This is a genomic window from Acidobacteriota bacterium (genome assembly GCA_039030395.1).
Lineage (GTDB): Bacteria > Acidobacteriota > Thermoanaerobaculia > Multivoradales > JBCCEF01 > JBCCEF01.
Window position 1 is genome coordinate 113,791 of record JBCCEF010000003.1, and the last position, 57,671, is coordinate 171,461.

Annotated in this window: 39 protein-coding genes (2 of these 39 only partly in view); 13 read left to right on the forward strand and 26 right to left on the reverse strand. The window is 66.3% G+C overall.

Annotated elements, in window-relative coordinates:
- The 3 genes from AAF481_04835 to AAF481_04845 all read left to right on the forward strand — a co-directional run.
- Positions 1-183, forward strand: partial view of a N(4)-(beta-N-acetylglucosaminyl)-L-asparaginase gene (locus AAF481_04835; GenBank protein ID MEM7480475.1) — the 3' portion only. It extends 876 nt beyond the left edge of the window; the window shows 183 of its 1,059 coding nt (coding positions 877-1,059); its start codon lies beyond the left edge, outside the window; the stop codon is at positions 181-183.
- A gap of 54 nt (positions 184-237) precedes the next feature.
- Complete coding sequence (locus tag AAF481_04840; GenBank protein ID MEM7480476.1) at positions 238-2,640, forward strand: YfhO family protein; 2,403 nt, start codon at positions 238-240, stop codon at positions 2,638-2,640.
- A 351-nt stretch (positions 2,641-2,991) separates the two neighbouring features.
- Positions 2,992-6,060 carry a tetratricopeptide repeat protein gene (locus AAF481_04845; protein ID MEM7480477.1) on the forward strand — a complete coding sequence of 1,023 codons (3,069 nt, stop codon included), beginning with the start codon at positions 2,992-2,994 and terminating at the stop codon, positions 6,058-6,060.
- A 9-nt stretch (positions 6,061-6,069) separates the two neighbouring features.
- On the opposite strand, the gene AAF481_04850 is transcribed toward AAF481_04845, so the two are convergent.
- The 7 genes from AAF481_04850 to AAF481_04880 all read right to left on the reverse strand — a co-directional run bounded on the left by AAF481_04850 (position 6,070) and on the right by AAF481_04880 (position 16,049).
- A complete protein-coding gene (locus AAF481_04850) occupies positions 6,070-6,756 on the reverse strand; it encodes an ECF-type sigma factor (GenBank protein MEM7480478.1) in 687 nt (228 codons plus the stop codon).
- Positions 6,757-7,872: 1,116 nt separating this feature from the next.
- Positions 7,873-8,433, reverse strand: coding sequence for a hypothetical protein (locus AAF481_04855; protein MEM7480479.1), 561 nt, complete (start codon positions 8,431-8,433; stop codon positions 7,873-7,875).
- 147 nt (positions 8,434-8,580) lie between these two features.
- On the reverse strand, positions 8,581-9,771 hold the full coding sequence (locus AAF481_04860; GenBank protein ID MEM7480480.1) for a peptidyl-prolyl cis-trans isomerase: 1,191 nt from the start codon (positions 9,769-9,771) through the stop codon (positions 8,581-8,583).
- A 45-nt stretch (positions 9,772-9,816) separates the two neighbouring features.
- A complete protein-coding gene (locus AAF481_04865; GenBank protein MEM7480481.1) occupies positions 9,817-10,644 on the reverse strand; it encodes a peptidylprolyl isomerase in 828 nt (275 codons plus the stop codon).
- Positions 10,641-14,102, reverse strand: coding sequence for a transcription-repair coupling factor (mfd, locus tag AAF481_04870; GenBank protein MEM7480482.1), 3,462 nt, complete (start codon positions 14,100-14,102; stop codon positions 10,641-10,643). Before mfd ends, AAF481_04865 begins: the two co-directional genes overlap by 4 nt.
- 12 nt (positions 14,103-14,114) lie before the next feature.
- Entirely contained in the window at positions 14,115-15,725 is a 1,611-nt protein-coding gene (locus AAF481_04875) for a glycosyltransferase family 39 protein (GenBank protein ID MEM7480483.1), read from the reverse strand.
- Positions 15,726-15,731: 6 nt separating this feature from the next.
- Entirely contained in the window at positions 15,732-16,049 is a 318-nt protein-coding gene (locus tag AAF481_04880) for a septum formation initiator family protein (GenBank protein ID MEM7480484.1), read from the reverse strand.
- A gap of 151 nt (positions 16,050-16,200) precedes the next feature.
- Between AAF481_04880 and AAF481_04885 the strand changes: the two genes are divergently transcribed.
- Positions 16,201-17,358, forward strand: a complete 1,158-nt coding sequence (locus AAF481_04885) for an aminotransferase class I/II-fold pyridoxal phosphate-dependent enzyme (GenBank protein MEM7480485.1) — start codon at positions 16,201-16,203, stop codon at positions 17,356-17,358.
- A gap of 75 nt (positions 17,359-17,433) precedes the next feature.
- Positions 17,434-17,994, forward strand: coding sequence for a hypothetical protein (locus tag AAF481_04890; GenBank protein MEM7480486.1), 561 nt, complete (start codon positions 17,434-17,436; stop codon positions 17,992-17,994).
- Positions 17,995-18,063: 69 nt separating this feature from the next.
- On the opposite strand, the gene hemH is transcribed toward AAF481_04890, so the two are convergent.
- From hemH to msrB, 10 genes are all read right to left on the reverse strand, one after another.
- A complete protein-coding gene (gene hemH, locus AAF481_04895; GenBank protein ID MEM7480487.1) occupies positions 18,064-19,167 on the reverse strand; it encodes a ferrochelatase in 1,104 nt (367 codons plus the stop codon).
- Between the two features lie 400 nt (positions 19,168-19,567).
- Complete coding sequence (locus AAF481_04900) at positions 19,568-20,452, reverse strand: ABC transporter permease (GenBank protein MEM7480488.1); 885 nt, start codon at positions 20,450-20,452, stop codon at positions 19,568-19,570.
- On the reverse strand, positions 20,449-21,390 hold the full coding sequence (locus tag AAF481_04905) for an ABC transporter ATP-binding protein (protein ID MEM7480489.1): 942 nt from the start codon (positions 21,388-21,390) through the stop codon (positions 20,449-20,451). Before AAF481_04905 ends, AAF481_04900 begins: the two co-directional genes overlap by 4 nt.
- Positions 21,387-22,253 carry a hypothetical protein gene (locus AAF481_04910; protein ID MEM7480490.1) on the reverse strand — a complete coding sequence of 289 codons (867 nt, stop codon included), beginning with the start codon at positions 22,251-22,253 and terminating at the stop codon, positions 21,387-21,389. Before AAF481_04910 ends, AAF481_04905 begins: the two co-directional genes overlap by 4 nt.
- Positions 22,254-22,256: 3 nt before the next feature.
- Positions 22,257-23,249, reverse strand: coding sequence for an ABC transporter ATP-binding protein (locus AAF481_04915; protein MEM7480491.1), 993 nt, complete (start codon positions 23,247-23,249; stop codon positions 22,257-22,259).
- 152 nt (positions 23,250-23,401) lie between these two features.
- Positions 23,402-26,050, reverse strand: coding sequence for a FecR domain-containing protein (locus tag AAF481_04920; GenBank protein MEM7480492.1), 2,649 nt, complete (start codon positions 26,048-26,050; stop codon positions 23,402-23,404).
- Complete coding sequence (locus tag AAF481_04925) at positions 26,047-26,646, reverse strand: sigma-70 family RNA polymerase sigma factor (GenBank protein ID MEM7480493.1); 600 nt, start codon at positions 26,644-26,646, stop codon at positions 26,047-26,049. The genes AAF481_04920 and AAF481_04925 overlap by 4 nt, the downstream gene beginning before the upstream one ends.
- 73 nt (positions 26,647-26,719) lie before the next feature.
- On the reverse strand, positions 26,720-27,703 hold the full coding sequence (locus AAF481_04930; GenBank protein MEM7480494.1) for an alpha/beta fold hydrolase: 984 nt from the start codon (positions 27,701-27,703) through the stop codon (positions 26,720-26,722).
- A gap of 150 nt (positions 27,704-27,853) precedes the next feature.
- Complete coding sequence (locus AAF481_04935; GenBank protein ID MEM7480495.1) at positions 27,854-31,201, reverse strand: S41 family peptidase; 3,348 nt, start codon at positions 31,199-31,201, stop codon at positions 27,854-27,856.
- A 102-nt stretch (positions 31,202-31,303) separates the two neighbouring features.
- A complete protein-coding gene (msrB, locus tag AAF481_04940; GenBank protein ID MEM7480496.1) occupies positions 31,304-31,702 on the reverse strand; it encodes a peptide-methionine (R)-S-oxide reductase MsrB in 399 nt (132 codons plus the stop codon).
- Between the two features lie 339 nt (positions 31,703-32,041).
- On the opposite strand from msrB, the gene AAF481_04945 reads away from it, so the two are divergent.
- Complete coding sequence (locus AAF481_04945; GenBank protein ID MEM7480497.1) at positions 32,042-34,600, forward strand: CRTAC1 family protein; 2,559 nt, start codon at positions 32,042-32,044, stop codon at positions 34,598-34,600.
- A 408-nt stretch (positions 34,601-35,008) separates the two neighbouring features.
- A complete protein-coding gene (locus tag AAF481_04950) occupies positions 35,009-35,872 on the forward strand; it encodes a DUF3800 domain-containing protein (protein ID MEM7480498.1) in 864 nt (287 codons plus the stop codon).
- A 99-nt stretch (positions 35,873-35,971) separates the two neighbouring features.
- Here the strand turns inward: AAF481_04950 and AAF481_04955 are convergent, their stop codons facing one another.
- The gene (locus tag AAF481_04955) at positions 35,972-37,633 is read right to left on the reverse strand and encodes a M20/M25/M40 family metallo-hydrolase (protein MEM7480499.1); all 1,662 of its coding nucleotides are present in this window, start codon (positions 37,631-37,633) and stop codon (positions 35,972-35,974) included.
- An 85-nt stretch (positions 37,634-37,718) separates the two neighbouring features.
- On the opposite strand from AAF481_04955, the gene AAF481_04960 reads away from it, so the two are divergent.
- The 3 genes from AAF481_04960 to AAF481_04970 all read left to right on the forward strand — a co-directional run bounded on the left by AAF481_04960 (position 37,719) and on the right by AAF481_04970 (position 40,548).
- Positions 37,719-38,930: a hypothetical protein gene (locus AAF481_04960; protein MEM7480500.1), complete on the forward strand. Its 1,212-nt coding sequence runs from the start codon at positions 37,719-37,721 to the stop codon at positions 38,928-38,930.
- Between the two features lie 68 nt (positions 38,931-38,998).
- The gene (locus tag AAF481_04965) at positions 38,999-39,874 is read left to right on the forward strand and encodes a neutral zinc metallopeptidase (protein MEM7480501.1); all 876 of its coding nucleotides are present in this window, start codon (positions 38,999-39,001) and stop codon (positions 39,872-39,874) included.
- A 353-nt stretch (positions 39,875-40,227) separates the two neighbouring features.
- The gene (locus tag AAF481_04970; GenBank protein ID MEM7480502.1) at positions 40,228-40,548 is read left to right on the forward strand and encodes a hypothetical protein; all 321 of its coding nucleotides are present in this window, start codon (positions 40,228-40,230) and stop codon (positions 40,546-40,548) included.
- On the opposite strand, the gene AAF481_04975 is transcribed toward AAF481_04970, so the two are convergent.
- Entirely contained in the window at positions 40,545-43,808 is a 3,264-nt protein-coding gene (locus AAF481_04975) for an FG-GAP-like repeat-containing protein (protein ID MEM7480503.1), read from the reverse strand. The two genes, AAF481_04970 and AAF481_04975, sit on opposite strands and share 4 nt — an antisense overlap.
- The gene (locus AAF481_04980; GenBank protein MEM7480504.1) at positions 43,805-44,236 is read right to left on the reverse strand and encodes an HIT family protein; all 432 of its coding nucleotides are present in this window, start codon (positions 44,234-44,236) and stop codon (positions 43,805-43,807) included. The genes AAF481_04975 and AAF481_04980 overlap by 4 nt, the downstream gene beginning before the upstream one ends.
- A gap of 75 nt (positions 44,237-44,311) precedes the next feature.
- Here AAF481_04980 and AAF481_04985 point away from each other — a divergent pair, with 75 nt between their 5' ends.
- Complete coding sequence (locus AAF481_04985) at positions 44,312-45,670, forward strand: MATE family efflux transporter (GenBank protein ID MEM7480505.1); 1,359 nt, start codon at positions 44,312-44,314, stop codon at positions 45,668-45,670.
- Here AAF481_04985 and AAF481_04990 read toward each other — a convergent pair.
- The 4 genes from AAF481_04990 to AAF481_05005 all read right to left on the reverse strand — a co-directional run bounded on the left by AAF481_04990 (position 45,660) and on the right by AAF481_05005 (position 50,504).
- Positions 45,660-47,216 carry a hypothetical protein gene (locus tag AAF481_04990; protein MEM7480506.1) on the reverse strand — a complete coding sequence of 519 codons (1,557 nt, stop codon included), beginning with the start codon at positions 47,214-47,216 and terminating at the stop codon, positions 45,660-45,662. The two genes, AAF481_04985 and AAF481_04990, sit on opposite strands and share 11 nt — an antisense overlap.
- Positions 47,217-47,280: 64 nt before the next feature.
- Positions 47,281-48,537, reverse strand: a complete 1,257-nt coding sequence (locus tag AAF481_04995; GenBank protein ID MEM7480507.1) for a dipeptidase — start codon at positions 48,535-48,537, stop codon at positions 47,281-47,283.
- 79 nt (positions 48,538-48,616) lie between these two features.
- The gene (locus AAF481_05000) at positions 48,617-49,441 is read right to left on the reverse strand and encodes a Ku protein (GenBank protein MEM7480508.1); all 825 of its coding nucleotides are present in this window, start codon (positions 49,439-49,441) and stop codon (positions 48,617-48,619) included.
- 130 nt (positions 49,442-49,571) lie between these two features.
- Positions 49,572-50,504, reverse strand: a complete 933-nt coding sequence (locus AAF481_05005; protein MEM7480509.1) for an energy transducer TonB — start codon at positions 50,502-50,504, stop codon at positions 49,572-49,574.
- A 372-nt stretch (positions 50,505-50,876) separates the two neighbouring features.
- On the opposite strand from AAF481_05005, the gene AAF481_05010 reads away from it, so the two are divergent.
- The gene (locus tag AAF481_05010; GenBank protein MEM7480510.1) at positions 50,877-52,115 is read left to right on the forward strand and encodes a CsgG/HfaB family protein; all 1,239 of its coding nucleotides are present in this window, start codon (positions 50,877-50,879) and stop codon (positions 52,113-52,115) included.
- Between the two features lie 183 nt (positions 52,116-52,298).
- Here AAF481_05010 and AAF481_05015 read toward each other — a convergent pair whose 3' ends face one another.
- On the reverse strand, positions 52,299-53,189 hold the full coding sequence (locus AAF481_05015; GenBank protein ID MEM7480511.1) for an energy transducer TonB: 891 nt from the start codon (positions 53,187-53,189) through the stop codon (positions 52,299-52,301).
- Positions 53,190-54,318: 1,129 nt separating this feature from the next.
- Complete coding sequence (locus AAF481_05020) at positions 54,319-55,470, reverse strand: DUF11 domain-containing protein (GenBank protein MEM7480512.1); 1,152 nt, start codon at positions 55,468-55,470, stop codon at positions 54,319-54,321.
- A gap of 214 nt (positions 55,471-55,684) precedes the next feature.
- On the opposite strand from AAF481_05020, the gene ligD reads away from it, so the two are divergent.
- On the forward strand, positions 55,685-57,671 hold the 5' portion of the coding sequence (ligD, locus tag AAF481_05025; protein MEM7480513.1) for a DNA ligase D. It continues 527 nt past the right edge of the window; 1,987 of the gene's 2,514 nt are visible here — the first part of the coding sequence; the start codon lies at positions 55,685-55,687; its stop codon lies beyond the right edge, outside the window.

Here is a 57,671-nt window from a genome sequence, read left to right on the forward strand (position 1 = left end):
GCCGAGACCTCCGAGCCTCGCCTGCTCGATGCCGAGGGACGTCCGGACTTCGGGCTGAAGTTCTATCTCATCGGACCGAACGGCGACCACGCCGGCGTCACCATGTGGGGACCGGCGAAATTCGCCGTCACCGACGCTGCCGGCACCCGCCACGAGGACTGCGCGGCGCTCTTCGAGAAGTAGAAAGATCCTCAAAGGTCGGGGCGGCGACGCTTCGGCCCTCTTCGAAACACGGCCATGCTCGTCTACCAGCTCTTCACCCCTCTGCTGTATTTCGCCATCGCCGCGGCCGTCGCCGGAGTGGTCCACCGCTGGGTGCTGCCGCTCCGGCGGTCGATGCTGTTGGCGTTGCTCGTTCTGCCTCTCGTCTTCACCGGTAAGGCCCTGCTCACGGGACAGGTCTACGGTCCCTACGATCGGGCCTACGACGCCCTACCTTTCTCGTCGGTCAAGGAGGAACTCGGGGTGGACGGCCCATCCCGGGGCGAGTTGCACGACCTCTACACCCAGATCGCGCCCTGGCATCGGGCGGTGCGCCATGCCTGGTCCGAAGGCGACTGGCCGCTGCTCAACCCCTTCACCCTGGCCGGGGATGTGCTGTTGGGCTCCGCCCAGCCGGCGCCCTTTTACCCGCCCAATCTCATCTCCCTGCTGCTGCCGCTGCCGCTGGCGCTGACCTTCCTGGCAACCCTTCAGCTCTACCTGGCGGCTCTGGCGGCCTTTGTCCTATGCCGGGAAGTGGGCTGCGGGCGACGAGCCGCCCTGCTCGGCGCCGCCGGATGGATGGCGATGAGCGGCACCCTCTTCTGGGTGGGTTGGCCCATCGGCGCGGCGCTGGCGCTGTTGCCGGCGACCCTGGCAGCGGTCCACCAGGTGGTGCGCGATGCGGGCCGGCGGAGCGCGCTCTTTCTCGCCGTGGCGCTCGCCCTGGCGCTCCTGGCGGGACATCCGGAGACGGCTGCCCATCATGTTCTGGTGGGCTCGTTTTTCGGCCTTTGGTGGATGGCGACGCAGCCGGCGAAGGGTTGGCTGCGCATGGTTGCCTTCGCCTTCGCCGGCGGTGCTCTGGCCCTTGCCTTCTCGGCAATCGCCGTCCTGCCGCTATGGGACACGGTCACCCAGACCTTCGAGTGGACTCGCCGGCAGGCGCTGCCGGCGGCGGCCGCGGAGTCCTTCGGTGAGCTGGTGAGCCGAGCCTTGCCCAACTTCATACCCTTTGCTCACGGCGTGCCGGGACTTCGCCTGGCGGACCTGCCGAATTTCTTCCAGCCGCTGTCCGGTGCCTACGTCGGCAGCCTGCTGTTCGCCCCGGCGCTCCTCGGCGTTTTGGCGAAGCCGCCGGGCGACCGGTCGGCGAGCCGATGGCTGTGGCTGGTCGCCGGCCTGGTGGGCTTGGCCGCCGGAAGTCATCTGCCGGGCATCGATCGCTTGCTGGGCCTCGTGCCCCCGTTCGACACGGTGATCCACGAACGGCTGATCGCCGTCACCGGGCTGGCCCTGTGCGTGCTGGCGGCCTTCGGCTGCGACGCCTGGCTCGCTGGACGGGTTTCGGGCCGGCGGCTGGCGGTGCTGACCGCCGCCGTCTTCCTCGGCCTGGTGGTGTCGCTGGCCTTCTTGTGGTCGTCGCTGGTCGAGCGCGGGGCGGGTGAGCACCTCCCCCTCCACGGGGCTCTGCTGCTGGCGCCGCTTCTCCTGTGGCTGCCCTTTTCGCTCTCCCATCGGCGCCGCACTCTGGCCTTTATCGCCCTTCTGGCCTTGCTCCTGGTGCAGCGGGCGGGGGAGATGGGGAACCTCTACCCGGTCAGCCGGTTGGACACCTTCTATCCGCCTCTCGCCGCCCTGGAGTTGCCGGAGGACCTGGAGGCCCCGTCGCGGTTCGTCGGCTTTGGCTTCACCCTGTTCCCCAACCAGGCGGCGCACTACCGGCTGGAGGATCCGCGTGGCTACCAGGCGCTACGCCACGCGGCCTTCCGCCAGACCTTTCCCCTATGGGTGGCGAAGGACGGACCCTGGTGGTACACCTCGGTGAGCGATTTCACCCGGCCCTTCCTGGGGTTTCTCAACGTGCGCTATGCCCTGACACCGGCGGATCGCTCCGTCGGTGGCTGGCAACGGCTGAGAGCGGGCGAAGGATGGGCGATTTGGCGCAACCCATGGGTCCTCGAGCGTGCCTTCCTGCCCCGGCGGGTGCGCTGCGGCGTGCAGCCGGGGTCGCGGCTGGAGGAGATGTCGCGGGCGCGAAGCTTCTCCGAGGTCGCCTGGATCGACGACGCCTGCGGTGAACTGCCGGGGGATGGCGTGCGGGAGATCGCCAACGGCCGCGGCGAGTTGACGGTGCGCTCCGACGGCACCGGCTATGCCCTCGACGCCCGCCTGGAAGAACCCACCTGGATGGTGGTGTCCAACGTCGCCTGGCGCGGCTGGCGAGCGCGACTGGCGAATGGTGAGGAGATCCCCGTGGTGCGAGCGAATCACGCCTTCCTCGGTCTCCGGCTGCCCGCCGGTGAGCATCAGGTGCGGTTGTTCTTTCGCCCGCGATCCTTCGAGTTGGGGCTGGGGATCACCGCGCTGGCCATAGCGGCGTGGCTGGCAATCGGCGGTTGGCGAGCGATCTCACGGCTCAACGCCTCGCGATCCTGAAGTTGCTCTAGCTGCCCGGGTGACGGCGTTTCTTCGGCGATGGACTCAGCATCCCCGTTCGACCGGGATCGAACGAGTTGATGAGTCAACGGCACGAGACGCCGCCGCGTAGTTGTGGGAGTTCTGTCCAGGATGCGCGCCGCTGGATCACTCTTTTGACCAGAGCATCGACCCGGTGCAGGGTCGCAATCGAGGGCCGCTGCCCCGGGCGGACGGCAGACGCCGTTCCCTTCGCACCCGCGTGTGCCGAGACTTTGTTCCGTAGATCCTTTCTGGGATACAAGTGTCCAAATCTCATCGCCGATACCTTCCCGCAAGCACCGATCAAAGGGCGCCGTTGGACCTCCTGTGATGGCCTCCAACGGTACTTCCGATCTGTGGCTCCGAGCCGCGAAGATTCTCGGTCATGCGCTCGACCTACCCACTTCCGAGCGTGGTGCCTATGTCGCCGAGGCCTGCGGTGGCGATCGGGCGCTCCGCCGCGAAGTGGAGCGTCTGTTGGTCATCGACACCTCCGTTGCCGATGCTTACGACCGTCCGATCTTTGATTTTCGCGCCGGGCCGGTGCCGCGCGACCCGGACCGCATTGCCGGTTTCGAGTTGTCCGGCAAGATCGGCGAGGGCGGCATGTCGACCGTTTTTCGCGGCACGGCGGCCGAAGAGGGGCACTCGAGACCGGTGGCGATCAAGGTGCTGCGCCGGGGCCTGGAGAGCGAAGAGATGATCCGGCGTTTCCGCCGGGAAGGGGAGATCCTGGCGGGCTTGCGGCATCCCTACATTGTCGCGTTGCACGGCGGTGGCATGCTCGAGGATGGGCGTCCTTATCTGGTGATGCCCTTGGTCGAGGGGCTGCCGGTGGATGCGTTCTGTGGTCCCCTGAATCTGGGCCAACGCCTGAACCTGTTCGCGAAGATCTGCGACGCCGTGCAATACGCCCATCGCAGTCTGGTCGTCCACCGTGACTTGAAGCCATCGAACATTCTGATCACGGCGGACGGCGAGCCGCGGCTACTCGATTTCGGCATCTCTACGCTGCTCGATCCGTTGACCGACCACCCACTGACCCGAACACGAACCGACCTGCGCCTGCTGACGCCGGCCTACGCCGCGCCGGAGCAGATTTCGGGTGGTGCGATCTCCACCGCCTGCGATGTCTACGCCCTGGGCACTCTCCTCTACGAGCTCACCACCAACCGCCGACCGTTCGGCGACGACCTGGACAACGAGGACGAGGGTCTATCGGAAAGAGCGCTGCTGGCAGCCAAGTGCGCACACGATCCGGTGCGGCCGAGCGACCGCGTCGACGACGCCGAGCCGTCCGGCCGACAGCTTCGGCGGCAGCTGCGCGGCGATCTCGACGCCATTGTCTTGCAGGCCATGGCCCTACGGCCGCAAGATCGCTACGAGTCGGTGGGGCACCTGGCGGAAGACCTGCGCCGGCATCTCGAGAACCGTCCAGTGCGGGCGCGGCCGGGACGCTGGACATACCGCGCCGGCAAGTTTCTGGCCCGCCACCGGCTCGGCCTGGCGCTAGCGGGCGTCGTTGTTCTAGCGCTCAGCGCCGTGACCTTGGAGCGCGAGCGTCAGCGTTCGAGGGCGGAGCAGGCGGTGCAGCGGGCGGAGAGCGTCAAAGGGTTTCTGACCTCGATACTCGAGGAGGCCGAGCCGGTCCAGGGATCCGGTCTGGATGTGCCGCTGCGACAGGTGCTGGCCGGCAGCTCGCGGCGGCTGGCCGATCTGGCGGACGAGCCCGAGGTGCAGACTGAGCTCATGCTGTTGCTCGGCTCCATCTACTTGAGCCTAGAGGAGCCGGAGGTGGCGTCACCGCTGCTGGAGGACGGCTGGAGGATCCGCCGGGCGGTCTTCGGTCCGGATGATCCGTCGACGGCTGAAGGCTTGTGTGCTTTGGGACGCCGGGATCTGCTGAGCGGCGAGCTCGACGCGGCGGAAGAGCGCCTGGGGCAGGCGGTGGCGGTGCTGCGGCGGTCGGCCACGAAAGGCTCGACCAACCTGGCCTACTGCTTGAACGAGTTGGCCAACGTACACGAGCGTCGCCCCGACTTCGAGGCGGCGGAGAGGGTTTACCGCGAAGCCTACGAAACCGCTCTGCACCAGCACGGCCCTGCCGGTGAGCGGACACTGATCATAGGAATCAATCTGGCGAATCTGTTGAGGCAGCGGGGCCAGCTCGTTCAATCGGAAGCTCTACTCGAAGAGCTGATCCGTCGATTCGATGCGGCCCCGGTGGGTGCCGTCGTGCATGGCTTGGCGCTGTCGAACCTGGCGGTGGTGCGCTTCCAGGCGGGCCACACAGAGGGGGCCGAGTCGGCCTTCCGCCAGTCCTTGGAGCTCTACCGCCGAATTCTGGGGCCGGCTCACCCAAAGACGCTCGTCGCATTGAGCAACCTGAGCATGGCCTTGCGCGACCTCGGTCAGCTCGACGAAGCTCACGGCCTGCTCAAAGAGCGCCTGGCCCTGGTCGCGGATACCGCTGGCAAGGCGTCCCCTGTCAGAGCGAAAGCACTCGAGGATCTGGGGGCCCTCGAGCAGCGGCAGGGCCTGCTCAACGCCGCCGAGGAACACCTTCGACAGGGCCTGGAGCTGAATCGCCTACTCCACGGGGACGACCACCTGAAGGTGGCGACTGCCGCCAACTCTCTGGGAAGTGTCCTGCTGACCGCTGACCAGCCCACCCAAGCGTTGGAGCTGTTCGCGGAGGCCGCGAGGCTGCGTTCGGCAGCTCTCGGTGAGGACCACCCCAGTTCGGCCATCAGCCTCGCCAACCGCGGCCGAGCGCAGACGGCCCTCAGCCGGTTTCGAAAGGCCCAGGAGGACCTCGAGCTGGCCCATGGAAGGCTGCGGGACCATCTCGGGGCCGAGCACTGGATCACCGCACTAGCGGCCGCCTGGCGAGCCCGCGCGTCACGGCTGGCCGGCGATCTCGACGCCGCCCGCGTGCACATTGCCTCCGCCATCGAACGACTGGAGGCGAACCCGTCGTGGTCACCGGTGTCGGAGCAAATCCGTGTCGAGTGGGCGGTCCAAGAACTCGAAGAGGGTCGGAGATACGCGGCAGCGCGCGCGCTGGAAACGGCCCTTCAGCGGCTGGAGCCAGCCTATGGCGAGGCCCATCCCTGGCCGGTCCAGGTACGCCTGCTGCTGGCCGAGTCGCTGGCGGAAGATGACCCCGAGGCATCGCGCCAGCTCCTCGGCCGGATTCAGCGCGACTGGCCACCCAACTGGGGGCCGGCCCACTGGCGGCGACAGCAGGTCGAGGCGCTCCATGCGCTGACGGACGGCGGCGAAACGGTTTCCCTGGGTCGTACGGTGTTGCGGCTGCAGGGGTTGGCGGACGGCTCCGACCCGGTCGCTGCAGCCACGGCCCGCCGTCTGCTGCCGCGGCTGGTCGACGCTTCGTAGAAGCGGCGATCAGCGGCCCGCGGCGCTGCCCAAATCGCGGGCCAATTCGCGGGCCAGCCATCGCCGCGCCACTCGCCAGTCGCGCTCGACGGTGGGCAAGGACACTTCCAAGGCTTCGGCAATTTCCGGCAGGGTCAGGCCGCCGAAGTAGCGCAGCTCCACCACCTGGCCACGGCGCGAATCCACCTCCTCCAGTCGGTGTAGGGCGTCGTGCAAGGTGAGCACGGCTGCGATGTCCAGGGTCGCCGGCTCGGGTACGGCGCGCGCCCAATCCAGGGGTAGCCGGACGGCATCGCCACCGCGTTTCGCGGACGAGCGAGAGCGCAGGTGGTCCACCAGCACACTGCGTAGCACCCTGGCGGCCAGAGCGAAGAACTGACCTCGGCCGGCGAATCCGCTCAACGGCACTCCCACCAGCCGAAGGTACGCCTCGTTCACCATCGCCGTGGGATGGAGCGTGACGTCGTCGGGGGCGTCGTACATCTGTTGGCGGGCGAGAGCCTTGAGTTCACCGACGAGTCTCGGCATCAGCTGATCGAGGGCGCGGCGATCACCCTCTGCCCAACGCTGAAGCAGCGCCGTGACCTCACCACCGGCCCTCCCGATGGGTTCTTCCCCGATCTCCCCGCTCGGCTCCTGGGTCTCATCCATGTCGGTGGCGAGGTGGGTCGCCTCGTCTTGATGGGTTTCTCTCACGGTCTCCGATCTATTGATTGAAAGCCATCCTCAACTGCCTGGCAGTGCTGCGAGGCTGTCGAAGGTGGGCGAGCCTCTGGGCGCCCGTGGGATGGATTTTGAGTTGCATTTTTTCAGGACGCAACTTCGTCATTTTCGAAACCCGACCATCAACCCATACTAATGCCTCTAGCAAAGGAAAGGAAAAATGGCAAAAGTCAAACGCTACTCAGTTCTCTCGGCCCTACTGGTGGCAGCGCTTACCCTGCTGACATCACCTCTCAATGGACAGGTCAATGAGGACTACATCTATGAGATTCAATCCGTAGATGAGACGAACAAGTGCATTGACATCCAGGGGGCCAGTCAGAGCAACGAAGCATTGGCACAAATCTACCCCTGCCACAATGGAATGAACCAACGATGGAAGTTCGTCAGCAATGGCTCCGGCCGCTATCGCATGATGGCCCTTCACAGTCGGAAATGTCTTGACGTCAAGGGAGCCGACCAGGGCAGTGGTCGGAACGTCCAACAGTACACTTGCCACGGAGGAGCCAATCAACTCTGGGAGGTCATTCCTTACGGAACGAACGTTGAGTTCAAAGTCCAACACAGCGACAAGTGTCTCGACGCCAGCAACGGAGACTTCTCAGGGCCGCTACCTTGGAATCCATTTAGGCGCAAGGACATCCTCGAGCAAGACGACTGCGACCACCAAGACCGACAGCAGTGGATCCTGGCAGTGAAAGCTATTTGCGGAAATGACATTTGTGAGCGGATCCAGGGCGAGAATCTGGTCGACTGCCCAGCGGATTGTGCACCTACCTGCGGCAACTCTCTGTGCGAATACGGCGAGAGCTATGAGACTTGCCCAGACTGCGCTCCTAGCCCGACCCTTTGTGAGACGGACTGTACGGGTCGAGCCTGCACCGAGCACAGCGACTGCGCAGATCCAGGGTGTCCCCAAGGTTGGTGCGATCTCACCGGCACCTGCGACTGCCCTCAGATCTAGTTCAAGTCCTGGAGCCTGCCGCCGAGGGAGCGAACTGCTCTCCCAGACCGCAACCTCGGCGGTACCGTTTGCAACTCAGGACTTCTGCAATCCCGAGGATCTGCTCGAAGAACGGCGAGCGCCCCTCACGGCCACAGCCAACCGAAGACTCCCGCGGTCAGCAGACCGTAGGCGACGCCGTCGCAGATGCTCTTGAGGGTCGACGACCAGCTATGGCCGTACCAGTTGGCGTTGACCGGAATACAGCCTGCCCAGCCTAGGATGGCCGCGGTACCGACCACCTGGAACACCTTCAGGTAGCTGGCACCTGCCGGCAGGGTTTGCGCACCGATGTAGGCGGCCAAGGTGCCGATCACCAGGCAGTGAACGAAGTGCAAGGCGAGATTCTTGCCCATGCCGGCCTGCCCCGCGGGCTTCAGAATCAGGAACCCGACCGGGCCACGGCGCATCCTCTCGAGAACCTCTTCGCTCTTCCAATCCGAGGGGTTCGCGGCATGAGGGATGGCGTATTGGCCGGGCGCCGCGGGTGCCTGTTTGTTGACCGCGTCAGCAAAGGCATCCTCATCGGGCAGCTTGGCCCAATCCGACCGGTGGTGGGGTAAGACCATCCAGACGATGAAGCTGGCCAGGTGAACGACAACAGCGGACACCAAGATCGGCAACCACAAGGATCCGAGGGTGACCATCGACTCCTCCCTTCCAGCCTGCGCGGGGCGCCAACGACCGCGATGATCGCAAGCTTCAGTTCATTGAATCGCGCGATTCTACCAGCAGGCCACAGGCGGGTGGCGTTGGAGGGAGCCCGCGCAACCCTGGGGTACGACCTGCCCCAGTCAATCCGAAGGCGGGCTTGGATCGGGCCGCACTTCGTCCAGCGCATCGCCGGTGGGGATCGGGCTGGTGGAGGGGAGAAGGCCATCCTCGGGCGGGGCGGCTGCCTCTTCGGCGGAGGCTTCCATCTGCTCTTCGGCGGCTTCTTCTGCCGTCTCGACGGGCTCCGGCAGGGTTTCGTCGCGCACCGTGGCGGTTTGGCGGAAGCCCTCCGCTTCCGGCGGCGGGTCGAGCTTCACCCAGGCTTCGCTCTCCAGGCGGTCCATGTACTCGGCCAGGGCGTCGGCGTAGAGGCGGCCCTGCTCGCGGCGGCGAATCGCCTCCTGCACCTCCGAGAAGGGCTTTTCGGACGCTTCCTCGCGCTCCAGCACTTTCACCAGATGGAGGCCGCCGCGCGCTTCGATGGGGGCGCTGATCTCACCGCTTTGAAGCTTCCAGATGGGCTCTTCCAGTTCCGGCGCGAGGTCTCCGGGAGACACCCAGCCGAGGGCGATCAGGCCGCTTGTTTCCCCCGCCGCAGAGCGCGCTTCGGCGATCTCCGCCAGATCTCCTCCGGCGGCCACGGCGCCGCGGATCTCGTCCGCCACGGCGCTCCGTTCGTCCGCTGACAGGTCGCTGTCCTCCAGCACGACGATCTCCTGCAGGCGCAGGCGCTCCGGATCCTGGAAGTCCTCCGGATTCTCGCGGTAGATGCGCCGCACCACTTCGTCCGGCACCTCGAGGGTGGCCGACACGTCACGGTAGAGGAGGTTGTCGATCATCGCCTGGCGGCGGGTCTGCTCGCGAAAGTCGTCCAGGGTCATGCCGTTCTGCTGCAGGGCGCGCTGGAAGTCCGACTCCGTTTCGATGCCGAAGCTCTCGCGGATGCGGTCGAGCTGCCGGTCGACGTCTTCCTCGCTGATGAAGACGCCGGTCTGCTTGGCGCGGGAGATGAGCAGGAGTTCTTCGAACATCAGCCGGAAAACCCGCTTCGGCAGCTCGTCGAGGATCTGCCGCCGCTGGGCCGTGGGGAGGTTGTCCTGGGCGAGGAGCTGCTGCTCAAACTCCTTCTTGCGCTCTTCGTAGTCGTACAGGCTCAGGATTTCGTCATTGACGTTCATCACGACCTTGTAGACGGTTTCGCCGAGGGCCGGCGGCGCCGCCAGCAAGAAGGCGAGAACCAGCAGGGTGCGGGGCAGGGTCATCGAGGGCATGGCAGAGCCTTGTGGGAATGAGGGGTCAAAACGCAGAAGTACAGACTAGGAACTGGGCTGGTAGTTGAAGGGTAGATTGCGCGCAAAGATCTGTAGATTGTAGCGGCTCCGCGCTTCGGCGGCCAATTGGCGAACTCGGGCTTCGGCGGCGCTCTGGCGTAGGGAACGCAGAATCTCCGGTCGCGCCTCGTCCAGCGTAGGGCGATCCGCCGGTAGCCGCTCCATCACCTGGAAGATGTGGAAACCGTACTCCGCCTCCACCACGCCGCTCACCTCCCCTTCGTCGAGACCGAAGATCGGGTCGACGAAGGCGGGGGGCAGATCCGTGCGGGCCAGTTCGCCGCGCAGTCCGCCGGAGGCGGCGCTGGGGATGGTGGAGAGGTCCTGCGCCACCGCTTCGAAGGCTTCGCCCTGCGCCAGCCGTTCGGCGGCGCGCTCGGCGGTGGCCCGCTCTTCGACCAGGATCTGCCGCAGGCGCACTCGCTCCGGCCGGGCGAGGGAGTCGCGCCGGCGTTCGTAGGCGCGGATGATCTCCGCCGCCGAAGGCTCCGGCGGCGGGTCGCGCTCCATCAGACGATCGATCGCTGAGCGCGGCGCCGCGCCTTCCGGCACCAGCACCTGGTCAACCGCCAGTCGCACCAGCAAGCGCTCGTCGAGGAAGCGGTCGAACAGGCGAGACAGGGTGACGTTGTCGAGGCCTTCGGCGTCGTCCCGCAGCAGCTCGACGAGGTGGAGTTCGAAGTCTCGGTAAACGATGTCCTCGCCGTCGAGGCGGGCCACCAGGTCCGGCGATGTCGGCGCTTCCGGAGCGCAGGCCAGGGCCAGGGCGACGAGCCACCAACCGGGCGTCGGGACGTTCCGTCGTCGCCTCAAGAGAGCTCCTGGAGGATGCGTTCGGCGGCGGCCAGCGGTGCTTCGCCGCCGGTGTGCAGGGTGAGCACGCCGGTGGGGCTGAAGCTCGCTTCGGAGCGGTTGGAGACCATCTCCACCAGGCGGTCGATGTCCACCTTGGCGTCGCGCCGCAGGCGCACCGTGAGCTTGCCGGACTTGAAGGAAACGGACTGCACTCGTAGCGCCTCCGCCTGGCGCTTGAGGCGGCCGACGGCGAGCAGGGTGCGGATCTCTTGCGGGGGCGGTCCGAAGCGGTCGGTGATCTCCGCCAGCAGTTCGTCCTCGTCGGTCTCGCCGGAGGCGATCTTGCGGTAAATCTCCATCCGCAGATTGGAGTCTTCGATGTAGTCGGCGGGGATGGTGAGGGTCACCGGCAGGTCGAGGGCGGCGGAGGGCGCTTCGTCCACCGCCTCGCCGCGCAGTTCGCGCACCGCCTCCTCGAGCATCTTCAAGTAGGTCTCGATGCCGACGGCGGCAATGTGGCCGCTCTGCTCGGCGCCCAGCAGGTTGCCGGCGCCGCGGATCTCCAGGTCCCGGGCGGCGATGCGGAAGCCGGCGCCCAGGTCCGTGAACTCGCGGATCGCCGCCAGCCGCTTGCGTGCCGCCTCGGAGAGCACCCGATCCCCCGGCACCAGCAGGTAGCAGTAGGCGAGCTGGTCGCTTCGCCCCACCCGGCCGCGGAGCTGGTAGAGCTGCGCCAGGCCGAAACGGTCCGCCTGATGCACGATCATGGTGTTGACGTTGGGGATGTCGATGCCGTTCTCAATGATAGTGGTGGCGAGCAACACGTCGTACTCGCCGTCCGTGAAGGCGTGCATGCGGCGCGCCAGTTCGCGCTCGTCGAGCTGGCCGTGGCCCACCGTTACCCGCACGTCGGGCACCGTCTCGCGCAGGAAGGTTTGCATGCGCTCGATGGTCTCCACCCGGTTGTAGACGTAATAGACCTGGCCGCCGCGGTCGATCTCCGCTTCGATCGCCTCGCGGATGAGCTGGCCGTCAAAGGGCAAAATGGCCGTCTCCACCGCCATGCGATCCTTCGGCGGCGTTTCGATCACCGACATGTCGCGCACCCCGGCGAGCGAAAGCTGCAGCGTGCGGGGCACCGGAGTGGCAGACATGGCGAGCACGTGCACATCCTTCTTGAGCTGCTTGACGCGCTCCTTCTGGGCCACCCCGAAGCGCTGTTCTTCGTCGACGATCAGCAGACCGAGCTTCGGAAACTTGATGTCCTTGGACAGCAGCCGGTGGGTGCCGATGAGGATGTCGACCTCGCCCTTCTTGAGGCGCTTCCTGACGTCGCTCACCTCCTGGGCGCTGCGGAAGCGGGAGATCATCGAGATGTTGACCGGGAAGCCGGCGAAGCGCTTGCGGAAGGTCTCCAGGTGTTGGTCCGCCAGGATGGTGGTGGGGGCCAGCACCGCCACCTGGTAGCCGCCGTCCACCACCTTGAAGGCGGCGCGCATGGCGACCTCCGTCTTGCCGTAGCCGACGTCGCCGCACAGCAGCCGGTCCATCGGCTGGGGGCGCTGCAAGTCCGTGGAGATCGCCTCGATCGCGTCGAGCTGGTCGGGCGTTTCCTCGTAGGCGAAGGCGGCGGCGAACTGGCGGATCATGTCGCTGTCCGGCGGCATGATCGGCGCCGTGGCCACCTTGCGCTCGGCGTACAGCTTCAAGAGCTGGTCGGCCATGTCCCGCAAGGACTTTTTGACCCGCGCCTTGGTCTTGTTCCAGGAGGTGCCGCCCAGTTTGTCGAGGCGCGGGGTGACCCCCTCCATGCCCGAGTACTTCTGCACCATGTCGAGGCGCGACAGCGGCAACAGGAGGCTCTTGCCGGCGGCGTAGGCGATCTCCATGACCTCCGCCTCGGCGGCCGCCGCTTTGCCCATCTCGCGCACCGCCGGTGGCAGGCTGGCGCCGTTGCCCAAAGCGGCCGTCGGCGCGGCGCCGAGCTGGCGCAGGGCGACGAACTGCCCGATGCCGTGGTCTACATGCACCACGAAGTCGCCGACCTTCAAGTCCCGTAGGCTCGAAACGAAGGGTCCGTAGCGGTGGCGTCCCGGGCGCCGCTGCGGCTTGGCGCGCGGCAACAGTTGCGCCTCGCCGTAGATCGAAACCCCCGCCGCCGGCAGCCGGAAGCCGCGCTGCAAGTCGCCGGCAACCACCTCGCAGCCGCCGGTGCCGACGGGGATTTCGCGCCCTTCCAAGAGTTCTTCGATGCGCCGCCGGTGCGCTTCCGGGGCCACCACCAGGCAGCGGTCGCCGCGGTCCCGTGCCGTCGCCACCTCCTGCGGGAATCGCGGTAGCTGGCCCTGGAAGAGGTCGGTGGTGGTGGCGGCGAAGTCGATGGCGTCGCCGGCGACTTCGCCGGCCATCACCAGGTCGCGGATGCGGAGCGGTGCCGAGTCCAGCAGCGCCGACACCTCGTTGCCGGAGCGCTCCAGGATCTCCGGCGGCAGGGCGATACGGCGATTCTCCCGGCGCGCTGCCCAGTCCGTTTCCAACAGCTCCAGGTGGTGTTCGACCTCGCTCGCCAGGGAGGGCGGATCGACGGTCACCATCAGCGGCTGGTGGAGAAAATCCGCCAGCGAGGCATTCGCCGGCTCCAACAGCGGCAGGTAGTGCTCCCAGCCACCGAAACCGCCCCGCTCGGTGAGATCGTCAAGCTGGCCGGCGCCCTCCGGACCGAGGTCATAGCCGAGCTGCTCCGGCAGCATGGCGGCCAGCCGCTGCGCTTCGGCGGGGCCCGATGGCAGCAGCGACAGCGGCAGGATCGACACCGCGTCGAGGCTCGCCTCGGAACGTTGGGTGCCGGCGTCGAAGCGGCGGATGGAGTCGATGGTGTCGCCGAAGAAGTCGAGGCGAATGGGCAGTTCTTCACTGGGCGGGAAGAGATCGAAGATGCCGCCGCGCACGGACAATTCGCCGACCTCCGACACCAGGTCCACCCGGTGGTAGCCGAAACGCATCAGGTGCTCGATCAGGTCTTCCTGGGCGATCTCTTCGCCGGTCGCGAGGCCGAGGCAGGCGGCGCGCGCCGCCTGCGGTGTGGGCAGCCGGCGGAACAGTGCCCGCGGCGTGGCGACCACCGTGCGCACGCCGCCGGTGAGGATGCGGTTCACCGCGACGGACTCCTGGGCCCGCACCAGGAGCGAGGTGTCGGTGTCCTGGTAGGGCGACAGGGATGGTGCCGGAAAGTACACGGCGCCCGAGACCGGATTGCCGAACAAACGTGCCCCTTCGAGCCAGGCGAGGGCGTCGCTCTCCCGCGGCACGATCACCAGCAGCGGCCGGTCGCGATCCTCGGACAGCAGATTCGCCACCCATGCCGCCGCCGCCATCGGCAGGCGCACGACGTCCCCGAGGCTGGCGGCCAGCCGCTCATAGGGCACACTGCTACGCAGCGTCCGGGAAAGTGCGTCCCACACGCGAGGATCGGCCATCGGCCGGGGAGTTTATCGGAGTTGCGGCGGCGGACTCGCTCGGCGCTGCCGCTCGACTCGCCACACGCTCAGGTTTTCGCCGGCTTTCACCAGGCGAAGGGCCGGCATCGGGGAACGGTCCCGGGTGGCGGGAGCGAGGAGGCTCGGCGGCCGCTGCCGTAGCTCGAGGGCGCCAATCACCACGAAGGCGACGGAGTGCTCGTCAACGGCCTGGTTGAGCCACTCGAAGTAAGCCTCCGGTTCCTGCAAGGGTCCGATGCCGTCCGGCAGGGGGAGGTAGGGCACATCGAGACTCCGACCGGCGAAGGGCATGGCGCCGGCCAGCGCTTCACCGGGCTGGAGGCGGACTTCGAGCTCTTGGAGAGCCGCCAACTCGGCGTAGGGGTGGCGCTCGACGAAGGCCGGCAGCCGGAAGACGAAGGTCTTGACCGCCAGCAGCAGAACCAGGCCGCCGAGCACCAACCACCGCCATCGCCGGTGCGGAATCTGCCGGGCGGCGAAGGCCATCCAGGTGGCCAGTATCGGCAGAAAGGCCAACAGCAGGCGGCCCCAGGCGAAGAAGGTGAGGCAGACGGCGGCAACGAAGGTCCCGAAGGCGAAGAGCGTCCAGCTGGCCGCCCGTCGGCTCGGGCCGTGACGCAGGGCGAGGAACAGGCCGGCGGCGGCAGCGAGGGCGTGCAGCATCGTGCCGGAGAGCTGCGCCAGGCCGCTACCGGTAAAGCGCACCGCCTCGCGCCCGGCGGCGGCGAGGACGCCTGAGGGATTCGACCGCAGGATCTCGAAGGGGCCGGAGAAGGGCACCCGATCCAGGTAGGTCCAGTCCGGGTAGCCGTAGAGCTTGAACGCCAGGTTCTTCCAGTTCTCATCGAAGAATGGATCGCCGAAGACGATCCCCCGCAGTACCAGGTGCGGGATCCATCCGGCGAGGGCCGCGGCGGCCAGCGGGAGGACTGTGCGCCACCACCAGCGGCCTGTCTCGTCCTCAGGGTTTGCCCCTCCGACATTCGGGTGGCACTTTTTGTGGCGGTGGGCGAAGAAGGCGGCCAGGGCGATCGCCGGCAGCAGAAAGAGGGCGTTGCCGCGAGTGAAGGCGGCGCAACCCAAAAGGGCTCCGCAGGTGGCGGCGGAAACAACGCTCGGGTGTTCGAGGTGGTGGAGAGCGGCGAGCAGCGAGCCGGCGGCGAGGGCGGCGAACAGCATATCGGTGGTGACGTGCTGGCCGATGATCCACAGATTGGGATTCACCACCACCAGCGCCAGGGCGCTCCAGGCGACCATCGGGCGGTCCGGCGCCAGGCGTCGGCCGAATCCCCAGGCGAGACCCGCCAGGGCGACCGCCGCCAGGTTCGAAAGCAGGCGCGCGGCGGCAAAGGCGTCGCCAAGGACAAAAGACCCGCCGGCCGCCAGCAGGGGATAGAGGAGGGGCCGGTAGGCGTCCCGCGGCAGGTGTCCTTCGGTGATCATCTCGGCCTGGCCGACAAAGTCGTCGCGCTCCGCGGTGCCGGCCTCTTCGATCCAGTGCACCCGCGCCCCGAACACCGCCAGGGCCAGAAACAAAAGGGTGAGAGCGAGAGCCAGGCTGCGGCGCGGGCTCACGGAGCGACCGGCGAGAAGGAAATCCATCTCAGGCTAGGGAGTGGCCGATGTCCCTTCGTCCCGCGGCAGCAGGATCACCACCTCGTCCGGGCGCAGCATTCCCAGCTCCTCCCGGGCCAGCCGTTCGAGGGTGGCCGGATCGGTGCGCAGGCGCTCGATGCGCCCTTCGAGCTGCTCGATCGAGTGCTGCGTGTTCTCGAGCTGCTGGCGCAGCTCCGCCTCCCGGTCGCGCACCGTCGACAGGTCGCGATAGCTCTCGAAGCCGGCCACCGCGAGGAGCGACACCACCACCACGAGGGCTCCGACGACAAGGACGCGCACGGGACTGGTTTGGGAGAGGTTGGCCTGCATGGCTGGGCACCGAGGGATCGTCCCCACAATTCTACCGCGCTGCCGGATTGGAATCTCTGGGACCGATCGGCCGGTCCCCGCAATGCCGCGGGCGATAGGCTAGCAGGCGGAGTTCCTTGCGATTCCTTTCTCGGCCGGAGACTTCACAGCCATGGTGAAACCAGACGATCATCTCGAAACCCGCGCCATCCACGCCGGCGAGGACACCGCCCGGGACGGCGGTTCGGTGGTCACCCCGATCTACCAGTCGACGGTGTGGAATATCGACGAGTCCGGCGGTTACGCCGATCTCGGCTACATCCGCTACAGCAATCTGCCGAATCATCGGGTGCTGGCCGACAAGCTGGCGAATCTGGAGAATGCCGAGCGGGCACTGGTGGCGGCGAGCGGCATGGCGGCGATCTCGTCAGCGCTGCTGGGGCATTTGTCGACGGGCGATCACCTGCTGGTGAGCGATGTGCTCTACGGCGGCACCCACGAACTGGTGACCCGTATGCTGCCGCGCTTCGGCATTGAGTACGACTTCATCGATGCCGACCGGCCGGACACCTGGGAGGCGAAGCGCCGGCCGTCCACTCGGGTGATCTACGTGGAAACCATCTCGAATCCGTTGATGCGGGTGCCACCGATGGACGAGGTGGGAGAGTTCGCGCGGCGCCACGGCCTGACGGCGATGACCGACAACACCTTCGCCACGCCGATCAATTTTCGCCCGGCCGAGCACGGCTTCCACCTCTCGCTGCACAGCGCCACCAAATACATGAACGGCCACTCGGATCTGGTGGCCGGCGCACTGTGCGGCACCGCCGAGGCCATCGAGCGGGCCAAGGGCGCCGCCAAGCTGCTCGGTGGCAGCCTCGATCCCCACGCTTGTTTTCTGCTGCAGCGGGGCCTCAAAACCCTCGGCCTGCGGATGCGCCAGCACAACCGCACCGGCTTGGCCCTGGCGCGCCATCTCGCCGGGCACCGTGCCGTCGAGAGAGTCCACTACCCCGGCCTCGAAGGTCAGCCGGACCATGCCCGGGCGGCGCGCCTGCTCAACGGCTTTGGGGGCATGCTCGCCTTTGAGCCGGTGGGCGGCGCCGAAGCCGCCGACCGGATTCTGCGGCGTACCCGCCTGGCGACCCATGCGCCGAGTCTGGGCGGTGTCGAATCGCTGATCGTCAGCCCGGCGCGCTCCTCCCACGCGGCGATGAGCCCGGAGGAGCGCCGGCGGGTGGGTATCGGCGACGGCCTGGTGCGGATCTCCACCGGCATCGAGCACCCGGATGACCTGATCGCGGACTTGGATCAAGCGCTGTCGCAGTAGATTTCGTGAGAGAGTTCGTGGAAACGACTTGAAATGGAGAGGTCCGCGTCGTCGGACCTGGGAAGGGGGCCTGGAATGAAACGCACTCTGATCGATGTCGCCATTGTCGCCGTCGCCATTCTCGCCATCTGGGGCGTATGGAGCCTCAAGGAGAACGAGCGTGAGCGGGAGCTCGAAGCACAGGCCAACCGCTGGAACTCGCGCCTGATGACCTTCCAGACGGAAGCGAAGCGGCTGCAGGAGGAAGCGGCGCAGAAAGAGGCCGAGGCGGTGTTCCGCTCACTGGCGGCGGGCATACTGCCGATGGTGCTGTCGAAGGACTCGACGGGCCTCAACCAGGCGGTGAGCGCCGCCCTGGAGATCGAGGGCATCGATTCCCTGCATGTCGTGGGACCGCGCGGCTCCGTGCTCGCCGGCAGCGATCGCAAGCTGATCACCACCGGCCGCATCGACGAGCGGGACGGCTGGATTCTGGAGACCGACGACCTGACGACCAAGCCCAGCGGCGTGGCGGGCGTCACCCAGATGGCGGCGCCGTTCGTCGGAGCATCGGGTCCCGCCGGTTTCCTGTGGCTGGCCTACGAGACCGGCAGCGAAGGAGCGCAGGAAGCTCCCGAGGTTCAGGACGCCGCGTAACTCCGCCTGGAATTTGCCACGAGCCACCGGGTGGATTTTCGCTCCCGAGGTCGACGACCGAGGCGGCAGCTAGCTGCCATAGCCGGCGTCTTCCTCGACGCCGGCCGCGGCCATCTCTCGGGCGCGTCGCTCGGATTCGGCGACCTCGGCCCGCACTTCTTGCGGGCGGAACTCCGGCGCCGGTTCCACCCAGCCGGCGAGGTTGCGCCGCAGCAGATTGGCGAGAAGGCGGATGTGGTCTGGCCGGTCGTTGAGGCAGGGCAGGTAACGGTAGTCCTCGTCGCTCCCGCCGGCTTCCACCCAGAACTCGCGGTTCTGGCCGTCCAATTCCTCCAGCGTCTCCAGGCAGTCGGCGGAGAAGGCCGGGCTGATCACGTCGAGCTTGCCGACGGTGGCCTTTGCCATCGCCCGGATGGTGACGTCCGTGTAGGGCTGGAGCCACTCCTCTCGCCCGAAGCGCGACTGGAAGGAAACGTCGTAGCGCTCCTGGCCGATGCCTAGTTTCTCGGCCACCAGCCGGGAGGTCTTGTGGCACAGGCAGTGGTAGGGATCGCCGTTCTGGAAGTAGCGGAGTGGAATGCCGTGGTAGGAAAACAGCAGCTTGTCCGGTTCGCCGTCGCGCTCCCAAACCTCACGAATGGAAGCTACCAGGGCGTCGATGAACCCCGGTTCGTCGTGGTACGACATGATCGTCCGCAGCTCCGGCACTCGCCGCCAGGTCATCAGCTCTGCCGCCACGGCATCGAAGGTGGAGGCGGTGCTGGTGGCGGAGTAGTGTGGGTAGAGGGGCAGAAAGACGATCCGCCGGCAACCGTTTTCACGCAGTTCGTTCAAGGCCTTGGGGATGGACGGCTGGCCGTAGCGCATGCCGAGAGCAAAATGGAGCGGCGTGCCCACTTCGGCCCGCAGAGCCTCCGCAACGGCGGCCGTCTGGCGTTCGGCCATCACCAACAGCGGGGAGCCCTCCTCCGTCCAGATCTCTTGGTAGAGGGCGGCGGAGGCCTTCGGCCGGGTGGTCAAGACGAACAGGTTGAGGATGATGGACCACAGCCAGCGCGGCAGCTCGATCACCCGGGGGTCCGACAAGAACTGCCGCAAATAGGGCCGAAGCGCCTTCGCCGTCGGTGCCTGGGGCGTGCCGAGATTGGCGATCAGCACCCCCACCGCCGGCATCTCGGAATGGTCGAATCCGGGTTCGTCCACGTACTGCGAGTAAGTCGACATCGATCGTCTCCAGAACCGCCGCCGCCTGGATGAGATGGTTGCGCGGCGGCGCGGCTCCCGAGTCTAACCGGTAACCTCCCCAGGTAAACTGGCACCGTGAGCGAGAGTGAGAGCAGCGAGCCGCTGGAACCAGACGAAGGCTACAGAGCCTTTGTGCTGGAGCGGATTGCCAAGGGCCTTCGCGATATCGAGCAGGGCCGATTTCTGGAGCCATCAGAGGTCGAGCTGAGGATGGCGCGATGGCTTCGCGACCCGAGCCCGGAGGGCGAGGGGGGCGCCTAGACCCCCTGGAAAGAGACAGTGATTGGGTGGATGAAAACATTCGCGAAGCGAATCTTCATCCATCCCATCACTCCCCTCCATATTGAATCTCCATTCGATCGAATTTCAGGGTCGAAATCCACAGCAGAACCGCCGCCAGCGCCAGCAGTCCCGGGATGGCCACCCACGGCGAGGGCGCCTGGGCGAGGATGGCGAAGGGCAGGTCGACCACCGGTACCGGGCAGAGGCCGTGGAGGTAGTGGTAGACGCTGATCTTCTTCAGGGCCACCGGCAGGATGGCGTTGATCGATTCCCAGGCGAGAACGCCGAACATCGGCACGATGGGATTCTTCACGAACATGGCGAAGAGGAGGAACACCGCACCGTAGCCGATCGTGCCGAGGGCGATCACCAGCAGGTAGCGCAGCAGGTGACCGAAGCCCGGGCCGGCGAGGAAGAGCGTGCGCAGGGCGAAGCTCTGGCCGTCGATTCCACCTTCGGAGCTTCCCGGCGCGAACAGGTGGGGCGCGTAGGCGAGGGCGAAGGCGACCAACGTCGAGGTTGCGAACACCAGCGTGCCGGCGAACACTCCGGCGGCGTACTTGCCCAGCAGGATGGTGCGCCGCGGTACCGGCGCCAAGAACAGGTGGTGCAAGGTGCGCTCGCGAACCTCCCGGCGGATCAGGCCGGTGAAGATCATCACGCAGCCGAAAAACAACACCATCGGCAGGATGAAGCCCTGAAAGACCGCGGCGAAGACGGTGGTGGTGTCGGCGACGGCTCGCTCGGCGGGGAAAAGGAGGGAAACCACCAGGCGCAGCGCAAAGGGAAAGATCGGCAGCGCCGCGAGCAGCAGCAGGGCGAAAAAGCCGGGACCGAAGAAGATCCGCCGCAGCTCCATGCGAAAGACCGTCAGCCCCTGGCGGCGGTTGAGATTTTTGTCGGCTGCGGTGGTCCGCGGTTTGTCGCTCATCGTCCACCTCCGGGACCGATCAGGTAATCATAGACGGCGGCGACATCGGAGTCCGCCGGCGCCACCCCCTCGATGGCGAAGTCTTCTTCCAGTACAGCGCGGTTGAGTTCCAGGTAGAGGCCGTCCGCGTCGCGGGTGCTGAGCAGCAGGCCGCCCTGATCCGGGTGGATCTTCACTTCGACCAGGTGATCCTTCTCCAGCAGGCGCGCCGCCAGGCGGGACGGCCGGTCGCAGCGCACCAGCACCTGCAGGGGCTCGTCTTCGACCTCTTCGCGCACTCCCTCGATGGCGCCCTTGGCGACCACGTAGCCGCCGTCGAGCAACACCACGCGATCCGAGATCACATCCACTTCGTGCAGGATATGGCTGGAGATCACCACGTGCAGTCCCCGCTCCGCCTGGGCCTTGAAGAGTTCGATCATCTCCGCCCGCACCATCGGGTCGAGGCCGTTCAGAGGTTCGTCCAGAAGCAGCACCGCCGGCCGGTGGCAGATCGCCTGAGCGAGCTTGACCCGCTGGCGCATGCCCTTGCTGTAGCCGGCGATCTTGCGGTCCGCGGCGTGCACCAGGCCGACCTGCTCCAGCACTTCGCCGGTGCGCTGCCGGGCGGCGGCGCGATCGAGGCCGTGCAGGCCGAGGACGTTCTGGAGATGGCGCCGGGCGGTGGCGCCGCGCGGAAAACCATCGTACTGCGCCGCGTAGCCGACCAGCCGGAACAGCTCCTGCGGCTGGGAACGCGGGATGCCGAGCACCGAGACGGTGCCGCGGGAAGGGTTCAGCAGGCCGGTCAAAAGGTTGAGCAGGGTGGACTTGCCGGAGCCGTTAGGGCCCACCAGGGAGGTGATTCCCGGTTCGATCGCCAGATGGACGTGGTTGACGCCGAGTACCTCGCCGTAGAACTTCGACACCCCGTCAAAACGCAGCAGCCGGTCGTTCATGACACCACCTCGTAGGCCCGCAGTTTGCGGTGGATCACCCACAGGCACAGCGCGCTGATCGCCGCCAGCGCCAGCCAGGCGGTGATCGCCGGCAGGTCACCGTCCGCCCGGGGGGTGGAGAAGAAAAGCGCCTCCCAGGCTCGCACGATGGACCACCGCAGGCTCAGCAGGCTGGCCCACTGGGTCTTGAAGATCTCGTTGGTGATGGCGGCCATGGCATCGGACACGAAGAAGGTGGCGAAGATCGCCGCTCCGGCGGGAATCTTCCAGCGCAACCAGGCCGAAAAGGCCATCGACACCAGCGCGATCACCACCACCCAGACGATGCCGCCGAAGGCGATGGCGAAACCGGTCTTGAGCTGGCCGGCGGTGAACGGCCCCGGGTCCATGATGCCGTTCAAGAGCCACACCAGCCCGGCGGCCAGCCAGGTCACCGACGACAACAGCACCAGTAGGGTGGTGGCCTTGCCGAGGACGTAGTCGCCGCGGCTGAAGGGCCGGGCCAGATAGAGCGGCAGGGCGCCGTGGGCGAGGTCCGGCGCGATCAGGCCGGGACCGACGAAGGCCGCCAGGATCACCGCCAGGATGCCCTGGACCCGCATGAAGTAGAAGAAGAAGGTGTCATCGAGGGCGGGCATGTCGCCGAGGGCGATCTGGAAGGTCTGTAGCGCGGTGGGATTGTTGCGCAGAAAAGCGAAGATCAGGGCGGCCACCACCGGACCGAAACAGAGGGCGAAAAAGCCGGTCAACAGGCGCGACGAGAAGATCGATCGCCAGGCGTAGCGGGCGAGAATCAGAAACCGCCAGCGGCGCGGGGTGAAGGGTCCCTCGAAGGGACGCATGGTGCGTTCGAAGACGGCCATGGGTTACTCGGCGCTCCCTTCCGGTGAGGTGGCGGCCGGCGGCGGGGCGAGGCGCGAAGGTTCGATCGCCGTCCCCTCCATCGCCGCCAAGAAGATCTCTTCCAGCGAGTCGCGTTTGTAGGTGAGGCGGCGGATCTGCACTTCCCGGTCCGCCGCCAGGCGGTAGAGATCGCGCACCGCCACGTCCTCCGGCAGCACCGCCTTGATGCGTCGCGGCCGCCGGCCGTTGCCGCTGACGGCGCACTCGATACCCAGCTCGCGAATCGCCGTCGTGAAGGCTTCCTCGGCACCCCGTACTTCCAGTTCGATGAAGCTGCGGTTGGACTGGCGCTCCTCGGCCAGGTCGCGGTAGACGGCGATCCGGCCGTCCTTCAAGACCAGCACTTCGTCGCAGCAGCGCTCGACGTCCCGCAGCAGGTGCGACGACAGGATGATGTGCGTATCGCCGCGCTCGCGGATCTCGCGGATGTGCTCCAGCATGCGCTCCCGGGCCGGCGGGTCGAGGCCGGCGGTGGGCTCGTCGAGGAGCAGCAGTCGCGGGCCGTGGACGATCGCCTGGGCCAGCTTGGCGAGCTGCTTCATGCCCAGCGAGTAGCTCTCCATCGGGCGGTAGCGGGCCTCGCCGAGGCCGACGTAGAAGAGGGCCTCGTGGGCCCGTTCCAGCGCCTTGTCGGCGGGCAGCCCGGACAGCTCGCCCATCAAGCGAACGAAGCGCACCGCGGTCCTGCCGGAGATGAAGGCGTCGCGTTCCGGCATGAAGCCGGTCAGCTTGCGGATCGCCAGCGCGTCGCGGCTCACGTCGTGGCCGAAGATGCGGATGCCGCCGGCGCTCGGCGGGTAGAAGCCCAAGAGGGTGTTCAGAAGGGTGGTCTTGCCGGCGCCGTTCGGTCCCAAGAGGCCGATACAGCGGCCGCCCAGTTCGGCGCTCAGGCCCTTGAGGATGAGGTGCCGGCCGAGGGTGACCTCCAGGCCGTCGAGTTCGATGATCGTCGTCATCGCGGATGCTCCGTGCTGCTGTCTGCCACCGGCCGATCTCTCATTTGTTCCCTCCGAGGGTCCCTACGCGGGAGCCCGAAACAAAGTTCCGGCCGGGCCCCTTGAAAGAGCGGCCCGGCCGGTTTCCTGCCCGTTAGAGCGTCGTTGGCGACCTAGCGGTAAGAACTGTCTTCGAAGAGGTCCGCCAACCCCCCAAGGCCGAGGAAGGTCTGTACTCCGAGGCCCATGGTGCCGCCCCAGTGGCTGCCGACCACCCGGATGCGGTCCTCCTCGCCGACGGCGTAGGCCAGCATCGGATGACTGTCGCGCGCCAACTGTTGGAAGGCACGCGCCTGGTCGCCGGTCAGTTGGCCCTCGCCGGTCAGGCGGCCGAGTTCTCCGACCACCGGAGCCACCACCGGACCGAGGTGCTGGTAGAAGATGCCCGACACGTCAGCGCTGCCTTCCGGCGGCAACAGGCCGAGGAAGGTCGCCGAGCCGGACAGGCTGGCGCCGGCGCGGGCCAGGTCGAAGGTGCGCTCTAGGGCACTGCGGTCCGGCCCGGCCACCAGGTAGCCGGCGGCGTAGGTGTAGTGGATGGCGAGCGGACCTTCGCCGACCACGCGATAGTAGGTGCGGCCGTTCGCTTCCTCTTGTTCGAGGGTCGGGCCGGTACCGCCGCGCTCGTCGGCGGTGCGCCGCACCAGCGTTTCGATGCCGCTCTGCAGGGCCACCGGGTCGTCCACCTCGACGATCAGCTTCCAGGCCGGGATCGGCAGGATCGGGCCGTCGAGGGCGAAGGCCACTTCGCCGCCCAGGGCCGGCAGTAGATCGTTGCGCAGGTCGACGCCGACCTCGTCCTCGGCTCGGGTCAAGGCGTCGAGGTCGGCCTCGCCGGTCAGCAAGAGGTCTTCCAGCATCGCCGACGGCTCCTTGACGATCAGCGCTACCGCCAGGGAAGCGTCCGGCGAGATCAGGTCGAGGGAGCCCATCGGCGCCGGCGGAGCGAGCCAGGCCCACATGCCGCTGCGCGCTCCGGCGAAGGAGAGGTCCGCGCGGGTGACGGAGCGCTCAGCGCCGCTATGATGTTCGACGACCGCGATGTCGAGCTGGTCGAGGGCGGTGAGGTCGTTGCGCTCGCCGTCGCTCTCCGCCATCAGAGAGGAGAGATCGCCGGCGAAGAGCCACTCCACGCCGTCCCGGTAGGCATCGAGAATCCGGCCCTCCAGGCGCGAGCCGGCGAAGGTTCGGCGCTGGCCCTCGATGGTCGCGACGCCGCGATCGAGTGCCTCGAGGTCCGGCGAGACGAGGAACAGGCCGTCGCCGTACCAGGCCCACAGGCCGAGGTGGTCGCCCCCGGCGGGGGTGCCGATCACCGCCGGGTCGAAGGGCCGCAGCACCTCGTAGCCGGCCTCCTCGGCGAGCTGCCGGGCGACCTCGTCGAGATGCGCCTCGAAGCCGGCACCCACCACCTCGGCGGCCATCAGAAGGGCGACAGCGCCGCCTTCGGTGTTCCGATCATTGGCCAGGGTGACGATCAGTTCGTCGCCGAGGAAGGAGCCGAAGTCGCGGATGGAGTCGATCATGCGATCCATCTCGCCTTCACCCTCCGCCATGTGGCGGCTCCACCAGTCGGCGAGCACCGGGCTGTCCGTCAAGCGATCCTTGAGCACCGCATAGCTCTCGCTCAGGGACTCGCTGAAGTTGGGCAGGGCAAAATAGGCGGTGGTGCCGGCCGGCACCGTCTCCAGGAGACGACCGGCGCCGCGCGCCGGTAGATCCGGCACCCGCGCATCGATCTCGCTCTTCAAAGCCCGCAGCTCACCCATCATCGCCAGGTAGCGATCGACGTTGCGGCTCCAGGCGATCTGCTCTTCCACCGGCAGCGTCGCCAGGCCGTTGCGGGTGGTCACCTGGTCGCCCGGGCCGAGAACCGTCTCGCCCTTCTGCTGGGCGACCCGCACTTCCCCTTCGACCACCGCCACGCGGGAACCCATCAAGCCGTTGTCGACGGAGAAGACGGTGCCGGTGACGGATACCAGGCAGTCGTCCGTGGCGACGAACAAATGGCGCGGCCGCTGATCCGCCGCTTCGACGATCAGCGAGCCGCGGCCCAAGTGGACGGTGGTGCCGCGCCAACCGTTACGCACCGTCACCTGGGTGCGCTCGCCGAGTTCGAGGGTCGAGCCGTCGTCGAGGCGCAGTAGGGCGGTGGAATCCCGCCCGGTCCGCACCGCCTCGCCGGGCTTGAAATGCGCTCCCGCCGCGAGGGTGCCGCCGGCGCCGTCGTCGAGGCGCTGGAGGTTGCCGTCCAAGGCGGCAACGGTCACCGGCGCGGCGCCGAGCCAGCCGGAGGCGGCCATGAAGGCGAACAGGCCGACGGCCACGACGGCGACGGCCGCCACCGCCAGCCAGCGGCTGGTGCGGGAAGGCGACTTCGCCAAGGTGGCGGCCGCTGGGATGGCCTCTTCCGTCGAGCGAGAGCGCGCCGCCGTCAGGGCACGTCGGCAGGGGACGCACTCACGGCTGTGGTCTTCGAGCAACATCGAGCGCTCCGGCGACAGGTCGCCGGCCAGGTACTCGGGGATCAAGCTCTGGTAGCCGGAGCAGCCGACGATCGAGCCATCGGTTTCGGCGGCGCTGACGGCGGTCGGCTTCCGCGCCTCTTCGGCGAGGCGGGCCCACACCCGGTCCGCCGCCTGGCGAAGGGTCTGCGGGTCGATCGACTGTTGGCGGGCCGCTCGGACCGCACCGTCGAGAGGAGCCTCTAGCTCGTGCAGGGAATCAGCGTTCTGGCCCGTATTTTCTTGTTTCGTGGTCATTGGCCCCTCTCCTGTCCTTCAGTCAAAGATCGTGCGTCGAGGCTCGCGAGCTCATCCCGCAGGCGACCGCGTGAGCGGTGCAGGCTGACGGCCACTGCCGTCGGCGTCATGTCGAGGTGCTCGGCGATCTCGTGATTCGGTAGGTTTTCGAAATAGCGCAGGGCGAAGATCTCCGCCGCCGACGGCCGCAGGCGGCCCATAGCGGAGCGCAGAGCCTGGCGCAGGTGTTCGCGTTCGGGGCCGGCATCCGGCCGCGGCGCCTTCGGGTCCTCTACCGCTTCGGCGAGGTCCGCCACGTCGGCGGTGAGCCGCTGACGCTTCTTGTGGCGCAGCAAATCGACGGCCGCGTGGACCGCCGCCCGGTGCAGGTACGGTCCGGCATCGCCGGTCAATCCGTGTTGCTCACGGCGCAGCAGGCGCATGAACACCGTCTGGAGCACGTCCTCGGCGTCCATCGCGTTGCCGGTGACCCGGTAGGCGGCGCGGAACACCAAGTCGTGGTTCTTGGCATATAGATCTTCTAGAGGTTTCCCACCGATCGGTGGAAAGGCTCCGAGGGATTCATCTGGGGTGTTGGCTTGGGTTGCGGACTGCAATCGTCCCTCCTTCCGTTGGTCTTCGCCCATCCCTACGCTCCGCGGGCGAAGTCCTTACAGAAGAGGGGAACGATCAAGCCCTGACCGAGATCAGAAAGTCTGCCAGCAGCTCGTTCACCACTTCCGGCTGATCGAGCATCGGCCAGTGGCTGGTGTCCGCCAAGTGGACGGACGGCAGGTCCGGCAGGAGTTGGTGCAGGCTGATCGGAAGCTGGTTGACGTCCGTCGCCAGGATCTTGCGGGGCCCCTCGTATTTCGCCAGCAGTTTCGCCGCCGGCAGAGCGCTGGCCGAGGCGAGGGAGGGGGTGATGGCGTCCCCTTCAACGTCTTCGAGAGTCTGGAGCACCTGCTGCCTCACCGCTTCGTCCGCTCCGGCGAGGATCTGGCGGAAGTGCCAGTGGAGTTCGCCCGCCGGGTCTCGCTCGAAAACTCTGAGGTACTGGTCGATCTCGTCCCGCGGCACCTCGGACTGGTCGCCGTTCGGGTCGACCAGGAACAGCCCGGCCACCCGCTCCGGCTGCTCCGCCGCCAGGGCGATGGTCACCAAGGCGCCGAGACTGTGGCCGACGAGGACGAAGGAGTCGAGGCCGAGCTGGTCGGCGACGGCGAGGACGTCCGTCGCGTAGTCGGCGAGGGCATAGGCGCCTTCTTCCGACGGTTCCGAGTGGCCGTGGCCGCGCAGGTCGACGGCCACCGCCCGTTGGGCGCCGCGCAGGGCTTCGAGCTGCGCGCTCCACTGCGCCGCCGTGCCGCCGAGGCCGTGGACGAAGATCACCGGTGGGGAGCCGGCACCGCCATCGTAAGCGGCCAGGTTGCCGACAGCGCCGGCGATGGGCACCTTGGCGGAGGGGAAGCGTTGCAGCCGGCGGGGATCGGGCTCGTCGTCGAGCAAGTCCTGCCAGTCGGCCATCGGGTGGATCTTGCGGCTCGAAAGCACCACCGCCGTCAGCCCGAGGGCCGACAGGCCGAGGAGCGTCCACAGAGGCCGCTTGGACCAGCGCGACTTCCCGGTCCTCGGCCTGCGTTTCGGCGATTTCTTGGGCTGATCCTTGGCCATGTCGTGGTTCCTGGGGGACCGGTGGTCCGCATCCGGTGGTCCGCATCCGGTGATCCGCATCCGGTGATCCGCATCCGGTGGTCCGCATCCGGTGGCCGTTCACCGGCCACCGGTCCGCATGATTCTTCCGCGCTCGCGCCGAGGAATCAATCAGGGCGTCTTGTCCGGTCCCTCCGGCAGGGCCTGCGGCAAGCGGTAGGTCGACGGATCGTCGAGTTGCTTCATGACCTCCTCGACGCCTCGCTCGAGCTGTGGATCGCGGCCGGCGAGAAGGGAGGCCGGATCGTTCTCCACCACAATGTCCGGCTCCACTCCGAAGCCTTCGATGATCCAGTCGCCGTCCGGCGAGGCGAAACCGAACTCCGGAACGGAAACTCCGCCGCCGTCGATCAGCGGGCCGTGGCCGGTGATGCCCACCACGCCGCCCCAGGAACGCTTGCCGATCAGCGGTCCGAGGCCCGCCTGGCGGAACATCGCCGGGAAGATATCGCCGTCGGAGGCGGAGGTCTCGTTCAACAGCGCCGCCATCGGTCCGGCGAAGACTACCGCCGGATAGGTGGACGGCGCGGCCGAATCGCGCCGGTAGCCCAGCGCCAGAACCTCCCGCCGCAGGCGTTCGATCAACATTTGCGACACGTTGCCACCGCCGTTGCCGCGCACGTCGATCACCAGCCCCTCCTTGCGGATCTGCGAGTAGAAGTACTTGATGAATTCGCGGATGCCGTTGGACCCCATGTCCGGGATGTGGAGGTAGCCGACCCGGCCGCCGGACAGCTCGTCCACCTTGCGGCGATTGTGCTCCGTCCAGGCCAGGTACAGCAGGCTGTCCTCGCCGGCGATCGGGTCGATCACCACCCGCCGGGCCCGGGAGCCGTCGGCGGTCTTCGCGACGGTCAGCTCCACCGGCCGGTCGGCGCGGTGGCGCAGCAGCCGCCAGGGGTTGTCCGGCGCCTCCAGGGGCTCACCGTCGACCGTCAGCAGGTAGTCCCCCTCGGCAACGTTCACCCCGATCGCCGTCAGCGGAGAACGGTAGCGATCCTCGGCGTTCTGGCCGGAGAAGATGCGCGCAATGCGGTAGCGGCCGCTCGCCTCGTCGAGTTCGAAGCGGGCGCCAAGGAGCGCCACTCCCGGCCGCTCCGGCAGGTCGATGTCGCCGCCGGAAACATAAGCGTGGGAGACGTTCAACTCGGCGATCATCTCCGACAACACGTAGTTCAGATCCGCCCGGTGGCCGACTTCCGCCACCAGCGGCCGGTAGCGCTCGGCCAGGGTCTGCCAGTCGTAGCCGTGCATGTTCTCGACGTAGAAGAAGTCGCGGTAGCGGCGCCACACCTCGTCGAAGATCTGCGCCCATTCCTGGCGCGGATCGACCTGCATGGCGAGGCCGTCGGTGGAGACCGCTTCACCGTCGCCGCCCTTGCCGATCTCCCGGATCTCGTACTCGCCGTTCTTGAGCAGCAGGATCTTGTTCGCGGAGAGATCCACGGCATAGCCCTGGATGCCCTGGGCGAGGGTCTCTTCCTCGCGGTCTTCCAGGGAGAAGACGCGAAGCTCCGGACGCACGTCGGACCGGCGACCGTAGTAGAAGCTGCCGCCCCGGGTGTAGAGCAGGTGGCCGTCTACGGCCATCAAGCCGCCATAGTTGTCCGCATCCACCGGCACCCGGGCGACGCGCTGGGCGAGGCCTTCGAAGTCGATGCGTACCTCGGGCAGCTTCTTCCCGTCCGTCTCGTCGCCACCTTGTTTGTCGTCGTCTTTGGCGGCCTTGTCGCCACCCTTCTTGCGCTGCTTCTTGGCCTTGGGGGCGTCGTCTTCGGCTTCCTCTTCGCCCTCTTCCTCGTCTTCGAGTTCACGCGGTGGGAAGGGGTTTTTGCCTTCGGCTTTGAGGGCCAGGGCGTAGATGTAGGTCTCCCGGTCCACCACATAGTTCCACTCCCAGGAGCCGATCTGCGGGGCGAACTCCCGGTCGCTCAAATAGAACAGGTATTCGCCGTCGCGCGACCAGCTGGGGGCCCACTCGTGGAAGCGCTCGTTGGTGACCCGCCGCGGCTCGCCGCCATCGACGCTCCAGATCCACAGCGAAGAAAAGGTGCTCGGCTCCTGCAGGCTGAAGGCCAGGTGGCGGCCGTCCGGCGACCAGTCGGCGTCCTGGATGCGTCCGAGGGGATCGTAGGCCACCTCGGTCAGCTCGCGGCTATCGATTGCGAGCGACCACAGATGGCCGGATTTGTCGGCAAAGGCCAGGCGCTCACCGTCCGGCGACCAAAACGGCGCATAGCGGAATTCGCTGCCGCCGTCGGTGAGCTGTTCGATCCCGCCGCGGCCGTTGGTGGCGGCCAAATAGATCTCTTCTTCCCCGTCCCGATCCGACAGAAAGGCGATGTGCTTGCCGTCCGGCGAGATCGCCACGCCCTTCTCGTGGGCGTTCGAGGAGCGGGTGAGGTTGCGGGCCAAGCCGTCCTCGACGGCGACCGTGAAGACATCGCCGCGGGCCGCGAACACCGCCGTCTCGGCGCCGGCGCCGAGGTCGAAGGCCTCGATATAGTCCGCCACCGGTTGGAAGGAGGGGCGAGTCCACAGGCCGTCCGTGGGCACTCGGATGGCGAGGGCTCGCGAAGCGCCTGCGGCGGTGTCGTAGACGTGCAGGGTGCCGCCCAGTTCATAGATGATCTGGCTCTGCCCGTCCGAACTCGGCCAGCGTACGTCCTCGGCGGAGCTCTTGGTCACCGCCGTGGCGGCGCCGTCGCCGTCGAAGCGATAGAGATTCAGGGTGCCGGTGCGATCCGACGCGAAGTAAATGTCGTCGCCGGCCCACATCGGATCGCGATCGGTCCGCGGGTGCTCGGTCACCGGCGTGACGGCGCCGCTCGCGATGTCGTAGAGCACCAGGTCCTGCGCCCAGCCGCCCTGGTAGCGCTTCCAGCTCCGGAAGTCGCGGAACAGCGGGGAGTAGACCACCTGGCTGCCGTCCGGCGACAGGTCACCGGAACCGGCGACGGGCATCGGCAGCGCCTCCGGCATGCCGCCCTCACGGTCCACCGTATAGAGGCGGCCGTCGGTGAGGTCCCAGCCGTCCCGCGCCGAGCGGAAGAGCACCGCCCGGCTGTCCGGCGCCCAGCCGTATACCTGGTGGTCGTAGCCCCAGCGTGGCGGCAGGGGTCCCAGGGCTGGATAGAAGGTGAGCTGGCGGGGCTCGCCGCCGGTGCTGGGCATCACGTACACCTGCTCGTCGCCATCGTACTGGCCGGTGAAGGCAATCCATTCTCCGTCCGGCGAGAACTTGGCGAATAGCTCCACGCCCGGGTGGGCGGTCAAGCGGGTGGCCGCGCCGCCCTCGGCGGAGGCTGTCCAGAGATCGCCGGCATAGGAAAAGACGACCCGGTTCTGATGGATGTCCGGAAAGCGGAGGAGGCGGGTCTCGGCGCTGGCGGCGCTCGTCATGAGCAGGCCGACCAAAAAGGCGAGGACGAACTTCGAACGGGTCGCGAGGTGAGGCATGGGGTCTCCCAACGTTTTTGAATGTCAGAAAAAAGCGCGCCGCCGGTGAGTCCCTCGGCGGCGCGCCCTTCCTTCGATTCTACGGGAAGCCCGCACGAAGGTTCAGTCGCCGGGCTTGAAATCCAGCGACGCGGAATTGATGCAGTAGCGCTCGCCGGTCGGCTGCGGGCCGTCCGGAAAGACGTGGCCGAGGTGGGCGTCGCAGCGGGCGCACTTGGCCTCGGTGCGGATCATGCCGTGGCTGGTGTCGCGCTCCAGGTGAATCGCGTCGGATTCGGTGGGCTCCCAAAAGCTCGGCCAGCCGGAACCGGAGTCGTACTTGGTGTCGGACCGGAACAGCTCCGCGTCGCAGCATATGCAGCGGTAGACACCGGTTTCTTTGTTGTCCCAGTAGGCGCCGGTAAAGGCCCGCTCCGTCCCTCCCTGGCGGGCGATGGCGTACTGCTCCGGCGTGAGTTCCTCACGCCACTCGGCATCGGTCTTGGTCTTCACGTCGCTCATGGTGGCCTCCAGTGGGCGCGATGGGCAAACTCCCCGACTCGCGAATCCAGCCTACTTTGCTCGCCGCCGGTAAGAAAGCAGACGAGCGAGTCGAGTCCTTCAAAGGGTGTCGCTTTCGCGCTGATACAAGTTGGGACGATCCGGTGTCGGATCGTTTTTCAGAACCTTTCTGAGGGGGAGAAAAATTCCGCCTTCGGTCCGAGCGCCGAGAGAAGGCCGCGGTTGCCGAGCTCGCGCGTCAGGACTACAATAGCTATTCACTCATAAACTTCAGAAAAGGCCGATCTGCAAATCGCACCCACTCTCGAATCCCTCATCCCGATCCCGAAAGAAGACGCCATGCCCCTCTCCCCCGCATTCCTTCTCCGCACGACGACTCCTTTAGGACTTTTCGCCTTGCTCGCCTTCGGCGCCCTGTCCGGCTGTTCCTCCCAGGCGTCCGAGGCGCCGAAGAAGGCCGAACCGGTGTTCACGGAGGTGGCCGCCGAGGCGGGCTTCGCGCACCTTCACCGCAAGCCGAACCTCGACGCCAAGCTGGCGCACATCAACTCCTGGGTGTCATCGATCGGCGCGGCGGTGGCCGCCGCCGACTACGATGGCGACGGCTGGGTGGACCTGTTCGTCACCAACTCGCGCAAGGGCGAGCCCAACTTCCTCTACCGCAACAACGGCGACGGCACCTTCACCGAGCGCGGCGCCGACGCCGGCCTGGCCGCCGCCAACGACGAGCGCGGCGCGAGCATGGACGCCATCTGGGGTGACGTGGACAACGACGGCTGGCCGGATCTCTACCTGGTGCGTTGGGGCACCGACTCGCTCTACTCAAACAACGGCGACGGCACCTTCACGGAGATCACCGAGCGGGTCTTCCGGCGGCGCGACGGCAGCGCCGGCAGCCAGTGGGCAAACGGTGCTTCGGCGGTGTTCTTCGACTTCGACCGCGATGGCCGGCTGGACATCTACGTCGGCAACTACTTCAAGGAAGTCGACCTGTGGAACCTCGAAGACACCCGCATCATGCACGACGACTTCGAGAAATCCCGCAACGCCGGCCGCAACTTCCTCTATCACCAGCGGCCGGACGGCACCTTTGACGAGGTGGCGGCGGACTTGGCGGTGGACGATACCGGCTGGACCCTGGCCGCCGGCTCCGCCGACATCGACAACGACGGCTGGCCGGATCTCTACTGCGCCAACGACTTCGGGCCGGACCAGCTGTTCCGCAACAACGGTGACGGCACCTTCGGCAACATCACCGAACAGGCCATCGGCATCGACACCAAGAAGGGCATGAACATCGACTTCGGGGATTTCAACAACGACGGCTGGCTCGACGCCTTCGTCACCAACATCACCACTGCCGAGTATCTGCAGGAAGGCAACATGCTGTGGCACAACAACGGCCCCGGCGCCGACGGCGTGGTGACCCTGACGGATCTGGCCCTGGAGTCCGGCACCTACGACGGCGGCTGGGGTTGGGGCGGCAAGTTCTTCGACTTCGACAACGACGCGGATCTCGACATCGTGCAGTTGAACGGCTTCATCAGCGCCGGCGAGGGCAACTTCTGGTACGACCTGGCCTCCTGGACAGTGACCGGCGACGATGTGTCCGACGCCGCCAACTGGCCCCCCATCGGCGACCGCTCCTTCTCCGGCTATGAGCATGTCCGGATGTTCCGCAACGACGGGCTGTTCCAGTTCGTCGAGTTGGCCGAGGAGTTGGGGATTACCAGTCGCGGCGACAACCGCGGCGCGGCAGTCTTCGACTACGACAACGACGGCGACCTCGACCTGTTCCTGGCCAACCAGCATCAGCCGGCGGAGCTGTACCGCAACGACGGACCACACGATGGCCGGCACTGGTTGGTGCTGGACTTGAAGACCGATCCTGCCACCGGGGTCAACGCCGACGGCATCGGCACCCGGGTGACGGTGAGCGCCGGCGGCGCGCAGCAGATCCGCGAGCGCGACGGCGGCAACAGCTACTCCGGCCAGAGCGATCCGCGCATCCATTTCGGCCTGGGCGGGGCGGCCGCGGCGGAACTGGTGGAGATCCGCTGGCCGGACGGCGGCCTGCAGTACCTGGAGGACGTGGCGGCGGACCAGATTCTCACCGTCGAGCAGGATCCGGACGCCTACACGGACCGGATCCAGATCGAGCGGGTGAGCCCGGAGCGGCGCGAGCGGCGGCCGGAGGATCTGGCGCCGCAGGTGGTGGAGATCGCTCCGGAGAAGCTCAACCAGTTGCTGACGGAGCTGGAAGACAAGCTGCGCGGCAACCCGCCGAACGCCCACGCCCTCGCCATTCTCTACCGCCAGGAGGCGGTCACCTATGGCGCCTGGGAACGTTCGACGGATTTCTTCGAGGAGCTGGTGGAGGCCGAGCCGGAGTCCAACTGGCGGCGTTTCGAGCTGCACTCTGCCTACATCGACCAGCTTCCCACCTGCGGCGGCCTGGCGGCCATCGTTTGCAAGGGCACCCTGGCCCGCAAGGCACTGGACCAGGCCGACGTTCTGATCGAGCGCCAGCCGGACTTCTGGCCGGCCTACTACGTGCGCGGCATCAACCACCTGCACTGGCCGCGGGGCATGCGCCACTCGGACGATGCGGCGCGCGACCTGGTGAAAGCGATCGAGCTACAGGACCAAGGCCTGCCGCCGAAGGCGCCGGAGTGGGTGATCCGCACCCACATCGCCCTGGGCGACGCCTACGCCAAGGACGGCGACATCGAAAAGGCCGTTGCGGCCTGGCAAGAAGGGGCGAAGCGCTTCGACGACCCGCGCCTCACCGAGCGCCTGGCCGTCGAGGGCGAAGCCGCCATCCGCGCCTACGTCAGCGACCAGCGCACCCTCGAGCGCGCCATCGACACGGATCTTTCGTTCGTGGGTGGAGAGTAGCGGGTTTCGGGCGGAATCCTTGACGCGTGGATTCCGAGCGGAAAGGATCGTTAGTGAGCCCGCTTCCGTTCGAGGCGGGCCTCGCTCGACAATGAAGACACGCACAGTATTCCCGGACTTTGAGATCGTCGATCGCAAGATGGCAGAGGTGCTGCGGGCCAAGACCGGCCCGGAGCGTCTGCGAATGGCTTGGGGTCTAAGGGAGTCGGCCGAGCGACTTTTGCCCCGTTATCTTAGCGCCGAGCATCCCGACTGGGATGAGCGAGCGATAGCCCAAGAGGTTGCCAGCCGACTTTCGAAGAGCTCTGAACGAGCTGTTGCGGTTTGTTAGTTTCAAGCTGAATCGTTGGGTCTCTGTCTACTACGCCACAGTTCGCACTATCTTCGCTGGCGTCCAAGCTCTCATTCATGGCTTCTGAATACATCATTTATGCCGACGAATCAGTCGAGCGAGGCCAGTACTTCTCGAACTTCTACGGCGGAGTGTTGGTGCGGTCCGAGCATCTGGCAGAGGTTCAGAGCACCCTTCTAGATTGCAAGGCAAGACTAAATCTTACGGGCGAGGTCAAATGGTCTAAGGTGTCCGTCGCCTATGAGGCGAAATACGTGGCCTTCGTCGATGAACTATTTCGCCTTGTGGCTGCGGACAGGCTCAAGGTGCGCTTGATGTTTCGGCAAAACTTCCATGCCCCGATTGGTTTGTCGGCGGAGCAGCGAAAGAACGGCTATTTCCTTCTCTACTACCAGTTCTTGAAGCACGCCTTCGGTCTTCAGTACCACTGGCCCACAAGTTCTAGGCGCAGGATTCGTTTTTACCTGGATCGACTGCCTGGGACTAAGGAACAGCGAGCCCGATTCAAGGGATTCATCGCTAGCTTGCAGGCAAATCGCTACTTTCGTCGCGCCAAACTCGATTTGCCGGCGGATCAGATCGCTGAGGTGAGATCTCACGAACACGTCATCCTGCAAGGACTTGATGTTGTCTTGGGTTCGATCCAGTTCCGGTTGAACCGCCTGCATCAGGCTAAGCCTGAGGGAGGAAAGATTCGGGGCGCGAAGACGCGAGCCAAAGAGAGGCTCTACAAGCACATCTTGAAGAGAATCAAGGAAGTTTCCCACCCAAACTTCAATCCGGGAATCACTACTCGACACGAGGGAGATCGAGCCAACCGTTGGAACCACGCCTACCGCCACTGGCTCTTTACGCCGCAAGAATTCGACCTGGACTACTCTCGGACCCGAAAGGGGAGGAAGGAAGATCGGAAGAAATAAGCCCCGCAACCGCTAAGCCCGAGAGCATGGTCCCAGGTAGGAACCTGAGAGTTCGCGGAGTGCAGGGCACATTCTGTATATACCGTTTTCCCTTACCCGTCAAGGTCTGAGCGCCCCATCCCTTCCCCCACTGCGCTTCTTCTTCTCCGGCGGCTTCTGGGGCATGGCTTTCCGCGGCAGTAGCTCTTCGCGCATGGCGGCGTGGTAGAGGAACGACGCCAGCACCACCGATGCCTGCTTCAAGTCCGCTTCGTGCAGATGATCGAAGGTATCCAGCTCGGTATGGTGGGTGCGGCTCCAGTAGTCGAGCCCGTCCTGGATGAACTGGAAGCCCGGTAAGCCTACCGCGTCGAAGGCCAGGTGATCGGTGCCGCCGGTCGAACGGCCGGTGACGGTGGTGGCGCCCAGGTCGGCGAAGGGTTCGAGCCAGGCTTCGAAGATCGGCTTGACCGCCGCGTTGTCCTGGGCGTAGATGCCGCGGATCTTGCCGGCGCCGTTGTCCAGGTTGAAGTAGGCCGAGAATTTGGCGTGGTCCGCCTTCGGCTGGATCGGCCAGGTGGTGTCGCGCAGGAAGCTGGGCAGAGCGAGCTGCTCTTCATCGGTGGGCTCCGGGCGGGTCGCCAGTCTTTTCTTGACGTAGGCGCGGGAGCCGAAGAGGCCCTGCTCTTCGCCGGTCCACAGGGCCACCCGCACGGTGCGGCGGGGCTTGACGTCGAGGGCTCTCAGAATGCGCACCGCCTCCATCACCACCGCCACGCCGGCGGCGTTGTCCGTCGCGCCGGTGCCGGCGTGCCAGGAGTCGAGGTGGGCGCCGGCGAGCACCACCTGGTCGGCGAGGTCGCTGCCGGGAATCTCCGCGTAGGTGTTGAAGGATTCGTCGACCCCTTCGAGGAACTTCGCCTCGATGTCGATCTCCAGCTCCAGTTCGGTGCCTTCCTCCATCAGGCGCAGAATGCGGTGGTAGTGCTCCGCCGCCATGACCAGCGAGGGTATGCCCCGGTTGCGGTCCGAGGCGCCGCGGGAGCCGCCGCCCATCACCCGCACGATGCCGTGGTTGCGGCTGGACAGCTCGACCGTCGCCACCACGCCCTCGTCGAGGAGCCGCTTTCTCAGCTCCTCGCCGGCCTCCCAGCGTTTGCGAGCCCGCTCCCGCCAGTTGCCGCCGCGGCGACGGCCCTCCAGGTCATAGCAGGCCAACTCATCGAGCTGCTCTCCCGTGTAGCGGCGGAAGGGACCGCCCTCCGGCTCCTCCGGCGCTCGCGCCTCGTCGAGGAACAGGATGACGCCTGCGAGTTTTCCTTCGTGGTCTTCCAGATCCTTCGCCGATTCGACTTTCAGGCGCATCGCCTTGCCCCGCACCGTGCCGTCGGTGCCCGGCGTCCAGGCCTCGGGAATCGCGGACACGGGCACCACGAAGGGGCTGACGATGCGCACCTCCGAACGCTCGAATTCCCAGCCTTCGCCGAACCACGGGAAGCCCACGATCTCCGCCCGTTCGAGGCCCGCGTCCTCCAGCCATTGGCGGGTCCACTCGTTGGCTTCCTCCAGGGCCGGCGTACCGGTCAGCCGCGGCCCGATGACGTCCGTCAGGTGGGCGGCAATATCCATCACCTGCGAGCGCTTGAGGCCCTCGTCGCGGATGCTGGACACCGTCTCCAAATCCACCGGTTCGTGCCCTCCGTGGGCGAGAAGGGCTGGGCCGGCGAGGCCGAAAGCCGCGAGGGTGACCGCCGCGAGGGCGAAGGTCCGAGTGCGCTGCATGGTGAGGTCTCCTTGGATTCGGTGGCCGCGAGCATATCTCGTGACCGGCGCCGCTCTTTGATACGCAGGCGGGTAGGATCGGTTCATGGCTGCCCGTCTTCGCTTCCGTTCTTCGGCCCGTGCTCTCCCCCGATGGCTGGTGTTCACGGTCCTTTTGGCGGTCCTCTCACCGGTTCACGGTTGCCGGTGGGGTGGAGGCGACGGCAAACCGGAGCCTGCGCCCCCCAGCCCTTCCTCTTCTCGTTTTCCCGATCCGGGAGTGCGCCTCTTCGTGACCGTACCGGGGGGAGTCGTATTGCGTTCGGCGCCGGAAGGAGCGGCGACGGTGGTCGCCGTCCTGCCGCGGGAGGGCGGATCGCTGGAGGTTCTGGACATGGAGGAGCCCTGGCTGCGGGTGCGTTTCGAGGGTCGTGCAGGCTGGCTGCTGGGCGATCCCTCCTGGAAGCGCTTTGAAACCAGCGCTCCGCCCCGCAGGCCCCGCGCGGCGGAGCCGGTGTCGCCGGAGGCGCTGGCCGCGGCGCGCCGCATCATGGGACAAGGAGCTCGCGACGGACGTTGTGGCGCCTACCCGTTGCTGACGGATCTGCCGTCCGGCGGTGGCGCGGATCGCCTGCTGACGGCGTGCGAGGCATTGGCGCGCGAACTCGATGCCGCCTACGAGCGACGCATCGGCCTGCGCCCCCTCGGCGAGCCGGCGGCGACGCTGCTGCTCTTCCGGCGGCGCGGGGACTTTCGCGAATTCAGTCGCAGCGAGGGAGGGCCGCGCCTCGGCTACGGGGCCTATTCGCGACCCGGCCTGGTCGCGATGTTCGCCGATCCGGAGGACCTCGACACCGCCCTGGAGACGCTGGTTCACGAGATCACCCATCGCATTCACGGCCGGGCGCTGGGCCGTGAGCTGCCGCGTTGGCTGTCCGAAGGCCTCGCCGACGCCCTGGGAGACTCCGCCGGCCTGGGCGGCCTCGATCCCTTGCAGGGCTTCCTCGGCGCCGAAGATGAGGCCTCGCGGCTGGTTTCGGCGGTGGCCGACGGGCGTGCCGGTTCCGTGCGGCGGCTCGTCCATCTCACCCCCGCGGAGTTCGATGCCGATGCGGTCTCCTTCGACTACGAGCAGAGCGCTCTGCTGGTGCGCTTCCTGCTCATCGATGGAATGGCCGCGCCGCGCTTCAGGGCCTACCTCGGCGAGATGGCCCGTGGGCGTTCCTGGCAACCGGAAGATCTGCGCGCCGCTCTCGGCTGGAGTTGGCAGGAATGGGACGACGCCTTCAACGCCTGGCTCCGGGCCGGCGGAAAGTAGCAGGCGTCGGGTGTCGGGCGTCGTGGAATAATCGACCCCCATCAAGATCCACCAAGAGGAGAAACAGCATGCGCTGGAGAGGGCAGAGACAGAGCAGGAATGTGGAAGATCGTCGCGGTATGCGGGGCGGTCGCGGAGTCAGCCTCGGCCGCGGCGGTGCCGGCATCGGTTGCGGCGGGTTGGTGATCCTGCTGCTGCTGGCCTACCTCACCGGCACGAATCCCCTGGAGCTGCTCGACGCGACGGGGGGTAGCGGTCAGGTCATTCCGCAGGCCCGAACGGTGGAAACGGGTCCCGCCGGAGGGCCTCCGCAGGACGAACTCGGCCAGTTCGCTTCGACCGTGCTGGCGAGCACCGAAGACACCTGGGTACGGGTGTTCGATCGTATGGGCCGGCGCTACGAGCTGCCCCGCATGGTGTTGTTCTCCGGCTCTGTTGCCTCCGCCTGCGGCTTCGCCTCGTCGGCGGTCGGTCCCTTCTACTGCCCGGCGGACAGCAAGATCTACCTCGATCTCTCCTTTTTCGATCAACTCGCCCGGCGATTCGGCGCCCCCGGCGACTTCGCCCAGGCCTATGTGATCGCCCACGAGGTGGGCCATCACGTGCAGAACCAGCTCGGTATCTCCTCCCGGGTGCGCCAGATGCAGCAGCGGGTGCCGAAGGCCGACGCCAACGCCCTGTCCGTGCGCCTGGAGCTGCAGGCGGACTGTTTGGCCGGGGTGTGGGGCAATTACGCCCGCGACCTGCTCGAGGCCGGCGACATCGAAGAAGGCCTCACCGCCGCCGCCGCCATCGGTGACGACCAGATGCAGCGCCGCGCCGGCGGCTATGTCCGCCCGGAGTCCTGGACCCACGGCTCCTCGGAGCAGCGCGTCCAGTGGCTACGCCAAGGCCTGCGGACCGGCGATCCGTCGAGCTGCGACACCTTTGAAGGACAGCTCTAGCAGGTTGCTGAAGAAGGCCTTCGGCCTATGATTTCAGCTGCCCCGCTAGCCTTCTTTTCCAGGGGTCTGGGGCGCCCGCACGCGGTCCGCCCCTCACCTGAAAACACCAGTGTTTTCAGGCTCACCCCTTCCTCGGCACCTTCGGCGCCGCCTCGCCTTCCAGGCTCGGAGCAGGGTGCTGATGAGTCTCTCAGCACCCTGCTAGGGCGAAGGACCGTTGTAGAGGGAGTTCGCGGGACCTGGGAGGTTCCTCGGTTCGGGAGCTCTGAGGATTCGCCGAGTCAATTCACTCATGACATGCTATGATTTAAATATCTGCATTAAGCCTTCTCATCTTCCTTTGGAGAAAGAGCATGACCAAGAAGACTCATCCGCTCGCGTGGATCACCCTGTTTGCATTGGCCCTTTTCGTGAGCGGTCCGGTGGCCGTCGACAGTAGCGCTTCGAGCTGCACCGGCACTTTGTACACCTACTACGAAACGTCGGCTTGCCAGGTGATCGTAGGCAGCAAGGTGAGCTGCCCAGGATTTCCGGACGAATGGGACGAGGATCCTGACGGAAACCGTAATCAGACTCCCTACTTCACTACTCAGACGGTGACTTGTCCTTGTAGTGGTGGCGGCGGAGGGGGTGGTGGCGGTGGCGATACCGACGATTCGGACGACTGGGGTTAGTCGGACCTCCCATCCGTGAAGTGATCCGCTGCCACCCAGCGAGTGTTGTACTCGAGCCGCCACGGCCCGTCGAGGTTCGCCTCGGCGGGCAGCGGCTCGACCCGGTCGCCGTCCAAGACGTTGTGGTCGGAGTCCTTGTCCCACCCCACCGAATAGAAGAAGAAGGTTCGCTCCTGCCCCTCCGCCGGCGACGGGAAGGCGGCCGTGTCGAAGCGGAGGGTGACGGCGTCGCCGGCGTTCAAGATCGCCATCTGCCCGTCGCGCTCGGTGAGGAGCTCCACCACTTCGCCGTAGCGGGTCACCCAGCCCTGGGGTGTGCCGCGCCAGGGCGGTTTTTCGGCGACCTGCCGCCAGTCGGGGGTGGTCGGGTGGTTTGCGGCTCGGGAGCGCAGGTCCGAGAAACCGCGGCCGTAGAGATGGGCCGTCTCCGGCTCCGCGCCGTGGCTCGTCACCGCGCCATCGAAGCGCTCGAAGAGGGCGGCGCGGTCCCAGCGGATCTCCAGGGTGGTGGACAGGCGCAGGCGCTCGCTGCCGGCGGGCAGCTGGCCGGCAAGGTCCACCAGCAGGGTCTTGGTCTTGCCGGCGGGCACGCCCACCACCACGTCGACCGGCTGCCAGCGGCCGTTCACCTCCGCTTCGAGGTGCGGTGCGACGGCGTGGACCTCGGAGTTCTGGGAGATGGCGATATTGGTGCTGGCGTCGCCGTACTGCAGCCAACCGGTGAGGGCGAGCACCCACCGTCGGTCGGTCTCGATCTCGCCGAAGTCCAGGACCGTCGACTGCTCGAAGACCAGGCCGCGGTAGGGCGGCGGCCGGAGCACGCCGGGATCCATGAAGTCACCATCCAACTCGGCGAGAACGGCGGTGCGGTCCGTGCCGTCCGCGGCGGTCGCCTGTCGCAGCGGACGCCGGCCAGAGAGGGCCCACACCTCGGACTTCGGGAACGGCGGCGGCATGAGTTTGTCGGTGGGGTGGACCTCGACTCCCGGCGGGTGGTCGATCGCCTCTAGCCGGGCATAGTCGAAGTAGAACAGCTCCCGGAACTCGCTGGTGGCGGCCAGCTCATAGGCACCTGCCCTGGGGGTGAGGCTGCCGATCCAGACGTACTCGTCCGGATCCGCCGGCAGCACCTTGCCGCGCTCGTAGGACAGGCCAAGGGGGCTATTGCCGAGGAGGTCCGTGATGAAACGGTAGCCGGCTCCTTCTTCCGACTCGTCCCAGGCGTAGAGGAACGGACACGAGCCGGTGGCGACGTTCTTCTCGTCGATGATGAAGGGCGAGTCGGCCACCGCCACGTCCACTTGGTTGTCCACCACGCCGTTGGTCCACAGGGTCTGCACGCTGTCCAGGCGCTCGGCGTCGCCGACGCCCAATTCCACCACCGGACCGGACACCTCTCGCACGACTCGCAGGTCACCGGCGCGCACTTCGATGTGGGTGCCGATGCCGCCGGGGTTGGTCTTGGTGCCGATCAAGCGCAGCTTGATCTGTCGGCCGAGATCTGCGCTCTCGTTGGACAGGGCGCGCAGGCCGTTCATGCCGCTGGCGAGGAGGTCCGAGTCGCCGTCGCCATCGAGGTCGGCGGCGATGAGGTCGCTGGGGTGGGTGAGGCCAACGGCCAGCGCTTCGCCGCCCGGCCAGGGGGACCAGCCGGCCTCGCCGCCGTTGCGCCACAGGCGGAGAGAGCCGTCTTCGGTCACCGTCGCCAGGTCGAGCCAGCCGTCGTTGTCGGCGTCGATGGCGGCGGCCGCTTGGGTGGTGCCGAGGCCCAAGTTGGCGCGCTCGGTGGCCTCGACGAGGGTGGCGGAATCGACGCTGAGCAGCAGGGCGTCCGGACGAGTGTCGTTGTCGAAGTCGTCGATCAGGATCCGCCGTGCCGGGGGCCAGAATCCCGGCGGGTCCGGGCGTTCGGCAAAGGAGCCGGCGCGCTGGTTGTCGTACACCGCCGTGCCCTCTGAAGGGTGCGCGACGATCAGATCCACCGCCACGTCACCGTTCAGGTCCACCGCCGCTACGGCCGCCTGCGGTTCCGTCTTCGGCAGGCCGACGGCGTCGGTCATGTCCGTGAAGGTGAGGTCGCCGCCGTTCTGGAAGAGGCGCTGTCCTCGCTCGCCGGCGGCGAGGAGCAGGTCGAGGTCGCCGTCGTGGTCGAAGTCGACCCAGGCGGCGCTCTCCACTTCCAGTCCGGCGAGGCCGGAGTCCCCGGTGACATCTTCGAAAGCGTTGGCTCCGGTGGCGAGGAGCAGGCGAGGACCGGCCGCCGTCAGGAGCAGTACATCGTTGTGCGCATGAACCTTCGGGTCGTAGGGCTCGTCCTCGGGCACCGCATCGTGGAAGTTGCCGACCACCAACTCGAAGGCGGGAATTGCGGAGGGGAGTTCCGCCCGGCGATATGCCGCGCCCTCCGGTTGCCAGAGATCGAGCCCACCGTCGTCGTCCACCGTCAGGAGAGAGGCTCGCCCTTCAGCGTTGACTTCGACGATGGCGGCGGAGCGAATCTCGGAAGCCCTGTCTCCGAGGTCCGGAAACCACTCGCCGGTGCGGTCGGTGAAGGCGAGGACCGGCGCCTCCGTCGATGCGGACTCTTGCGCTGGTGCGGCCTCCGGCCGGGTGTAGCTGGAGATCTCCAGCGCTTCCGCCGAGCGCGCCTCTTCGCCCTGCAGCTCGCGCAGGCGCAGAAACTCCCGCTGCCGCGCCATCGCCTCTTCCCGGTCGCCGTTCTGGCGGGCGTAGGTGGCGAGCTTGAAGTGGGCGCTGGCATGGAGCGGGTCGATGCGCACCGCCTCGCGAAGCTGCCCCACCGCTTCGTCGTGGCGCTCCAAGGCCTGGTAGACGTTGGCGAGCTGGAAGCGGAGGGGCGCCTGCTCCGGGTCGATGCGCACCGCTTCTTCGAGCCGCGGCAGGGCTTCCTCGAAACGCGTTTCGCGTACCAGGGTGATGCCCGTGAGATAGGCCGTAGCGGCGGAGTCCGGATCGAGTTTCTCGGCTTCCTGGAGGGTGACGAGGGCGACGTCGTGCTGCCGCGCGAGAAGTTCCGCCCGCGCCCGGTTGCGCAGCGCCGGAGCCGAGCGCGGTGCTTCTGCCACGGCGCGGCCGAAGGCTTCCAAAGCCTTCGTCGAATCCTTGTTCTCGAGGTATGCCTTGCCTTCGTTCATCGCCTGCACAAAGGCCGAGGTCGGCGGTACCGGGGTATTCGGTCCGCAGGCCGCGAGCAGCATGAGCGGCAGGGCCGCGACCCATCGCAGGCGAAGGGGGATCACGCCGACTCCAGGGCAGAACGGATCTTCCCCACCAGCTCGCGGGCGCGGGCCGGATCCAGCTCGCCGGCCTGCCAACCCACGCCGAGGCCGCGCCTTCCGATCTTCGGAATGATGTGGAAGTGGACATGGAAAACCGCCTGGTGGGCCTCGGCGCCGTTGTTCTGCAAAACGTTGTAGGCGGTGGCGCCGGTGGCCGCCATCACCGCTCGGCAGAGGCGGGGAAGCACCCTTCCGATCGCCGCCGCGGCTTCGTCCGACAGCTCGTGCAGATGCGCTTTGCGCTCCTTGGGGATGACCAGCGTGTGGCCATCGGAGAGGGGGCCAATGTCCAGAAAGGCGTAGACTTGATCGTCCTCGTAGACGCCGTGGGAGGGGATCTCGCGGGAGAGGATTTTGTCGAAGATCGTGGGCTCGTGGGCGGTTTCCATGAGGCGAATTGTAACGTAGCATCGCGGTCGCGCCGGACGTCTCCGACGCCTCTATCCATCGGCTCACCGCCCGTCATGAACGCGACCCGCCATCCTGCACCCACCAACGCCTCCGGCGAGCTGCGGGCCTTGCTTCGGCTGGCGACGCCGCTGGTCGGGGGGCAGCTCGCCCTGATGGGCCTGAACTTCACCGACACGGTGATGGCCGGCCGGGTCGACGCCGTCGCCCTGGGAGCGGTGGCGATCGGCAATAGCGTGTGGTCGGCGGTGAACCTGTTCGTGATGGGCGTGATGATGGCGGTGCCGCCGTCCATCGCTCAGCTCGACGGCGCCGAGCGGCGCGAGGAGGTGGCGCCCCTCGCCCGCCAGGCGCTGTGGATTGCCCTCGTTTTGACGGCGGTGGCGGTGCTCGCCCTCACCCAGATGCGGCCGCTGTTGGAGGCGGTGGGGGTCCAGGAGGACTTGATTCCCACGGTGGTCGCCTACCTGCGCGCCATGGCCTGGGGAGTGCCCGCTTGGGGGGTGTATCTAACCCTGCGTTTCGTCAGTGAGGGTTTGGGGGCGACGCGGCCGACGCTTTACTTCGGTCTCGTCGGCCTGGCGGTGAACATCCCGGCGAATTTCGCCCTGATGTTCGGCAAGTGGGGGCTGCCGGCCCTCGGCGCCGAGGGTTGCGGCTACGCCACGGCGCTGGTGTGGTGGGTGCAGGCGGCCGCCATCACCGTTTACATCGTGCGTCATCGCCGCTACGGCGATCTTGGGCTTTTCGAGCGCTTCGACCTGCCAAACCCGCGGGCCGCCTGGGACCTGTTGCGGGTGGGGCTGCCGATCGGGGTGTCGATCTTCCTGGAGGCGAGCCTGTTCGCCACCGTTGCTCTGCTGATGGGTTCGATGGGCACCGTCACCGTGGCCGGCCATCAGGTGGCGCTCAACTTCGTCGCTATCACTTTCATGGTACCGGTGGGAATCTCGATGGCGATTGCCGTGCGGGTCGGCAACGCCGTGGGACGCGGTAGCGCTGCCGCCGTGCGGCGGGCCGCCTGGGTGGGTGTTGTCACGGTGATGGCGGTGCAGGTGGTTTCGGCGAGCTTGATGCTCGCACTGCCGGAACCCATCGCGCGGGTCTACACGGCGGACGAAGGAGTCATCGCCATCGCCGTTCAGCTTCTTTTCCTGGGGGCGATCTTTCAGCTATCGGACGGTCTCCAGGTGAGTGCCTCGGGCGCCCTGCGTGGCCTCAAGGATACCCGCGTGCCGATGCTTCTGACCCTGGTCGCCTACTGGCTGCTGGCCCTTCCCCTCGGCCACCTGCTCGCCTTTCGCTGGCAGGTGGGAGCCGAGGGGATGTGGATCGGCCTGATCGCCGGTCTGAGCCTCGCCGCCCTGCTGCTGTCCGTAAGGCTTCGCCGGGTGTTGCCGGCCGCTACGGACTGAAATAGACCGTCAGCCGGGCGCGGCGTTCGCGATCCGGCGAAGTATTCCGGAACACTCCCCACAGCAGCGTGCCGTTGGCCGTTTTTTCGATCGTCGGATGGTCGGACCAGCGGCTGTCGCCGAGGGAACACTCCTGGCCGGCGAGGCAGCTATCGGTGCCCAGGGCGTCGGCCACCTCGTAGAGATAGCCGGTGTAGCGTGCCCCCTTGGGCAAAACCGCCGCCACCACCAGGCAACTTCCGCCGGTCACCAGCGGCATGATCTCGCGCTCCACCGTCGTTGCAAGTCCATCGCCGGCGGCGGTGCGCAACGATTCGCTGCCGCTCCCCACCAGCGCGCCGGCGAACGAAGGTGCCGTCGCCAGATGTTCCGCGACCCTCGTCATGCGCTCGGCGAGATCGTCCGGGCAGGTGCCCGCACCGGGTCCCGCCGGCAGTTCCATCGAGAAGGCGGCTTCGCCGGCCTTGCATTCGCCGCAGGTGCCGTTGCCGGCCGAGCGCAACACCGTGGAGGTGCGGATGCGCGGTGCCATGGCGGCGACCGACGGCGGTGGAGCGGGCGCTTCCGGCGCTGGCTCGGAGATCTCGGGCTTTGGTGCGGCCGGCTGAGGTGCGGCCGGCTGAGGTGCGGCCGGCTCCGGTGCCTCCGGCGCGGCCTCCTCCTGTGGGGCCGGCTGAGCTGCGGTCGGCTGAGGTTGGGCCGGCTGAATCGGCTCCGGCTGAGGTGCGGCCGGCTGAGGTGTGGCCGGCTGAGGTGTGGCCGGCTGAGGTGTGGCCGGCTGAGGTGTGCTCGCCTCCGGTGGCGCCGGTTCGGTTTCTTGTGGCGGCTCGGGAGCCGGTGCTGATTCCGGCAACCCCTCCTCACTTGGAGGCGGTTCCTCCGCCGACGGTTCCGGCTCGGGTCGGTCGGCCGGCTGGGGTGTTTCATCAGGCTTCCGGGGTTGCGGTGCCGGGAGTTCTTCCATCGGCGGCTCCGGCGCTGGTGGTTCTTGTTCCGGCGGTTGGGAAGGGACTGCCGGCTTCGCCGGCGCGGGGGCCGGCTGCGGTACCGGCGGGGCCGGCTCCGGGGTCGGCTGCGCGAACTCCGGGTCGCGCGGGATGTCCGCTGCCTTGGCGTTGAAGGTGGCGACCCGCAGCGGGGCGCCGGTGGCGTCGCGGATTGGACCGCTCACGATCGCCGCCTTGCCTCCCCTCACGACCCGCACGACCAGCAGGTAGGAGGAGTACCCTTCCCGCCGGATGTCGATCCGCCAGCGGCCTTCGGCGAGGCCGCCGTAGGCCACCCGGCCGTCTTGCCCGGTGAGGCGAATGGGCGGACCGGAGATCGGTTCGATCTCGGCGAAGCGGATTTCGACTTCCGCCCCTTCGAGAAGCTGTTTCTTGCGGGTTTTGACCTCCACGCCGAGGGTGGCGCCGCCGGACCACGGCTCGCCGGTGCCGGAGCGCATGGCGGGCGGTTGGGCCGTCAGGGGGGCCGTTGCCGGACCCATCGAAGTCAGAACCAGGGTGAGGGCCATCGCAAGCTGCACGCCGCGTCGCCGAATCATGATGCGCCTCCTGAGAGTGATTTGCCCTGCGACTCTACCCTACGCGGCTCACCGCGCCGACGGATCAGGCGGCGGCGCGATTTGCCGATCCGGCGGCCGCAGCGACCGCTTCGACCTGCCGCCAGACGCGCATCAAATTGCCGCTGAGGATCTTCTTCACATCGTCTTCGGAGTAGCCCTTCTTGAGCAGCTCGTAGATCAAGTTGGGGTACATCGACACGTCCTTGAGGCCCGTGGGCAGAGAGTCGCCGACGCCGTCGAAGTCCGACCCCAGGCCGACGTGATCGATACCCACCAAGTCCACCACATGGTCGATATGCGCCACCACGTCGCTGATGTCCGCAAAGACCGGTGGGTTCTCTTGGCGGTAGTGCTCCATGTACTCCTGGAGTTCCGGGTCGCCCCGTTGGAGCTGATTCTCTTCGGCATAGGTGCGTAGGGCGGCCCACAGGGCCTGGCCCTTCTCCCGCGCCTCGGCATCGAGGAACGCCGAGCCGAAGTTGATATGGATCACACCGCCTTTCTCGGCTAGTAGGCGGATCATGTCGTCGTCCATATTGCGCTCGAAGTCCGGTGTGTAGCGGCGGGCCGAAGAGTGGGAAGCGATCACCGGCGCCGTCGACAGCTCCATCACCTGGTAGAAGGCGTCGTCCGAGACGTGCGAGACGTCGATCATGATGCCGAGGCGGTTCATCTCGGCGACCACCTCGCGGCCGAAGGGCGACAGGCCATTCCACTGGCGCTCCTCGGAGTAGGACGAGTCGCAGATCTGGTTGTTCTCCGAATGGGTCAGGGTGATGTAGCGGATCCCCCGGTCGAAGAAGTGGCGCAGGTTGGCGAGGTCGTCCTCCACCGGCGCGCCGTTTTCCATGCCCATCGGCAGGGCGATCTTGCCTTCGGCGGCGATCGCTTCGACCTCCGCCGACGTCTTGGCGACGGCAAACTTGTCCGGCCAGCTCTCTTCGAAGCCCTCGACCATGTCGATCAGCTCGTCGGCGAACTCCTTGGCGCCGCCTTCGGCCTGGTAGGAGGCCGGCACATAGATCGACATGAACGGTGCGTCGAGGCCGCCCTGCTTGGCGCGGGGGTAGTCGAAGTCGCCGCCCTCGGTACGCTGGGAGATGTCTTCTACCCCGTTCGCCATGCGATAGGGCACGTCGATGTGGGTGTCGACGATCAGCATCTCCAGCGCCAAGCGGTCGGCCTGGGTGCGCAAGTCTTCCGTTTGGCGGTCCGGTTCCACCACCACCTCGCCGGCGCAGGCGGCGATCGAGAGGACGGCGAGAACGAAGATTGATCGGGCGATCGTGCGGTAGTTCATGGGTCTATCCTCCTGGCGCGTCAGTGTATCCCGCGCTCGGTCGCTCGGTGAGCCAACCTTCCCGTGCGCCGGGAGGGTTTCAGGAGCCGGTGGCTTTTTTCTTGGCGGGCGCTTCCTCGGCGGCAGCGTCTTGCTCGTCGCCGAGGCTGGCCTTGAGGGCGGCCATCAGGTCGATGATCTGGGCCTTCGGCGCCTCCTCCGGGGTGGCAACGATTTCCTCACCCTCGATCTTTCGGTCGATCAGGGCGCGGGTTTTTTCGTGAACCTCGTCGCGGTAGGCCGACGGGTCGAATTTCTCAGAGGTCGTCTGGTCGATCAACATCAAGGCCAACTTGCGTTCCGCTTCAGTCAACTCGGCGGCACCGATGGGCACCTCCGAAAACGCCTTGATCTCCGCCGGATAGCGGAGCTGCTGCATGATCAGGCCCTGTTCGAAGGGCCGGAGGAGCACCAGGTAGTCCTTGCCGCGGGCGGCGTAGCGGCCGAGGGCGACGCGGCCGGTTTCGACCATCGCCTGGGAGAGGAGCTGGTAGGGCTTTTCGCCGCCCTTGTCCGGTCCCAGGTAGTAGGACTTTTCGAAATAGATCGGATCCACCTGGTCGATCGGTACGAATTCGACGATCTCGACGGCGTTGGTGGCCGGGGGATTGAGGGCCTTCAGTTCCTCGGGGGTGAACAGAACGTACTGCCCTTTGGCGAACTCGTAGCCCTTGGTGATCTCGTCCTTCTCGACCAGCCGATCGTCCGTTGGGCAGAAGTAGCGGTAGCGCAGGCGAGTTCCGCACTCTTTGTGGACGGAATTGAAAGTGATCGAGTCCGACGTGTCGCCGGTGGTGTACAGCTTGATCGGAATGGCCACCAGGCCGAAGGAGATGGTGCCGGAACCCATCGCTCGCGCGGTCATAGGAAGGCGATGGTAGCACGCGGACCGCCGCTAACCCACCGGCAACACAGGCATTACCCCGATTCTGAAACTTGTCGTCGCGCAAAGCGGCGACCAGTCGCCGGGATGAGTGACGACCGGCTCTCTGCCATCAAGGCAGATTGTCGAGGTCGCTGAGGCTCATGTTGATGGTCACGTTGTAGTGCGCTTCCACCGGCTGGCCGTCTTGCTTGGCGGGCTCGAACCTCCAGCCCTTGACCGCCTGGATCGCCGACTTGTTGAGGCCGTGGGGCAGGCCTCGTAGGACCTTCACGTTGCCGACGTTGCCCCGCTCGTCGATGACGGCCTGGAGGATGATCGCGCCTTCGACCCTGTTCTTGCGGGCGGCCCGGGTGTACTGAGGAAAGCTCCAGGGGTCGAGGCGACGAGGTGGAGTGACCTCGTCGGAAGGGTCGTAGATGTGCCCTTCGGCACGATGCTCAGAAGCCCTCTCCTTCGGTCTTGCGGCGGGCTCGACCGCCCCGGCCGTGGGCCAGTCCGAGTCGCCCAGGCGTCGGAGCTTCATCTCGAAGAAGCGAAACGGCTCCTGCCCTTCGACGATGCGCTCTCCCACTTCTTGCCAGGTGCCGGCATGAATCGTCGCCGTGTAGCGGATGGTCGCCGGGCCGGCGGGAATCTCCCAGGTGAAACCGTCGTCCGTCGGGGTGAGGGGGAAGTCACCTTGGCGCCCCTGGGCATAAGAGCGCATCTGGTAGGCCCCTTCCGCCGGATCGAAGGAGATGATGCCGAGGGCATTGAACACAACCTCACCGTTGTCGCCGTACCCACGGCCTTCCACCATCTTGACGGCGCCGTCCAGGAAGGGGCCGACGCGCTCCGTTTGGGTGAGGTTCGATCTGGAGCCGTCGGGCAAGAGGAGCCAGGCGCTACCCTCCCAGACGCCGTCCATGGAGGCGAGGACGGTCATCGCCGCGCGCTGGTCGGCGAGCAACTTCTCGCTGTCCGGCGCACTCTGGGCGAGAGTGGGATTGGGAAGAGCGAAAACCAGGACGATGAGAAGGGCCAATCGGATGCGTCGAGCCATGTGGTGTCCTCCTGTCGTGTCGGTGGCGGTGCGATGAACGATTGTACCCGGGCGGTGGGTGTATTTCGTGCTCCTCGGGTCGACATGCGGGCGTAAGAGGATGGCGGACCTCAATGGACCTCGAAATCCCCAATGCAGATTGTCAATATTTACATGATCCTTGACGGAGGGCTTTGCCGCTCTCCCTTGAGGGAGCCATAGCTACTTCACTGAATCTACTTGAGAGCATCGTTTCCAGTATGGAGCCAAGTACGCCTGGCTACTGCTTTGGGTGACGCTTGCTTGCAGTGGGCGCTTGGGTGCGACTCTCGACCCGGATGCGCCTCGCTGGCTGAGTGGAGAATGTAACCGACTCTAAGAACGGAGATCAACATGAACGATTTCAGATTCATAGCCTTAGGAGTGGTAGTCCTCGGACTTGCTTCGATGACTCTTTTGGGGTGCCAGACGGCTTCGCCGATTGAGAAGGACGAAGTGCGTATTGTGGCAGTTGCTCCGTCGAAACTTGTTGAGATTCCAATCGTCGTCACGCCGAAGGAGGGTAAGACAATCGAGCCTGGGAAATCGATTGTAATTGCTGATATCGAAGGTCCTTGTTCGAAAGAGGTGAAGACTGCGCTGATGCGCAGGTTGACAGACAACTCTGATTTTGACGTTCTGACGAGAGACAACTTGCGCCAAATTATTGACGAGACTTCAATGAAGTGGAATGGTGCGTTCAATACAGAGACGGGGGCGAAAATAGGTGAGCTGATGGCGGCCTCTCTCTTTATTGTTGGGGAAGTTCACTACTGTGGTGCGGCATTGGAATCGCACGGATCGACGGCGGATGAAGCGACCTACAGTATTATGGGTACATTTCAGATTATCGACTTGGAGACTCGCAAAGTCCTCGCTTCGAGTTCCAGTGAAGGTGCATATACGCCGCGGCACCAGGTAAAGCCTGACATCTCACAGGCTGTTGTAATGAAGAAGAGCCGGAAGTCGATCAGAGGCGAGGGAGGGGTTGTAGTTGTTGCTCCGTCGGGAGAAACCTCTGGGTTTTCCGCAGGTGCGAGTATCTCCTCTTCAACAGTGGAGAAAGTCGAAGGGGGAGTTGAAGAGGGCGCTGGTGACGAGACTGAGGTGAGGAGTTCTTCCGGTGAAAAGTGGGTGCAGGTCCTGAAGCCTGAGACATACAACAAGATTATGGTGGCCGATGATTTAGCGAACGGCTTTGCGGACAAGTTCTTCGCTCGTTCGACCTGGGAAAAAGTGGAGATGTGGAGAAGTGACTTGGGACGATACGGGGATAGCCTTCGCCAGGTCCGACTAGGACAGTGTCCGCTTGCAGTTGAGACACTGGAGTCGATGCATCCTATTAGGCTATATACTTTTCATGAAATTGAGTTCGCAGAGTATTTACACAATCTGGGCGTGGCCTTGCTCTGCGCCAATCGTGCGGAAGAGGCGGCAGAGAAACTAAGATCTTCCTACCGGGTCGGCCGTAGCGCGTCTACTCTGAAGATGCTCGGTCTGGCTAACAAGATTCGAGAGTGGTCGCTGTATGTAGAAGTCGATACGCAACCAGAGTTGGATATTCTGGTGACCCGGGGACCCTCTCCACTCTAGGCCGTACTCCTTCGCTTGTGGGCGGAGTGCTCGGCGATGCCCAGGACGACCAGGGTGGGGAGGGCAGATGGTGGCCCTGCCCACCCTGACAAGCAGCGCCCGCAAGGACCACCACAAAGTCCCTGTCGCACAGCGACGACCCGTCGCCTGAAGGGGGCGCTTCGCGATCGCGGACGTCCTACATCACCATGGGGCGGAGTCCTCTGATTTCAGCGTGAAATTAACGGTAAGGTTGTAGTAGACGGCGACCGGTTCGCCGTGGCGCGTTGCCGGCGAAAATCGCCACTGGCGAATAGCGGTTTTGGCGGCTTCGTCCAACCCGTGGGGCAGCCCCTTGAGCACTTCCAGCTCTTCCACCAAGCCCTCGTCGTCGATCAGCGCTCGCAGCAGGACAATTCCCGTGATTCGGTGCTTGCGAGCATCGGCGGTGTAGCGGGGTGGAACGCGCTCGACAATTCGCGGCGGCAGGAGGTCTGGATCGCCTTGCCAGACTCGAGCAGGCTCGTTCTCCGGAGCGGATTGCTTGCCCCCTTGGGGCCTCAAGACCAGGAAAAGGTAGGGGGCTTCCGGGCCGTCGATGGCGCCGACCACCGCCTGTTGGCCCCCGGGCACGGTGACGTGGGTATCGGCGATGTTCGCGTTGCCATCGAAGATTTGGACGCGGTATGCCGAGGTCGATGGGTCGGCACCCATCAGCGTCACCGTCGTGGAGATGCTGGCCGTTGCGGTCGCCCCTGGAAGCAGTTCCGTTTGTCCGACCTGCAAGGTGCGGCTCAGGGTGACAAGAGTCTCGACTCGCTGCAGTCGAAGTGTCTTGGCGAGGCTTTCGCCAGTGGCGAGGAGGGCGACACTCCGCTCATTTTCGTCCTGCCAATTGGCCTCGCTGCGGAGGGCCGAGTCAAGCGAATCGAGAGGGATGACCGTTCCCGGCACGACCAGTACCCCTTCCGTCCCCTCGGGCTCCGAGGTCGGAAAGCCCGCTAGTAGCGCAAAGTCCGTGATGACGACTTCGTTGCTGGCCGAGATGGGAAGAGTGAAGGCGAGTAGCAGCAGCGCGATGAGAGCTTGTTTCACGATGGGTCTCCTGTGGCCGGCGTTTGTGTGCCGGAGGTTGGTGGTGCCGGGATTGGTGATGTCGGATCTGGCAGTGTCAGGTAGAGGGGCGTTCCGTCCTCGAGGGTGAGAAGCAGAAGGCTGGATTGCGCTGATTCCGCGGAGCGGAGGATCTCGGGCGGTTTTCGGGTCACGGGCTCATCGGTTGTAGGAAGGAAGAGCGTCCACCCCAGGGCGGCCACCACCCCGGCTGCCACCAGCCAATACGCGGGCCGCCGTATGACGCGTTGCCGGCCCGAAAGACGAGCCTCCAGCCGGTATGCCGCCTCCCTTGGGGGAGTTTGCGGCGGTTGTCGCGACCAAGCCTTCAATTCCTCTTCGAAGCGTTCCAGGGGATGTCGATCCTTCATGAGGTCTCCTCTTCGCAGGCGATGCGCCGAGCGGGTACCGGAGCATCGAAGAGACGAATGAGCAGTTGGCGAGCACGGCGCCGGTGGGACCGAACCGAGGCGCTTCGAATGCCGAGAAGGTGGGCAATTTCGCTGTCTCTAAGTCCCTCGACGATGGTTAGATGCATCACGGCTCGTTGGCGAGGAGCCAGATTTCCTAGAAGGCGCTCGATGTCGAGAGCATCGTTGGGTGATTCAGCTTTGCTGGGTTCGGTGATGTCCTCCAGCGAGACGAAGCTGCGAGTCCGCCGCACTCGATTTAAGCAATTGCGGAGCACGATTCGGGTCAACCAGGTTGAAAAGGCATCGGCGCTCTTGAGCGAAGAGAGCTTTTGCCAGGCAAGGATGAGTCCGTCTTGAACGGCATCTTCCGCTTGGGCTTCTCCAACCACCGATCGGGCGAGGCGGGTGAGGCGACACCATTGACCTTCGATCAGTTGGGCAAAGGCTTGCGGGTTGCCTTGCCGGGCTCTCCGAAGAGAATGCGAGATTTCCGTGCCCATACCCAACAAGATGCGCAGAGTCCCTCGAACCGTGCACCGGATCATGGCGGGGCAAGGCGCTTCGTCGCCAGCAGATGTTCCGGGGAGTCCCTTTTAGGTAGGGTGAGAGGGGCGGATTGCAGCAAAAGAAAAGGGCGGACTCCGAAGAATCCGCCCTTCCTCACGCGACACGGTTCTCAGAACCGCTTCGAGCAACTCCTAGCTGCGGCGCATGAACACGATGCCCGCGCCGGCGAGCAGCAGGAGCAGCAGGCCGAGGCCGATCTGGCCGAGGGTCGGGATCTCGAGGACCGAACCCACTCGCACGGTGGCCGAGCTATCGTTGTTGGCGGGCACCGGATCCATCTGATCCGACGAGGCCGAAGCGCTGTTGACGATGTCGCCATTGACGCCCGGATTGATGTCCACGGTGACGTTGCAGACCGCCGTGGCGCCGTTCGCCAAGGCGCCGACATTCCAGGTGAAGGGCGGCACGTCGGAGCCACCGCAATCGTCACTGTTGTAGGTGACCTCCGGCGGCAGCACGTCCGTCACCACCACGTTGGAGGCATCGTCCGGACCGTTGTTGGTGACCGTCAGGGTGTAGACGATCTGGCCGCCCACCTCTTCGCCGGTCTTGGTCAGCTCGATGTCCGAGTCCACGGCGATCGGCGCATTCAAGCAGAAGACGTGATCGGAGGGCACCGAGGCGCCGTTCTGATGGGCCACGTTGTCGTAGGTGGCGGCGTTGATCTCGTCTAGCCACAGGAACAGGCAGGAGTTGCCGTTCGGAGCGTCCACGCCCTCTTGACGCTGAATGGTGACCCAGGCGGCGCCGGTCACATCCGTCGCGGGGATGGTCACGTCCCAGCGGAAGATGGTGGTGAAGGCGAAGGGAACGCCGGTGTCCACGATCGACGTCGGAGTTCCGGTGGTGGTGGCGATCACGGCGCCCGGAGCACCACCCGCATCGGCGCTGAAGACGATGTTGAAGGGGGTATTGGCGGTGTTGTCGGCCGCACAGGCGGCGACGAAGCCGTTGTTGAATTCGAGAGACAGGCCCCAGAAGCGCAGCGCATCGGCGGTGCCGCCGGTGAGAGGCGTGATCACCGCGCCGCTGACGATGCCTTCGGAGGTAACGTTCGGAGTGCCGCCGCCGACGCTCTCCGCGTCGGAGGTACGGGCGGTGTTGAAGTTGGCGACGTCGATCGGCTGTGCGTAGTCGGTCAGGCCGGTGCAGTCACCGGCTCCGCCGCCCGGAGGTCCGACCGGGCCGTCATGGGTGATCTGGGTCGCGTCCTGCGCCCAGGCGCCCATGGCGACCAGCGAAGCCACCAGGGCGAAAAGCAAAATGGTACGAACGTTGTTCATGGTCCTCGGCCCCCCCTTTAGGGTTTTTCGGTCCCCGGACGCGGTGTGCTCACCTTCGCCGGGCCAGTGGTGTTTATTTTGATACACACAGTCTTTGTCTACAGAAGCTTAAATCGTGTCAGGTCGGCGCTGAAAAGTCAACCGTGGCAGGGGTTTGCCGGACCCCTTTCAAGCCCACCGAGGGGCGACCGGTGCAGTAATATTCCAGCGCACCATGCCTCCCCATCGCAATCCGCTCGATGCCTACCGCGCCAAGCGATCGGCCGGCGCCACGCCGGAACCCTTCGGCGGCCCGGAAGATGCCCGACCGGGACTCTTCGTGGTCCAGCAGCACGCCGCGCGCAAGATGCACTACGACCTGCGGCTGGAGATCGGTGGGGTGCTCAAGTCCTGGGCGGTGCCGAAGGGTCCCTCCCTCTCGACGGACGACAAGCGGTTGGCCGTTCAAACGGAGGACCACCCGGCGGGATACGGTGATTTCGAGGGGCTGATTCCGCAAGACAACTATGGTGCCGGCGCGATGATCGTGTGGGACCGCGGTCTGACGGTGCACCACCTCGATCCGCAAGAGGGCCTGGAAAGTGGCAAGCTGCTGTTCGAGCTGCGGGGGTTCAAGCTGCGGGGCCTGTGGACGTTGGTCAAGACCTCGCGGTCGCCCAAAGAGTGGCTGCTGATCAAGAAGCCGGACGCCTGGTCGACCGGTGAAGGGGCCGAAGACCTACCGGCGGAGTCGGTGCTTTCCGGGTTGACCGTCGAGGAACTGCGCGACGGCAGCGACCGCGCCGAGCGCATCCGCGACCAGCTCGACGACATGGGAGCTCTCCGGGGGACCGTAGAACTCGAATCTTTGTCGCCGATGCTGGCGGATCCCCATCGCGATCCGTTCTCCGCGCCGGGCTGGTGGTTCGAACTCAAGTACGACGGCTTTCGGGTGCTCGCCGCCACCCGGCGCGGCGAGGCGCCCCGGTTGCGCTATCGCAGCGGCCGTGACGCCAGCCGCACGTACCCGGAACTCACCCGCGCCCTGGCGGCGCTGCCCTACCGGTCGCTGATCCTCGATGGCGAGGTGGTGATTCTCGACGACGAGGCCCGGCCGAGTTTTCAGCGCCTCCAGCAGCGTGGCCAGATGACCCGCCGGCCGGATGTCGAGCGGGCCGCCGTGCGGGATCCCACCATCTTCTACGCCTTCGATCTTGTGGCCTTCGAGGGCTTCGATTTGCGGAGCCTCGCCCTGCGCCAGCGCAAGGCTCTGCTCAAGGAGGTGCTGCCGGCGGCTGGGCCACTGCGCTTTACGGACCACGTCGAGGAGCAGGGCGAAGCCCTGTGGCAGGCGGTGCGGGCGATGGGCCTGGAGGGTCTGATCGGCAAGCGGGCGGACTCGCATTACCAAAGCCGCCGCTCGCCGGACTGGGTGAAGATCCGGGCAGATCTGGAGGGGGAGTTCGTGGTGGTGGGATTCACCGCACCGAAAGGCTCCCGATCGGGCTTCGGAGCTCTCCACCTGGGAGTTCTCGAAGGCGCCAGCATGGTGTTCGTGGGCAGCGTGGGAACGGGCTTCGATCAACGCACCATCGATCAACTCCACGCCGAGCTGTCAGCCGATCAACGCTCGGATCCGCCGCTCACCGGCGGCGCGATTCCCACCGGCGAGGAGCACACCTGGGTCGAGCCTCGGCGGGTCGCTGCCGTGCGCTACACCGAATTGACGGACTCCGGCCAGCTCCGCCATCCGGTTTTCCTCGGTCTCAAGGGCGACAAGCTGCCGGAGGACTGCTCCCGCGCCCCCACCGGTTCGCGCCTGGAGGAACCGCTGAAGGGCGCAACGGAAGACGACGAGGTCGAAAAGCCGAAGGTCCCGTTCTCTAATCTCGACAAAGTCTTCTGGCCGGCAGAGGGCTACACCAAGGGCGACCTGATCGACTACTACCGGGCCGTGTCGCCCCGCCTGCTGCCCTTCCTGCAGGGCCGGCCGGTGGTGCTCGATCGCTTTCCGGACGGCATCGAAGGCAAGTCGTTCTTTCAGAAGAATGCGCCGGACTTCACGCCGGATTGGGTACGCACGGCGCCCTTGTGGTCTGAGGAAACCGGCCGCGAGACGAGCTTCTTCGCGGCGGACGACGAGACCAGCCTGCTCTACCTGATCAACCTCGGTGCCATCCCGCTCCATATCTGGTCGAGCCGCATGGCAACCCTGCAGTCGC

Bases quoted from the DNA above. Each gene is read 5' to 3' on its own strand.
- AAF481_04840 (MEM7480476.1), top strand. From the start codon at position 238: ATGCTCGTCTACCAGCTCTTCACCCCTCTGCTGTATTTCGCCATCGCC.
- AAF481_04845 (MEM7480477.1), top strand. From the start codon at position 2,992: ATGGCCTCCAACGGTACTTCCGATCTGTGGCTCCGAGCCGCGAAGATT.
- AAF481_04855 (MEM7480479.1), bottom strand. From the start codon at position 8,433: ATGGTCACCCTCGGATCCTTGTGGTTGCCGATCTTGGTGTCCGCTGTT.
- AAF481_04860 (MEM7480480.1), bottom strand. From the start codon at position 9,771: ATGCCCTCGATGACCCTGCCCCGCACCCTGCTGGTTCTCGCCTTCTTG.
- mfd (MEM7480482.1), bottom strand. From the start codon at position 14,102: ATGGCCGATCCTCGCGTGTGGGACGCACTTTCCCGGACGCTGCGTAGC.
- AAF481_04875 (MEM7480483.1), bottom strand. From the start codon at position 15,725: ATGGATTTCCTTCTCGCCGGTCGCTCCGTGAGCCCGCGCCGCAGCCTG.
- AAF481_04880 (MEM7480484.1), bottom strand. From the start codon at position 16,049: ATGCAGGCCAACCTCTCCCAAACCAGTCCCGTGCGCGTCCTTGTCGTC.
- AAF481_04885 (MEM7480485.1), top strand. From the start codon at position 16,201: ATGGTGAAACCAGACGATCATCTCGAAACCCGCGCCATCCACGCCGGC.
- AAF481_04890 (MEM7480486.1), top strand. From the start codon at position 17,434: ATGAAACGCACTCTGATCGATGTCGCCATTGTCGCCGTCGCCATTCTC.
- hemH (MEM7480487.1), bottom strand. From the start codon at position 19,167: ATGCCGGCGGTGGGGGTGCTGATCGCCAATCTCGGCACGCCCCAGGCA.
- AAF481_04900 (MEM7480488.1), bottom strand. From the start codon at position 20,452: ATGAGCGACAAACCGCGGACCACCGCAGCCGACAAAAATCTCAACCGC.
- AAF481_04905 (MEM7480489.1), bottom strand. From the start codon at position 21,390: ATGAACGACCGGCTGCTGCGTTTTGACGGGGTGTCGAAGTTCTACGGC.
- AAF481_04910 (MEM7480490.1), bottom strand. From the start codon at position 22,253: ATGGCCGTCTTCGAACGCACCATGCGTCCCTTCGAGGGACCCTTCACC.
- AAF481_04915 (MEM7480491.1), bottom strand. From the start codon at position 23,249: ATGACGACGATCATCGAACTCGACGGCCTGGAGGTCACCCTCGGCCGG.
- AAF481_04920 (MEM7480492.1), bottom strand. From the start codon at position 26,050: ATGACCACGAAACAAGAAAATACGGGCCAGAACGCTGATTCCCTGCAC.
- AAF481_04930 (MEM7480494.1), bottom strand. From the start codon at position 27,703: ATGGCCAAGGATCAGCCCAAGAAATCGCCGAAACGCAGGCCGAGGACC.
- AAF481_04935 (MEM7480495.1), bottom strand. From the start codon at position 31,201: ATGCCTCACCTCGCGACCCGTTCGAAGTTCGTCCTCGCCTTTTTGGTC.
- msrB (MEM7480496.1), bottom strand. From the start codon at position 31,702: ATGAGCGACGTGAAGACCAAGACCGATGCCGAGTGGCGTGAGGAACTC.
- AAF481_04945 (MEM7480497.1), top strand. From the start codon at position 32,042: ATGCCCCTCTCCCCCGCATTCCTTCTCCGCACGACGACTCCTTTAGGA.
- AAF481_04950 (MEM7480498.1), top strand. From the start codon at position 35,009: ATGGCTTCTGAATACATCATTTATGCCGACGAATCAGTCGAGCGAGGC.
- AAF481_04955 (MEM7480499.1), bottom strand. From the start codon at position 37,633: ATGCAGCGCACTCGGACCTTCGCCCTCGCGGCGGTCACCCTCGCGGCT.
- AAF481_04960 (MEM7480500.1), top strand. From the start codon at position 37,719: ATGGCTGCCCGTCTTCGCTTCCGTTCTTCGGCCCGTGCTCTCCCCCGA.
- AAF481_04965 (MEM7480501.1), top strand. From the start codon at position 38,999: ATGCGCTGGAGAGGGCAGAGACAGAGCAGGAATGTGGAAGATCGTCGC.
- AAF481_04970 (MEM7480502.1), top strand. From the start codon at position 40,228: ATGACCAAGAAGACTCATCCGCTCGCGTGGATCACCCTGTTTGCATTG.
- AAF481_04980 (MEM7480504.1), bottom strand. From the start codon at position 44,236: ATGGAAACCGCCCACGAGCCCACGATCTTCGACAAAATCCTCTCCCGC.
- AAF481_04985 (MEM7480505.1), top strand. From the start codon at position 44,312: ATGAACGCGACCCGCCATCCTGCACCCACCAACGCCTCCGGCGAGCTG.
- AAF481_04990 (MEM7480506.1), bottom strand. From the start codon at position 47,216: ATGATTCGGCGACGCGGCGTGCAGCTTGCGATGGCCCTCACCCTGGTT.
- AAF481_04995 (MEM7480507.1), bottom strand. From the start codon at position 48,537: ATGAACTACCGCACGATCGCCCGATCAATCTTCGTTCTCGCCGTCCTC.
- AAF481_05000 (MEM7480508.1), bottom strand. From the start codon at position 49,441: ATGACCGCGCGAGCGATGGGTTCCGGCACCATCTCCTTCGGCCTGGTG.
- AAF481_05005 (MEM7480509.1), bottom strand. From the start codon at position 50,504: ATGGCTCGACGCATCCGATTGGCCCTTCTCATCGTCCTGGTTTTCGCT.
- AAF481_05010 (MEM7480510.1), top strand. From the start codon at position 50,877: ATGAACGATTTCAGATTCATAGCCTTAGGAGTGGTAGTCCTCGGACTT.
- AAF481_05020 (MEM7480512.1), bottom strand. From the start codon at position 55,470: ATGAACAACGTTCGTACCATTTTGCTTTTCGCCCTGGTGGCTTCGCTG.